The following is a 57,671-nucleotide window of genomic DNA, read 5'->3' as shown; positions in this document are numbered from 1 at the left end:
AGAGCCAGTAATAGCAATAACGGTTAAATTTTGATGCTGTTGACGACGATACGCAGCCAATTGTCCTAGCGCCAAACGGGTGTCGCTCACCACTAACTGCGGAATGCTATTTGCATCAGCCGTAGCAATAGGGCGAGCGACGATAGCCGCAACCGCACCTTGCGCGATGGCAGTATCGATATAATCGTGACCATCAAAATTATCACCCGATAACGCTAAAAATATATCACCAGGTTTTATCGTACGGGTATCGGTGGCAATACGAGTGCTCATTACATCATTTACTGAATTGTTTTCTGAGTCGGATTGCCCCTCACTCAGCTGCCAATGCCCATCGAGTGCTGCGGTTGCTGCGAGCAGATTGTCTGCTTGCCAAACATACAGCCCTTGCGACTGAATGCTGTTATCGTTGTCGGCTGTCATAATGATTACCTTATATATGATGACTACTTATTTATTTTTTATAGTTAACGACTAGGGCGTGTCCTCAATTCAATCGATTATTATCTAAATGGACTAGAAATGGCTAAATTTTGCCAAACATCGTCAACTAGCTTATTAATATCTCGATATTATTTGCGCTACTTTCCTTGTTTGACGGCAATTTATCTCATTTTTATTACCATTTTTAAAATGAGGACACGCCCTAATACTTTTTAGATAGCATGAAAAACTGACTGTAAGCGCTATTATTTATCTATAAGTGCTATACACGCCCTGCTTGTTTTAAGGCGTTTTGCAAAATAACACTATCGTCAAAATCATAACGAACATGGTTAATTTCTTGATAAGTCTCATGACCCTTGCCCGCGATAACGACGATATCATCAGGCGCTGCTTGATTGACCGCATACTCAATCGCTGCTTGGCGCGCAGGTTCGATATGGGTACGCTGATATTGCTCACTCGTCATGCCCGCTTGCATATCTTGCAAAATGACATTGGGATCTTCGGTGCGTGGATTGTCTGCCGTTAATACGACTTTATCCGCGCCTGCCAATCCTGCTTGCGCCATCAAAGGACGTTTGCCCGCATCACGGTCGCCACCACAACCAAACACTGCCCATAGTTGACCTTTACAATGGGTCTTTAGGCTGGCAAGCACTTGGCTTAAAGCATCTGGCGTATGTGCATAATCAACGATAAAGCAACCATCATTAGACGGCACACGCTGCATACGTCCAACCGCACCTTGTAGCTGCGGCACCACTGCAGTAAAACGCTCAAGGCTAATGCCTAAAGCGACGGCAGATGCCATTGCGGCAAGCAAATTGGCAACATTAAAGCGCCCGAGTAATGGGCTGACGATACCTAAATGATTAACTTCGCCATCGCCTAAATCAGTACGTAGCGTAATCTCGACACCTTTTAAGCTTGGTTTGATTTCAGCCGCAACAAAGGTCGCAGATTTTGATGATTCTAAACTGTACGTCCAGACCGTTAAATCACTGGCATGTGCGGTGTCGAGCATAATCTGGGCATGTTCATCATCAATATTGATAATGGCATGGGTTAAATCTGGAAAATGCGCTTTATCAAACAGTCTAGCTTTTGCTGCTGCATACTCTGCCATATCGGCATGATAATCTAAGTGGTCACGGCTAAGATTGGTATAAATCGCCACCGACACTGGCATACCTTGTAAACGTTGCTGATCCAAACCATGTGAGCTGGCTTCCAATGCCAATAATTCAGCATTCTCTGAACCCATTTGATACAAAAATTGCTGAACCGCTAAGGCATCACCCGTGGTATGGCTGGCTTGCACCAAAGCACCAAGCCTACCATTACCTGCTGTGCCCATGACTGCGCTGCTCATGCCAGTCAGCTGCGTCAACTGCGCCACCAATTGACTGATAGTCGTTTTGCCATTAGTGCCCGTCACCGCAACCACAGTTGGCAAGGTCACGGGCTGCTGATACTGCAAACGCGCTTGAATGAGCGTTCCTAAAAAATCACGAATATTGGGCACGGATAAAACAGGGCAAGGCAGTGCTGCTAATTGCCGCTGCGCCTTAGAAGCACTATCATTTGGTAAAGTGATATCGGCGTGATTTGATACACTAGTCGTGCTAAGCAAAGCCGTGGGATCTATTTCTGATAGGATAAAAGCCGCATTTTCAGCGGCTTGATAGAGGTAGTCGCGACTTTTTTGACAGTTTGGTATGTGGCTTTTTAATAACACAAACACATCGTTCGGCTCTAGCTGACGACTGTCTAAACGAAACTGCAGGAATGGAATATCAAGAGACGAATTGATTGGTTTTGAATCCGCTCCAATCAATGTCGTCTGAGTCGATAGCTTTTGCAATGCCTGCTCTATACCTACACCATGCCTGCTATTGCTACTACTAGATTCAGTCAGCTGCTGCAAGGTGACTGGGGTAATGCTTGGCGACGAGGGTGACAGGGTCATTGGCAAATCCTATACGGTTAAAACACATCAAATAGTTAAAAACTAAGTATTAAAAAAAAGACCTCTACGACTACTGAGCGATCGTTTTTAACGGTTTATCTAAGGGTACATTGTATAAACGCAGCGCCTCTTTCATGACATTATGAAAGACTGGCGCGACTGTTAAACCAGCATAAATCTGAACACGTGGGTCTTCGATGAGCATCACACCTACTAATCTTGGGTTAGATGCGGGCGCAATACCAGCAAAAACGTTACGGTATTGATCCGTATAGTAGCCACCTTTTGGATTAACACGGCGCGATGTCCCTGTTTTACCAGCGACGCGATAACCATCAATCGCAGCACCTTTAGCCGTACCACCCGGTTCGGTGACACTTTCCATCATTTGTACGATAGACATCGCTTGCTCGTGTGCCATGATACGCTTGCTTGGCTGTAGCTTGTCATCTTTAGTGAGGGTCAATGGGTGCATCACACCGCCTGCCGCCAGCGCTGAATAAGCCTGCGCAACCTGCGCTAGAGTTGCTTCCAAACCATAACCATAACTGAGCGTAGCACGACGTGACGTTTCTTTTTCTTTTGGTGTGACAACCAGCCCACTACCTTCCCCTGGGAACTGTAGTGGTGTCTTTGAACCAAAACCAAATTGCCGTTGCATATTGGTAATGGCATCAGGCGGTAGCGACAAAGCAATCTTAGTCGAGGCGACGTTACTAGACTTCTGCAGTAGCGTGCCCATATTAATCATACCTAGATTGTTATGATCACGAATGGTATAACCACGGACACGAATAGAGCCAGGATTGGTATCAATTAAGGTAGTGGCGGTATATTTTCCTGAATCAAGTGCCGCTGCAACGGTGAATGGTTTCATAACTGAACCGGGTTCAAAGACATCGAGCAGCGCACGGTTACGCTGATTCTCACCCGTCATCTCATTCAAGTTATTAGAATTAAAAGATGGCCATGTTGACAAGGCAAGCACTTCACCCGTTTGCACATCAACAATCATGCCTGTTGACCAGCGCGCTTTTTGCAAACGCCCTGCTTTTTCTAGTTCTTTATAAAGCAAATACTGCAGGCGCGAATCAATGGTCAACGCCACATCTTTACCTGGTATTTCTGGTTCAATCTGTTTAATTTCTTTTAAACTGTTTTGTTTGGCATCTTTTAGCACCAACACTTTACCATCATCACCTGCCAGCTCAGTTTCATATTGGCGTTCGATACCAGCACGACCTTCGTAACCACCTTCAGGGTCGCTGACATTTTGTCCCATAAAGCCCAATAGTTGCGAGTTTGGTTGTGGCTGCGGGTAATAACGTTGGAAAAAGTTTTTTTCATAGACGCCAGGAAAATCAAGGGTGCTGACACTTTGGGCAATTTCAGGCGTTACTTTATTCAGTAGCGGCAAATAGTGCGAGCCTGCACCCGATGGCAGCGCTGCTTTAACTGCTGCTTCATCGGTTACATCAATACTGTCATCGATAGCAGTAACTTTTTTTAGCTCAGTGACCGAAATATTCGCAGCAGCCGCAAGCGTGGTCAGATCCATGTTATCCAAACGCTTTTGCATACGCGCAACCAGCTGTGGACTCTCAGGATTGGTGATAATAATACGCTTAAGCTCGTAATATTCGCGCGCGTAATCATGCGGACTAAAGGAGACCGTCGCCAGTGGTGCACTGACTGCAAGTGGCAAATTATTGCGATCGGTAATCATACCGCGATAGGATTTTTGCGTGCGTACGCTAGTGATGAGCTCATCACCTTTGTCTTGATAAAACTGGGCATTGGCAACTTGTAAATAATAAGCACGGGCTATCAGCAAACCCAAGACAACCAATGCAATGACCCAAATAGTACGGAAACGGTTTTTGTCTTGCTCAAAACCGCCGCGAGAGGAAGCGCCAGACGCTTTACCCAAAAATCCTCTTTTATTTTTCAGGTTTTTGACACTGGTATAAGCGCCTTGCTCTTCACTCTTTTTTAATCGATCAAACAATTTAGCCTTACGGTTGCCAGAGGATTTTTTTTCAGCCGTACTGCCTGTTTGTCCCGATTTGGCCGCACTGGCAGGACGTAAGGGCTTAGTGACCTTACCGCTAGTTGGCTTTTTACTCGCATTTTTCGCGGTCGTTTTACCGTTATTGGCATTGGGTTTTTTATCACTCATTGTCCTGCCTCCGCTACCGTGGTATCGGTGATAGGAGCATCAGGCGATATATCCGTAGAAGCTCGTGGTTCGATAACGTCAGAACTATCCTCATCTGAGTCAGTATCGACGACTGGCACCTGTGCTGTGGCAACACCCGGCTGGATAATGAGCTTATCTTTTAGCGTCGGTGAAAACATGCCCAATTCAGCCACCGCACGGCTAGCGATTTGCGGCGTCGCACTAAAAGTCTGCTGTTCAATGAGCAAACGCTGATGTTCGACTTGCAGATTACGCTCTTGTTTTTTCATGTCTTGCAAGGTTTTATAATCCTGATGATATTGCTGAACGCCTTCGGCTGTTTTGATACCGCTCCACACAATCGCCACTGCCAATAGCAATAGCACCACTACATAGATACTAACCACATTAAATCGGCGTACAAATAGCTCGCCGATATCGGTGTTATGCGGCATTGCAGCGCGACGGTTTGCGGGTTTGTCAGATATTGCCATGACGCTCTCAAAAAGTGGACTTCAAGTATGAAAATTGGCAACTGTTTTAGAGCGGTAAGACGCTTTGTACAGCACCATCAATAAAGTAAAACCAAACGAAAAAGGAACAGCCGAGCCTAGCAGATAATGTTTACAGATTTTTAACAGCCGCGTAAGTATTCAGACTTTCTATCCTAACTAATTGCCGGCAACCAATCACCAGCAACGCAGCCAAACACCCTCTCTATAACATCACGCTACCTGTGTTATTGCTCGACACTGGGTAGATAGTCGGTATCAGTACGAGTCGCCATGCGCAACCACGCACTACGCGCGCGTGGGTTTTGACTGGTTTCAGCTTTGCTTGGACCCACGCGTTTAGGCTTGCTAAAGTAGCGTGGACGATTGGGCGGCATCGGCAAATTCTCATCCTCTGGATATTGCCCTTTACTATGACGCTGCAAAAACTGCTTGATACGGCGATCCTCTAACGAGTGAAAACTAATCACTGCTAGCTGCCCGCCTGCTTTTAAAATCGGAATGCTTTGTTCTAAAAAGTCGTCAACATCGCCAAGCTCATTGTTAATAAAAATGCGCATCGCCTGAAAACTTTGAGTCGCTGGGTGCTTACCGCGCTGCCAATTAGGATGCGCCACTTTAATCACTTCAGCCAATGCCAAAGTAGAGTCATAACTGTCCATCTGCTTAATAGCACGGGCGATACGGCGACTATGACGCTCTTCGCCAAAATCATAAAGCACATTGGCCAAGGTTTCATCGTCGACTTTTTCTAGCCATTCAGCGACCGACTGCCCACGGCTGGTATCCATACGCATATCGACCGCACCGTCACGCATAAAACTAAAACCACGACTGCCATCATCAATTTGCGGCGATGAGATACCCAAATCTGCCATTAAGCCATCAACTTGCATGATACCCATTGCCGCTAGACTATCCGTCAACGTCGCAAAACTATCGTGCACCACTTTTACGCGACTATCGGTCTTTGCCAATTCGCGAGCGACGCTAATAGCGGTTGGATCTTTATCAAAAACAATCAAGGTTGCGTCATCGGCCAACTGGCTTAATAATAATCGACTATGACCACCACGCCCGAAGGTTGCATCGACGTAAATACCACTCATCTTTAAGCTATTTTGGTTGTCACTGCTTTGTTCTGCATCGTCTGTTTGCTTAGGTAGCGCTTTGACACCCAGCACTGCCGCGACGGTTTCTTGCAATAGCACCGCATCATGAACAAAGCTCAATTCATCAGAGTTGGCTTTATCAGTGACAGACTCTTGCGTCGGCTGATTAGTAGAGTCACTCTCTACCACAAAATCGTTTTCCACAGCAGACAGCTCAGCCTCTGATGCAGCATTAACAGTGGCTAAAGAAGGATTCATTTTAGAATCTTGCTTAGTATTCGGCGTATTTTTTGGCTTATTATTCAATATGGACACAAACGACTCAGTAGATGACGACCATTTTGGTCAGTAAGAGTGAAAAATCAGATGAAAATAAACAAGTTATGACTTGTCTAACATTATTATCGCAAGGATACACGGGTAGTCAAGCGCTAGACGGGCTTTTCGTTAAAAATATTCCATCTCTCTGTTATACTAGCGCTATATTTTACGCTATTTTTCTACATTGACGGCTATTGTTTGTGCCGTATTTTTTATTCAAACTTGTCATTCATATTTATCATTAGCATTTTTCACTGCTATTTTTTTTCATTTTTCACTGCCATATTCATTAACTAGCCTATTCTGAGAATTTTATGATGCAATCATCGACTTCAACTAACAGCACACGCCCTGTCCGTACCCGTATTGCGCCATCGCCTACTGGCTTTCCGCATGTCGGCACCGCTTATATTGCCCTATTTAATTTAGCTTTTGCTAAAGCCCACGGCGGCGAATTTATTTTGCGTATCGAAGATACGGATCAAACGCGCTCAACCGAACAATCTGAAAAAATGATTTTGGATGCGCTGCGTTGGGTCGGTCTCGACTGGGCGGAAGGTCCAGATATTGGTGGCCCGCATGCGCCTTATCGTCAGAGCGAGCGTAGCGATATTTATAAAAAGCATGCCGAACAGCTCATAGAAAACGATCATGCGTTTCGCTGCTTTTGTACCAGCGAGCAGTTAGATGCCATGCGCGCTGAGCAAATGGCCAATGGTGAAACGCCACGTTATGACGGTCGCTGTGCACATTTAAGCCCTGAGAAGGCTCTTGGACTTGTTGCAGCAGGCATGCCTCACGTGATTCGTATGCGTGTGCCTACCGAAGGCGTCTGTCAAGTACATGACATGCTACGCGGTACGGTTGAGATTCCTTGGACACAAGTCGACATGCAAGTGCTGCTAAAAACCGACGGTATGCCGACTTATCATTTAGCCAACGTTGTCGATGACCATTTGATGGACATCAGCCATGTGCTACGCGGTGAAGAGTGGCTGAACTCTGCACCGAAACATCAGCTGCTTTATGAATATTTTGGTTGGGAGATGCCCGTACTTTGCCATATGCCACTACTGCGTAACCCAGACAAATCAAAACTGTCTAAGCGTAAAAACCCAACCTCGATTACCTATTATCGTGATGCAGGCGTCCTGCCTGAAGCATTGCTCAACTACCTCGGTCGTATGGGCTACTCAATGCCTGACGAAGCTGAACAGTTTACTCTAGAAGAAATGATTGCCAGCTTTGATATTCAGCGTGTGTCCCTTGGCGGCCCTATCTTCGATATCGAAAAACTTAATTGGCTCAACGCAGAATGGCTACGCGCGCTTACTCCTGAAGAATTAAAGAATAAAATCCTCGATTGGGCAAATAACAGTGACAAGCTTACGGCTATCGCAGCGGCTATTCAGCCTCGTATTGAGCTGTTATCTGATGCAGTTAATTGGGGTGGTTTCTATTTCCAGAACTTACCGAATATCAATGCTGAGAGCTTTACCCATAAATCACTCACGCCTGAACAAATCATGGATATGCTACAACTGGCGCTTTGGCAGTTAGAGACCTTACCGACGTGGTCAGAAGAAAATATCTACGCCACGCTAAAAGGTCTTGCTGCCCATCTTGATATTAAAATGCGTGACTTTATGGCACCGTTCTTTATCGCTATCGCTGGTAGCACCTCATCGACGCCAGTCATGAATTCTATGGCGATTATTGGCGCTGATATGACCCTGACGCGCTTACGTCATGCGGTTGATGTATTAGGTGGCCTCGGTAAGAAGAAACTGAAGAAACTTGAGAAACAAGCGGCAGAATTGCCAGACTTTTTAGCGGCTGAATAGTTTGGCAGCTGAATAACTCATCTACTAAACAATCGATTAGCTAAAATTTATGAATTTAGAAGGGTCAGCCCAGTTCTGACCCTTTTTTAGTTATTAGTCGGTATAACTACCCTCATACTTTTAAACATCTTAATTGGAAATAAACATGACCGCCAAAACCGTCACGATAGAAAGCAAAGATTATGTCTTTAACACCCTAAAAGAAGCACAGAAATACTATGATGCCATCGTAAAAGAGCTGTTTGAGGCAAAACTTACCCTGACAAAAGGTCAAGATTTTGAAGATTTAAAGTGGATATACACCACTTACTGTGGTTATACCAATCAAAATTCAGACAAATTAAGCGATTTTGACATCGTTGGCTTTAAAGGGATCAGCACAGTACAACAAAAAGGGGGACAATATATCCCCACAGAATGTTGTTCCATTATTTTTTCAGATGGCAGTTCTAAGTGTACAGAAGAAGAGTTCTTTACCGATAAAGCCATTAAAGAGATTGCCATCAAGCAAAATCCACGCTAATTTGGGCTTATTAAGTAGCTAAAATAGCTTTAAACGCTTTTTTTCAAATATTTATGCATTATTTTTAAAATAGTAGTTGACAAGACTGCCGCTCTTACATAAAATACGCACACTCTTAGCGAGGGGCTATAGCTCAGTTGGTAGAGCACTTGCATGGCATGCAAGGGGTCAACGGTTCGACTCCGTTTAGCTCCACCATACTATTTATTGCAACGCTCAGTACTACTGAAACGTAACCATAAATACTCGCTAGTAGGACGATATCAGCACCTAGGCAATGCTTATTTATTAAGCTATCTGATATTGTGAAGTACCGTTGTAACCATTGGTTATAACACTCTATGCGTCCCCATCGTCTAGAGGCCTAGGACACCGCCCTTTCACGGCGGTAACGGGGGTTCGAATCCCCCTGGGGACGCCACTATTCGGCGTCACTTATTAGCACTTTTGCTTAACACCTTTAAGCATCAGGTTAGACTAATAAGCGAACAATAAAAAATCCCAGTCATCATACGGTGACTGGGATTTTTTATGTCTGTTGGTCTTTATTTAAGAGTATCAATCAACACTGTACTAGCACTCTAATAGCAACCAGCTTGTTGTCTAGGAAACTTAGGTATAGAATGTCATCACTCGTCTTTTCATAGATGGAATACATCGTATCGTAAGCTGTTTTTATATCAGTGGACTTTATACTAACGGTTTTGTCTGAAGCAGTCGCTTTATATTTATCAACTTCAAATTGTTGAAGGTTTAAGCTTTTAGGATTGAAGTTGTTATCGACCAATAATTCATGGTATCTAATATGAAGCCCGTCGGGAATGCCCACTATTTTCATGATAGCACCCTGATCACCTGTGATATCAACTTCCATGTTGCCATACTGATAAATCGCTTCGTCGTAACTCTCGCCTACTTCTTCTTCGGTAAAAAACCTGCCACACTCAACGTTATAAAGTTTCTTAAACTCACCGCCGAACGTGGTCATGCTTTTAATTTTCTTTAGACTAAAAGATTTACCAATCTCGATTTCTCTTATATTTGCGTCAGAGTGTTTCTCGATTTTTATACTACTGTCAGAAGCTTCTGCGTTTGCTGTATTCATACCCGTGCTACACGAGCAAATCAAAAAAGACATAGCAAATAAGAACACATACTTATAAATCACATGACTATCCTCTAAAATCGGTAAATTGTCATATCAACGATCATAACAAGAGACAAACTCTCTAATCGCCCAGCCCCAACGCCTGTATTCGCCCTTGTAATAGCCTTCTAAATATACCCACGGACGGTTTTTATTATCATAAGTAGTATCTGTGACATACACCTCGCGATCATTACGCAGCTTATTAATAATCTTGCCATTAGGCTCGTCGCGAATGTTTAGTGGAGTACCCGTCGGATCTGTTACTTTGCAAACTCTCTCGGCATGCGCGGCATTTATCCCAACAGTCATGGCCAAAACAGATACAGCAATGGTATAAGCCAAACGTTTCATCTCAAATCCTTATTATCAACAAATGTCTTATTAATCTCTGATATCTTATCAGAGTTCACATTGCGGTATCTGCGATTTTATAAGATATTTACGTTTTATTGATTTTGAGAAAGACTGAAGCCATAACCTACTTTATGGTTTCTAATATCAGTATTTATTGAATGATTTATTGTATTGCCAACTCTTACGATCCTCGCTACCATCAATCCTATAAGAATTTTATAGAATGTATAAATACTTTATAACATACAAATTTTTAGGCTTAACACAAGGAAGTTTTAACCATGTTCGGGATTGAGAACTATCTAGGGTTTATCATGGCAGCTATCTTGTTAAACCTGACCCCAGGCACGGATAGCATGTACATCATTACCCGTAGTATTTCGCAGGGGCAAACGGCAGGGTTTTATTCTGTGTTGGGTATTACTTCAGGCATTCTGGTGCATACGCTACTGGCTTCGCTAGGATTGTCCGTGTTGCTGGCTAACTCCCCCACGGCATTTATGCTCGTAAAATATATTGGTGCCAGCTATTTGTGCTATCTAGGCGTCAAAATGCTCATAAGTAAACAACAGCCTTTGATAGCCGCGAGTTTGCAGGATGACGGGAAGCCAAAGCCCGTTCAGCCTTTAGATCACTGGCAAATATATAAGCAAGGTGTGCTCACCAATACCTTTAATCCAAAAGTTGCATTATTCTTTTTGGCGTTCTTCCCTCAGTTTATCGATGCCAGTTATGCTTATAGTATGGTGTCGTTCGTCATTTTAGGACTGACCTTTGCTGTCACTGGCTTTATATGGTGCTTGTGCTTAGCATTATTGGCGTCAAAATTCAGTGAAAACCTGAGAAAAAAGCCCTCTATCGAAGCCATTTTAAACAAGATAAGCGGTGTGGTATTTATTGGCTTAGGAATTAGGCTGTTGACTGAGAAAGGTTGAAACCATTGGAATCAATAGCAGAGGAAATAATAATGAACGATGATACTAAGCAAAAAATCACTTTATTACTTGAAGAGTTAATTAATACTCCATGCTCAGAGTCAAGGCAAGTAGCAATAAAGCGTGAACTAGACAAACTGTCTCCTGACCCATTTTGGAGTGACTATATATTCTGGAGCGATGAATATGTAAACGAAGACTTAAGTATCAATTATGAGAAATTTTTTGATAAAATTTCTGAGTATCCAAATTCTCATGAGTATAAAACAAAAAGTCGTATTGTAGAGTTGGCACAAAAACTTATTATTAGAGATTTTTCTGAAATTAGTGAAGTTGATATCGTAAATGAAATCAATAAACTATCTCCTGATATCAGTTGGACGAATTATCTTTTTGTCGATAAGACCTGCTTAAAAAATGACGGCAGCATCGATAAAGAAGCATTCTTAAATAAAATATTTAAGGAGAGCTGGAATGAAAACTTTAGATAGTTCATTGGAATAGATTTGCAGATACGTGTTTCCCTTTTCCCAGATAATAAAAAAGCCCAATCCCCTACTTTGACTGGGATTGGGCTTTTTATCATTCTAAGCTCAATTGACTATTACGCTGCGTTTTTGCTCTCAGCAGCTAACTGACGTAGCACATAGTGCAATACGCCGCCGTGACGCACGTACTCGCGCTCTTTTGGCGTCTGGAGCATCACATTGACATCAAAGCTCTCAGACGAACCATCGGCACGTGTGGCCGTGACTTTGGCGGTCTTACTTTCGCCATTATCTAGACCTGTAATACTAAGCACTTCTGAGCCGTCCAGTTTATAGGTATCAGCATTTTCACCGTCTTTAAAGGTCAATGGCAACACACCCATACCGACGAGGTTTGAGCGGTGAATACGTTCGAACGAGCTAGTCAATACTGCTTTTACGCCAAGCAAAATCGTACCCTTCGCTGCCCAGTCACGGCTAGAGCCAGAACCATATTCTGCGCCGCCAAGTACCACGAGCGGACGCTTGTCTTCTTTATACTTCATTGCCGCATCATAGATGGCCATTTCTTCGCCGTCTTGAAGCGTGGCACTATCACCGTTAAAGTAATAAGTATAACCGCCCTCTTTGCCAGCCATCATGGTATTTTTGATACGGATATTGGCGAAAGTACCACGTGTCATGACTGCGTCATTACCACGGCGTGAGCCATAGCTATTGAAGTCGGCTTGCATCACACCGCGCTCTTGCAAGTACTTACCTGCTGGCGAGTCTGGATCGATATTACCCGCTGGCGAGATATGGTCAGTGGTGATTGAGTCACCGAACAACCCTAAGATGCGTGCGCCTTCGATATCAGGAATACCTTCTGGCTCCATGGTCATACCATCAAAGAACGGCGGGTTTTTAATATAAGTAGACGCTTCGCTCCACGGATATAGCTGGCTATCGGCTGAGCTAATAGCGTTCCATGCGGCACTACCGTCAAACACTTCACCGTAGTTTTTGCGGAACATATCCGCATCGATATTATTGGCAATCAGCTCATTAATCTCATCTGATGTTGGCCAAATATCTTTTAAGAAGACATCTTTGCCATCTTGATCTTGTCCTAACGGCTGCGTCGTTAAGTCAATATCAACCGTACCTGCCAGCGCATAAGCAACTACGAGTGGTGGTGACGCTAAGTAGCTCGCTTTTACATGTGAGTGAATACGACCTTCAAAGTTACGGTTACCTGACAACACGGCAGCAGCGACTAAGTCTTTTTCTTCGATACCTTTTTCAATCGACTCTAAGAGTGGTCCTGAGTTACCGATACAAGTGGTACAACCATAACCCACTAAATAGAAGCCTGTTTTTTCAAGCTCGTCCATTAACTTAGATTTTTCAAGATAATCGGTGACGACTTTCGAACCGGGAGCCAATGAAGTTTTGACCCAAGGCTTGGCTTTTAGACCTTTTGCAGCGGCTTTTTTCGCCACCAAACCCGCACCAATCATCACCGCAGGGTTTGAGGTATTGGTACATGAGGTAATCGCTGCGATAACAACAGAACCATCACGCAATTTATGGCTCTTATCATCGATATTGACGTCAGAGAAAACATTAGGCTTAGCATAGAGTCTATCCGCTTGCTCTTGCTCGCCGCCTTCTTCATCAAAGCGTACCTTGCCTTCGACTTCTGATTTGCGGTCTTTGGTCATTTTTTCTAAAGTTTCGCCAAATTTTTCGTGCATATCAGATAAATTGATACGCTGCTGTGGCAAATTCGGACCGGCAAGTGCAGGCTGTACCGATGATAAATCAAGCTCTAGTTTACTTGAATAAGTTGCCGCTGGGGTATCGGCATCGTGCCATAAACCTTGCGCCTTGGCATACTTTTCAACCAGCTCAATCTGACTTTCTTCACGACCTGATAGACGCAAATAATCAATCGCCATTTGGTCAATCGGGAAAATACCACATGTTGCGCCATATTCTGGTGACATATTGGCAATCGTCGCACGATCCGCCAGTGGCATACTGTGTAAGCCTTCGCCATAAAACTCAACGAATTTACCAACCACACCATGCGCACGCAGCATTTCAACCACGCGCAACACCAAATCCGTCGCAGTAACGCCTTCGGTCAATTTACCTTTTAGCTCAAAGCCGACCACTTGTGGAATCAGCATTGATGACGGTTGACCAAGCATTGCCGCTTCCGCTTCAATACCGCCGACACCCCAACCAAGCACGCCAATGCCATTAATCATCGTCGTGTGACTGTCAGTACCAAATACTGTATCAGGATAAGCCGTCAGCTCACTTTTACCATCAACATTGACATCAGCAGCCATTACAACACGAGCTAAGTATTCAAGGTTAACCTGATGCACAATACCCGTCGCTGGTGGTACGACCACAAAGTTTTTAAACGCATTACGACCCCAATGCAGGAATTCATAACGTTCATTGTTACGTTTAAATTCAATTTTTTCGTTCAAGTCTAGTGCATCTTCTCGGCCATAAGCATCGACTTGTACAGAGTGATCGACAACCAATTCACTTGGGATAAATGGGTTAATTTGCTCAGCACGACCGCCAAGCTCAACCACGGCATCACGCATCGCTGCCAAATCGACAACTGACGGCACACCAGTGAAATCTTGCAAGACCACACGGGCTGGCATAAAGGCGATCTCTTTTGACGCTTCTGCGCCTGCATCCCAGTTAGCAACGGCTTCGATATGGTTTTTGCCGACAGATTGACCATCATCTTCATTACGTAAGAGGTTTTCTAAGACGATTTTCATACAAAATGGCAATTTGCTGATGTGCTCAAAAGTTTCGGTCAGCTTTGGCAAACTGTAATAGGCATGTTCCTTGCCATCGACCGAAATGGTGTCTTTTACATTAAAAATATCACTCATGGTAGCTTCCTTATCGTTGTTATAGATCCTAAGCCCAAACGGTTATAGGTTTATGCTGAGGATTGGTGGCTAGATAGATGATTGTACGAGTTGTATTCAAAATCATTATTATTTGACACAATACAATATAAAGTTGAGTTAACAAAATAGCTAAGCGACTCTTTAGGACTTAACAATAACGCTCTTTTACCATAACAAAACGGCGACGCTTTGTTAACGTCTAGACGTTGTCAAATCGTGGCATAATCGTAAACGTAACAAGGGGTTAACGTTCTATTATTAAGTATCAATATATTTTCCAAAGAAATATTAGAATCAAAGGTAGTGGGTAAACCAGTCGCGGCATACGAGCCTTATCTGTTAGACGTTTGGCTGCGCTATGCTATTATGGTGCGCTTTTTTACCGCTAGGCAAACGCCTCGAAACAATCGTTTCGCGCGCTACTTATTGATGAGTTTTTATGGCAAATTTTAACACCCACCTGAATGTTGCATTTATGGTCAGTGGTACACTCAGTTTGACGGTTTATAAAGCGGGATTGATTGATGATTCGGGATTTTTAGTTTGCGTGGCGCTCGGCACCATCGGTGGGCTGCTGCCTGATTTGGATTCTGACAACTCAACACCGATTAAACTTGGTTTCAATATCACCTCATTTATTTTTGCCTTTGGTTTGGTCATGCATTGGCGCAGTGAGCTCAGTTTGCTTGCCCTGATTGCATTATGGCTAGCAGGCTACGGCTTTATGCGTTATGTGGTTTTCTCTATTTTTACCAACATGACCGTGCATCGCGGTGTGATTCACTCCGTGCCTTATATGGCAATTTTGGGTTTGGGGCTGACTTATTTAAGCTACTACGTCTTGCACCTCCCATTAACGGCAAGCTGGTTTTACGGTTTATTTTTATTCGGTGGCGCGCTAGTGCATTTGACATTGGACGAGCTATATAGTGTTAACTTATCGAATATGAAAATGAAGCGCTCATCAGGTACAGCGATGAAGTTTTATCAGCCTAAAGATAAGTGGTGGTATTTATTACTCTATACACTGCTCGCCATGTTGGTCTATTTTGCACCACCGTTTGATGCATTTTGGCAGCAGCTGCGTGACCCAGCACCATGGGCACAGCTAAAAGTTGGCATATTGCCAGAACTGATAAAAAGCATGCTGCGATAAAGATACGGTAAAGCAGTAAAACCCAAGCGAAAATGAGAATAAAACATGCAACCTAATCTACACGTTTGCCCTTGCCAAATTCATCCATCATCAAGCGCTATCAGCTCACCACTACTGTATAAAGATTGCTGTCAGCCTTATCATGAGGCTGTTTATAATGATACTCTTTATAATGGTGAGGTTGGCAAAGCAGAGGGTATAAAAGCGGAGACAGCCGAACGTCTCATGCGCACGCGCTATAGTGCCTTTGTGTTGATTAAGCCAGAATATATCGTCAAGACTACGCTACCTGCACAGCAAAACTTGTTGGATATCAAGGCGATTGAATCGTGGGCAAAAGAGACAAATTGGGCAGGATTAGAAATCGTAGCGCACATGCCAAAGCTAGGCAAACGCCATGCGCAAGTTGAGTTTAAGGCTTATTTCAAGTCAACTAATAATGCAAATAATTTAGAAGAGAAAGTGCAGGCGCATCATGAATTGTCTGCCTTTGTGAAGGTGACAGACAAAATCAATAATGATGCACACTGGTACTTTTTAGATCCGACCGTCACTATGAACGTCACGCAGAAACAGCCGTGTATTTGCGGGTCGGGTGAGAAGTTTAAGCGGTGTTGTGGCGCTTATATCTAACTAATATTTAGTCAATATTAAATATTTTATAACTTCTAAACACTCGCCCCAACCGACCGCGCTACCGCAATCCCTTCCTCAATCGTCAAAAACTTGCGCTGGCTTGGGCTGTCTTTATAAATGACGTCCCCATCTTGAAATATCAGGCATTCATTAACTGCCAGCTGTTGCCATTTCTCATTTTCAGTGAGAGGCACTGTCACTAGTATCGTCACTTTGTCGGTATCTGTCGTCACATCACCAAAGTTAATGGCTAAATCATCATCTGCCAATTTCGCTTCACCAAATGGTGCTTGACGCGTGAGATAAAACAATAAACTCCCCGCATAAGCCAATTGCCAACTGCCATTCGATATCAAGCAATTAAACAACCCATTGGCGGATAAATAACGACATTGGGTAGTCAAAAAATTAAACAGCGTTTGGTCATCAGGACGCGATTTAAAGCTACTTTTTAGGCGATTAACAAGGTAGCAAAACGCCATCTCAGAATCGGTATTACCGACTGGCTGGCAATGTGAGGCGTTGCCGTTGTCTTGCAAGCGCTGACAGCGTTTGATAAATTCGCTATTCATCTGACCGTTATGCGCAAACACCCACTGCTCACCCCAGACTTCACGGACAAAGGGATGGGTGTTCGCCAAGCAATTTTGCCCTTGGGTCGCTTTACGAATATGAGCGATGACATTCATGGCTTTGATTGGATAGTTATTAACCAAATCAGCCACGGGCGATAAATGGCTTGGGCGATTGTCATGGAATAAGCGTAGACCAGTGGAAGCATTCTCTGGTTTGTCACTATTAGTGCACTCACTACGCTCAAAAAATGCAATACCAAAGCCATCTTCATGACTATCAGTCATGCCACCGCGACGACGAAACCCTGCAAAGCTAAAACCAATATCGGTTGGGGTATTACAGTTCATTCCTAGGAGTTGACACATTTATACTTTACCGCCGTTATTGTCATCTTGTGCAGGATTTAAAGCAGGGTTAATTTTGGCTGCTGACGTTTCATCAAACACCTCATAAGGCGTTGCCCCGTCGGTATCAATATTCGCCAAAATGCGCTGTGCATGCGCCAAATCAGTATCCTGTACCCACAACACAATCCCAGAATTCATACCCGGCATTGCGCTCAGCGGTTGCAGAGACACCGTAATACCATTGTTACGAAGCAGATTGGCATGCAGTTCACCTTGCATATTGGTGTCGTAGCGTGCCAGTTTGTGCCAGTTATCAACTTGATCGGTCATGATAAATTCCTTCTAGATATTTACAAATATAACTCGTTGCGATCATTCTATTAGCAACCGAAACCTTGTGACCAATTAATTTGATTTAACGGATAAGCATCAATATGGAAACCGTTTGGATACTCTTTAAAGCCAGATTGTGATTTTAATTGCTCAATAGCAGCTTGTGCTTGTTGCTCAGTCGCAAACACACCAATTATCTTGAAATCTTCGACATCGTTATTTTTATCATCATCTTTATAACGCGCATGCTCTAGTACAAACACTGTACTTTGCACTTTTTCAACATGTGACCAATGATAAGCGGCAAGGCGCTTCATCAGGTCAGGATTTTTGACCATGATATTATCGCCCGTACGTCCTTCGGTACGGTTATAGTGAATAACGTTGAGACGTAATAGCCAAAAAATCACCGCCGCTTTGGCGAGCATCACTGGTAAAGCGCGTTTTTCATCTTCACCGAGCATGCGTTTCGACTCATAACCTTGTAAGAAAGCCGCCATTTTGCTGCGGTCAAAATTCACCGACTCGCCTTGTTCAGCCATACCCCAAGTGGTACAAAAGTCATTAATCGTAATAGCAATATCCATCACATAGTGCTCGACGCTAACTTCGGTAAAGTCCAATAAACCTGTTAAACGTTCTTCACCTGCTTGTAGATTCCACAAGGTATTATCAGCAAACATATCTAAATGACATAAGCCTTTTGGCAAAGTGGCAAGCGGCAAATCCGTATAAGACTGCCAAATATCACTCATCAATTTGGCTTCGTCAGCTGGCATAAACTGCCTTTCACGATCGCGCACATCACTCCATGGATATAAAGGCACGCCATATTCTTCCGCAGGTTGCAGCTGTTGTAGCGTTTCATGCAATACTGCCAAAGACGCACCAATTTCATGACACATCGCTTGCGTCGTCTGCTGTGGATGCGAACCTGCTAGGCATGGCACTAAGGTAATCGCTTTATTGTCATAGCGTATGACATAGCATTTTTCTGCGCTATCAGCGCCTAAATCAAGCAATGCTAACGGCGCAGCGACCGGTAACTTACCGTCCAATTGATTTAAGATGACCGCCATCTTTTCGATGTCTTCTGGTGGACGCTCTTCAAATAAGGTAAATACATAAGAGTGTGCTCCATCTACATCGTCAGTCGTCTGAATAAACCAGTTAGAGTTTTTGATACCTTGGGTGATCGGAATGGCGCGCGCGAACGAGACGCCAAAGCGTTGGCAAAAGGCGGCAAACTGAGAATTGGTTAACTGGGTATAGACGGACATGACATCTCACTTTTGGCAATTAAATAAAAAGTTAAATAGGCTGAATTTAAACAGCAATGGCGACAATTGTAACGCGCATGAGCAAAAGACAGCGAAAAGCATAATAATCTTGCGAAAATCTGCCTGATATGGCAGTGATTTTGCTAGACTAGCGCATTGAGAGAATTGATTATAAGGTGAAAACCCCTATGTTAGCAAAGCGTATCATTCCTTGTTTGGACGTTGATAATGGCCGCGTGGTCAAAGGCGTACAATTTGTTGATATTAAAGACGCCGGCGACCCTGTCGAAGTAGCAAAACGCTATAATGAGCAAGGTGCCGATGAGATTACTTTTTTGGACATTACGGCCACCAACGACGAGCGCGATACTACCTATCATACGGTCGAACGCATGGCGGAAACGGTATTTGTACCATTAACCGTTGGCGGCGGCGTACGTAAAATCGCTGATATTCGTAATTTGCTCAATGCGGGCGCGGATAAAGTGGCGATTAATTCAGCAGCCGTCTTTACGCCAGAATTCGTTGGCGAAGCCTCGCAAAAATTCGGCAATCAATGTATCGTCGTTGCAATCGACGCCAAACGCGTCGCGGATATTGACGTTGATGGCATTCTCGTACCACGTTGGGAGATTTTTACCCACGGTGGTCGCAAGCCAACGGGCATTGACGCAGTTGCTTGGGCAATTAAAATGGCTGAGCTCGGTGCTGGTGAATTGTTAGTCACCTCAATGGACGGTGATGGCACTAAAAAAGGCTATGATTTAGCATTAATGAATCAAATCACTAGCCGTGTAAATGTGCCTGTCATTGCCTCAGGCGGCGTCGGTAACCTGCAGCATTTAGCAGAAGGCGTATTAGAAGGCGGCGTCGACGCCGTACTTGCTGCCAGTATTTTTCACTTCGGTGAGTATACCGTGCAAGAAGCCAAAGCATATATGGCAGCACAAGGTATACAGATGCGCTTATAGTCGCTTTCTATAATAGTTGCTTTCTAGGTAAACCAGCATATAAATCAGTTACGTTGTGAGTTTCACTTAGCCTATTATTTGTCGTACTTTCACGCGCCTTTCTTGTATCTAAATGATATTGAACCGACTATACAACCTATTGGTAAAGTGCAAATAAATTAGAAAAAAATGTTATCATAGCGCTAACCACTTATTTTCGTTCATTTAACTGTCAATTCGTTTGATTACTGGCTAATCAAACATGCTATTTGAACTTAGCATTATATTTAGCTCATCACTTATTCCTACATTTTAATTAAAAGCCCATTCGGCAAAGGATTTTTTATGTCAAATCTACAACAGCAGCGCAATGACGTGACTCATATCGATGGTAATTTACATCAAAACAAAGACGTTCGTATTGGTATCGTCGTCGGTCGTTTTAATGGTTTTGTGGTTGAATCATTGGTAGATGGCGCAATTGATGCGCTACTACGTCACGGTGTATTGGGTAGCAACATCACCGTAATCCGTGTACCTGGTGCTTTTGAATTGCCATTGGTTGCCCAACGTGCCGCTGAGTCTGATCGCTTTGACGCCATCGTTGCTTTAGGTGCGATTATCCGTGGTAGCACGCCGCATTTTGATTTCGTTGCAAGCGAATCTGCAAAAGGCTTAAGCGCGGTAGCTATGGACTACAATATCCCAGTTGCCAATGGCGTACTGACGACTGACAGCATTGAGCAAGCGATTGAGCGTGCTGGCACGAAAGCGGGTAACAAAGGCTCAGAAGCGGCAATGGTTGTACTAGAAATGCTTGCGGTACTATCACAGTTAGATATTGAAGATGACAGTGAAGACGCTTAATCAAGCCATCATTTGATAGGCTGTTTGTTATTTAATGAGCGCTGTGGTTCTTATGAGCTTTCGTTTTTATCGAGACCACAGCGTCAGTGTTACAAAAACTGTTACCAAGTACGCTACAAAACTTGACTGGCAAAGCCTGCCAGCTAACTACTATTTAACATTTTATTTTAAACCTTTTATCTTAAAAACTTTTTATCTTAGCAACTAGGTATAGACCCCCTATGACTGACCAACTCAAGCGCGCTATCAGCGCTGCGAAAACCGCCCAAACCAATGATAAACAAGCTGAAGCCACGCGCATCGCGAGCAGCAGTGCGGGTGATCAAATCTTCGATATGAGTGAGTCTTCTTACAAGACCAGTCACACCGCTATCCGTAAAGCGCGACGCTTTGCGATGCAAGGTCTATACGAATGGCTCGTCACTGACCGCCGCTTCGATATCGATGGTAAGCTTGGCTGGAAAGACAATGCCCCACACGATATCGCTGCTCGTACCCGCGCGACCAATGCCATGCATACCGTACATATTGGCTATTATCATGAAATGATGCGTGACATCCCAGAGCAGATCGAGGCGCTAGATATCCTTATCTCTCAGCATCTTGACCGTGAAATCGATAAATTGGACACCGTTGAACACGCCATTTTATTGATTGGTGCTTACGAGCTACAAAACCGCTTAGAAATTCCTTATAAAGTGGTACTTGACGAAGCGATGAAGCTGAATAATCACTTTGGCGCTACTGACGCGCATAAATTGATTAATGCCGTCCTTGATAAAATGGCGGTAGAGCTACGTGCTATTGAAGTAGAAGCAGATAGCAAAGCCAATTTACGCACCTCACAAAAAGCGGCTGCTAAACCTGTAATAAAAGCGGATACCAATGCAGAAAATAATGCCGATATAGAAGATAGTGCTGATACAGCTGCCATTGAAGAAAAATCAACTACTTCAAACAAGCCTCGTATTAGCGCCAATAATACTACTGTCAAACGCAATAGCGCTAGTAAGGCTACTGCCAATATTAGTGACTTTAAAGCGAGCAAAAAAGCGATTGAAACAGACCGCATTGATGCAGACAGCAAAGACTAATCATGAATGAGTTTGAGCTGATTGAGCGTATATTCTCCCAAATGCAAGCTGCGCAGTCATTGTCTAGCAGTGTTGACAAAGGCATCGGTGATGATGCCGCGGTGATGAGCTTGCCTGCAGGCGCGCGCTTGGTCAGCTGTATTGATACGCTGGTTCAAGGTCGACATTTTAGCGCTGACTGGGAGCAAGTAAATAAGCTGGCATTTACCATCGGTTATAAATCCGTGGCAGTGAACGTCTCAGATATTGCCGCTATGGGTGCAACTCCGCATAGTATTCTACTGGCATTAGCTTTGCCTGAGCGCTTGGCAAATGAGCACTGGTTAAGTGAATTTGCTAAAGGCTTATTTCATGCTTGCCAGCTATTTGGGGTGACGCTGATTGGGGGTGATACCACGCGCAGCGACAATTTAGTTCTTAGTGTCAGCGCGCAAGGGTTACTCACCAAAGAGACGCCAGCCGTCTACCGTTCAGGCGCGCAAGTTGGCGACAAACTCTATGTCTCAGGCACGCTTGGCGATGCCGCTTATGCGCTACAGCATCCTGATACTGCTATCGGTATTGAGCTTGCACATCGTCTACATATGCCAACGCCGCGTATTGCACTGGGTGCAGAACTAGCAAAAATCGGTGCGACGGCAATGATAGATATTTCTGATGGTCTGTATCAAGACATTGGACATATCTGCCAACAAAGCAGCGTTAGTATGCGCATTCATCTCGATCAGCTACCTACTAGCAAAGCACTGGCAAAAGCTGAGTTAACTGAGCGCTTGTTGTGCCAGCTGACTGGCGGTGATGATTATGAATTGGCTTTTACTTTGCCTGCTCATATTGAACCACCTGTTAATGACAGTAGCAACACGCCTGTCACCTGTATCGGCGAAGTAATAGCCGTAAACGACACAGATGCGGCTGCGAATTTACGCGTAGCGCTCTTTTATCAAGGACAGCCTGTCACATCCACTCATCCCGCCCCCTTTACTACTTGGCCCAATCTGACGGGTTACCAACATTTTGCAGGTTAACCCATGATTGATCACAACCTATCTAAGCCTGATATCCGTAAAGCCAATGATTGCCCGCCTCTTCCCATCGATGCCAATATGCTTGACCGCGTAGTTTATTGGCTTGGGTTAGGTTTGGGTAGTGGTCTGCCTCGCCGTGCACCCGGTACTTGGGGCACGGTTGGTGGCTTAATCGTCGCGATACCATTGCTAAGCTTAGGATTCGTGCCATTTTTGATTATTACCATTCTCTCTTGTGTGATTGGTAGTTGGATATGCGGTCGTACCTCAGAGCTAATGGGTGGTCATGATAACCCGCATATCGTCTGGGATGAATGGGCAGGCATGTGGCTTACTCTACTGCCGCTGTCTTATATGGGTATCGCTGACGGTAATTTTTGGCAAAATATCGCCCAAACCTCTTCTATTGTTGCCATTATTATCACCTTTATATTATTCCGCTTTTTTGACATTATTAAGCCACCACCGATTGGCTGGGCAGATAAAAAAGTCGCAGGCGGCCTAGGTATCATGCTTGATGACATCATCGCAGGTATCATGGCAGCAGCCGTTTGGATCATTATTTATACCACCATCCTTTAATTGTTAAATTAGCCTCGCTTTTATATAAGCGACGGTCTTTCATAACCGATTGTCGTTTATAGTCCATCGTTTTTTTGACTCGTCCACTTTTTTAGTAATGCGTTTGTGACGATAGCCAATTTATCAGCAAGCTACCATTAAATGGTAAGCCCATGACAAGCAACGTAAGTTACAAAGATGTCACGACATAGCGTTTTAGTTAAATGACGGTTTGCGTTATAATTTGAAATTATATTTTGTTACATTTGTAGGCTATTATGACAACTCCCCTCTCGGTAATCATCCTCGCTGCTGGCAAAGGCACGCGTATGCAGTCGGCTAAGCCAAAAGTGCTACAGACATTGGCTGGTAAGTCGTTATTGGGTCATGTCCTTGATACATGTCATCAATTAACGGTTGATGACACCATTATTGTTCATGGTTTTGGTGGCGAGCAAGTCCAAGCAGATATCAATGCTCAATATGCGCATCTGCCTATTACTTGGGTTGCTCAGACTGAGCAATTAGGTACTGGACATGCGGTTAAAGTGACCCTGTCGGAATTACCCAAAGAAGGGCAAAGCCTGATTCTCTATGGTGATGTGCCATTAGTCAGCTGCCAGACATTAGCAACACTACAAGCGGCTAACACCGAGGGCATGTCAATGTTGACATTGACCGTAGATAATCCTTTTGGTCTCGGTCGTATCAAACGTGACAAAGACGGCAACATCGAAGCCATCGTCGAGCAAAAAGATGCCAACGCCGATGAGCAGAAAATCCAAGAGATTAATAGCGGTATTTACTGCGTCGATAATGCGTTATTACATAAATACCTGCCAAAGCTGTCTAATGACAATGCGCAGCAAGAATACTATCTGACGGATATTGTCAAAATGGCGGTCGCTGAAGGCATTAATATTGTCGCGATTGAGCCTGAGCATACCTTTGAGATTGAAGGCGTCAACAACCGCCAACAGCTCGCTAGCTTAGAGCGCACTTGGCAAGGCAAACTGGTCGCCGACTTACAAGAAGCGGGCGTGCAGTTTGCTGATCCAAGTCGCGTTGATATTCGCGGTACCTTGACTGCAGGTCAAGACGTGTTTGTCGATGTGGGTGTGGTATTCGAGGGTGATTGTGTCTTAGGTGACAATGTTTATATCGAAGCGGGCTGTGTCATCAAAAACGCCCACATTGGTAATGCCTGCCACATAAAACCTTATTGCGTGATTGATCGCGCTGAGATTGGGGCAGGTGTTGATGTCGGTCCTTTCGCCCATTTGCGTCCTGAAACCGTACTGTCTGATAACAGTAAAGTTGGTAATTTCGTCGAGATTAAAAAATCAACGGTCGGTCATGGTAGCAAGGTTAATCACTTGAGTTATATCGGTGATGCGACCATTGGTACAGATGTCAATGTCGGTGCAGGCGTCATTACTTGTAATTATGATGGTGTCAATAAATCACAAACTATCATTGAAGACAATGCCTTCATTGGCTCGAACTCAAGTTTAGTGGCACCTGTGACTATTGGTGATACCGCTACGGTTGCCGCAGGTTCAGTGATTACTAAAGACGTCGACAGTAAAGCATTAGCCTTTGGACGGGCACGACAAACTCAGAAAAACGACTTTCAGCGTCCGACCAAAAAGTCAAAATAGCAATGGTCAATCACCAGCATTTTGAACAGTATCTATTGAAGTAATACTAAGCAGCATGACAATTTTTGTGATGCTGCTTCCTTATATTTATAACATCAAAATTGTTAGTATAAAAGCTCTGCCAGTATGGACTTCTATTATTTATTGACTGAACATTATCGCCTCTCAAAGCATTTGAGCGGTTAAGCATTGAAACATTGAAGCCTTTAAAAATCAAAACATGAAACATCGAATTTAAGGAATAGTTATGTGTGGAATCGTTGGAGCAGTCGCTGAGCGTAATATCGCCAATATCTTACTTGAGGGTCTTAAGCGTCTAGAATACCGTGGTTATGATTCTGCCGGTCTGACCGTCATTCGTGATGGCGAACTTCATCGCGAGCGCCAAGTGGGTAAAGTGCAAGCATTGGTCGATGCTGTGGCAGTTAATCCTGAATTTTTTGATGGTCATATTGGTATTGCACATACACGCTGGGCCACCCATGGCGAGCCGGCACAGCGTAATGCCCATCCGCACGTATCAGGCAAAATCGCGGTAGTACATAATGGTATCGTTGAAAACTATGCCGAGTTAAAAGAAGAATTGATTGCTAAAGGTTACGTATTTACGTCGCAGACCGATACCGAAGTCGTCGCTCATTTAATCAATGATATCTACAAAACAACGCCTGATTTACTAGAAGCGGTTCGTGCCGTTATTCCTTTATTACATGGCGCCTTTGCCCTTGGTATTTTGCATATCGATTGCCCAGATGAGCTGATTACCGTCCGCTTAGGTTCTCCTTTGGTCATCGGTGTGGGTATCGGTGAGAATTTTATTGCTTCTGATCAATTAGCCCTACTGCCGGTCACCAATCGCTTTATGTACCTAGAAGAAGGTGATATCGCCAAATTGACGCGCAGTAGCATTCAGGTTTATGCCGATGGTGTCGAAGTAAAACGTCAGATACATGAAATTGATGCGGCACAGCACAATGCGGATAAAGGCGAGTTTAAGCATTATATGCTCAAAGAAATCTATGAGCAGCCAGACGCGGTTGCCCGTACTGTTGAGATGGCTGTAGATAGCGATGAGCCGTCTAAACTGCGCGATGATTTTTTACAGCGTCATGAAGCGCTATTAAAAGGCATTAAGCATGTCCAAGTCATCGCTTGTGGTACCAGTTACCACTCAGGCTTGGTCGCAAAATATTGGTTTGAGAGCCTTATTCGTGTGCCCTGTTCCGTTGAAGTCGCTAGTGAATTCCGCTATCGCAATCCTGTCGTCATCGACAATACACTTGTCATTTGTATTTCTCAATCTGGCGAAACGGCAGACACGTTATCGGCGCTACGTGATATTCAAAAGCACACGCCAGCAGATCTAGTTAGCTTAGCATTATGCAACGTACCGACATCGTCTTTGGTACGTGAGACGGATATCTTTTTACCAACGCTTGCTGGTCCCGAGATTGGTGTTGCTTCTACCAAAGCATTCACCACTCAGCTTGCCGCTTTAATGCTATTGGTCTTAAAAGTAGGTATGGTTCAAGAGCGCATGACTGGCGAAAACCTGAGTACCTTGCTTGGTCAATTACAAGAGCTACGTGGTCAACTACATGCCAGCTTAAACCTCGATGCGCCTATCAAAGCCATGAGTGAGCATTTTGAGTATAAAAAGAGCTGCCTGTTTTTAGGTCGTGGTTTGCAGTTTCCAATAGCGCTAGAAGGCGCTTTAAAGCTGAAAGAAATCTCGTATATTCACGCCGAAGGCTACGCAGCAGGCGAGCTGAAACACGGTCCATTGGCATTGGTCGATAAAGACATGCCCATCGTCGTACTAGCGCCAAAAGACAGTATGTTTGATAAGCTAAAAGCCAACATGCAAGAGGTACACGCGCGCCACGGTGAGCTGTTTGTATTTGCCAGTGAAGAAAGCAAGATGGTTGCAGAAGATAGAATGCACGTGGTTTATGTGCCTGATGTGTGCGAGACGCTTGCCCCTATCGTCTATAGCGTACCCGTACAGCTGTTGTCATACCATGTCGCAGTAATGCGCGGTACAGACGTCGATCAGCCACGTAACCTTGCTAAATCAGTGACTGTTGAGTAATATAAGTATTTGATTTTATTATCAATAAATTGCTTTTTACACCGAGTCCTTCGCTATCTGGTACGAATAAGATAGCGAAGGATTTTTTGTGAATAACGAAATAGAAAAATATCAGTAATTTATATAATTCAATCACTTATATAATTACTGTATCTACAGTATGGACAATGAAAACATGGATATCGAAAGCGGCACCGCCAATCAAATCGCTAGTCAAATAGAAATAATCTATGAAGATGAATTTCTGGTGGCAATTAATAAAGAGGCTGGTCTATTGGTGCATCGCAGTTGGCTAGATAAAGGCGAGACGCGCTTTGCCATGCAACTCACCCGTGATGCGGTAGGTTGCCACGTGTTTCCAGTGCACCGGTTAGACAAGCCCACATCGGGCGTATTATTGTTTGCCAAGAGCTCAGCCGTGGCGCGCAGCCTTGGCGAGGCTTTTACTGAACACAAAGTTACCAAGCAGTATTTAGCCGTGGTGCGCGGCTATATGTCAGAACAAGGCACCGTTGATTATGCGCTGAGCTTTCAACCCGATGCCATCGCCGATAAGTTTGCCGATTTGGACAGACCCGCTCAAGAGGCGGTGACCCATTGGCAAAGTTTGGCACAAATCGAGCTACCATTTGCCGTATCAAAAAAGCATGACACGAGCCGCTATAGTCTTGTGCGCTTGACACCCGAGACTGGGCGCAAGCATCAGCTGCGTCGGCACATGCGACATGTATTCCATCATATCGTGGGTGATACTAGCCACGGTGATATACGTCACACACGATTTTTTCGTACTCACTATGATTGTACGCGCATGTTGCTGCATGCTCAGACTTTAGCGCTCAGCCACCCCGTCACTGGTGAGCCATTATTGCTAAAAGCTAAATTAGACGACCAATGGATGCGTATCTTAGAAGAGTTTTCTTGGGTGGACAGCGCTAAAGATTAAACAGCGTAGGTTTTATCTTAGATAGTCATATCAAAGAAGTCGACATACTGATGCTAGATATGAAGGTTCGATACCTTAGTGAGGACTTCAATCTTCGGCTATGAGCTTTTGGATTTTTATTTACCGTAAGCGCTGTTATAGGAATAAGAGCAGCTAACATCATATTGGCTGGCGCTTTCTTCCCAGTTTCATTTTTATATTCGCTAGCACCAACCCCGACAATATCAATATCATTGCCAGCATCTTCCACCATGTCACGACCTCTCCTGTAAGCAGCACTGAGGTTGTCATACCGAATACTGGCACCAATAGAGCAAACGGCATAACCTTAGAAGCCGTATTTTGACTAAGCAGATGCGCCCACAGTCCGAAGCCTATCAACGTTGAGACATACACGATAAACCCAAGTGATAGCCAAGACTTAAGCGATGCCTCGTTAAACGTCGCCAGCTGCCATGCCTCGGTCTCAAATATGAGAGAAGATAGAGTTAAAATCACGCAAGCGATCAGACCACCCCAAACCACGAGAGCGAGAGCAGACAACGCGGATGCCTTATTCCTTTCAGTATTAGACGGAATAATAGCCCCGTCTGATCCTTGCTGCGTCGCTTGTGTTGACGCCTGTTTTGAAGCAATGTTACCAAAACTCCAGCCTATGGCCGCAATCAAGATACAGACAAACCCAGCCAGAGGCATATCACCACCAAGGTTCAACGCGATGACGCTAAGCCCTAGCACACCGACCAGCATACCGATGATTTGCATGCGACTCACTGCCTCACCCAGTATAAAATACGCCAACAATACGGTAATAAAAATTTGAATTTGTAGCAATAGTGCCGTCAATCCTGCTGATGCCCCTAAGTGCATGGCAGTGAATACAAAAGCATACTGCATGACAAACGTACCGATAGCATAGATAAGTAATGTACGGTTAAATTTGGGCGGCTTCAGAAAGAAAACCAGTGGCACAGCGGTAAAGAAAAAACGCAGGGCGGTGAGCATTAGCGGTGGAAAGCTTTCAAGCCCCCATGCAATAAAAGTAAAGTTCACACCCCAAATAAAAGTAACCAGTACAGCCAATGCAGTGTATATAGGAGTCATGTAGTTGGCCTAGGAAGTTATGGCTGATTATTATATTTAAAAAAATTTTATGACAATCTCGTATTAACCATAGGATGCTTTTAGAGAGTGAGTACTACACTTATAAACAATAGAACGGCAATGAGCATTAATGCTGCACCGCCTATTTTTGTAATTAACTATAGGTTATCTTGAGCTTTCCATAGATACCGACTGGCTAAAGCAAATGCTTCTGCGTAGCAAAAATGGATTAGTAAGACCAAGAGGCAAAAAGCTGAAGCTAAAATTAGAAATTGAGAAAGATAGGTTTGCTCAGTATCGATAAATTGCGGAAATACAGCCATAAAAAATAAGATAGGTTTTGGGTTAGAAAGGGAGGTTAGCAAACCTTCTTTGAACAACCTACCAGCACTTGTGCTACTCACATCTAACGTGTTGTCAGACTCTAGGACAAATGATTTTCTTTTTCCAAAGGCCATTTTGAAAAACAAAAGAGTATACTCCAACAGAACCAGTTACTTCACCATTTAGACCCATTAATAGACCACTTAAAGCAGACTGATATAAGAGAACCACTCAAAATAAACTTTTGAACGATCTAAATGTTGCAGTTTAAACGCGCCAATATAAAGACTTAAACCAATCCCTTATACAGAAAGTAACACCCTACAACCGTTAATAACAACGCAAAGCATTTTTTCAATAATTGCGGTGATAGTATATGAGCAACTTTCGCGCCTAGCTTGGCGGTGAAAAAGCTCATGATGCTGATCCCTAAAAAGGCATAAATGTGTACAAAGCCAATGGTATTAGGCACATCAATTCGTTGCTGCATCCCAAAGAACATAAAACCTAATGCTCCAGCAATAGCAATCGGCAGACCACAAGCTGCTGAGGTGCCAACGGCTTTTTGCATCACAACACCATACCGCGTGAGATAAGGCACGGTTAAGCTACCGCCGCCAATACCGAAAATGGCAGAAGCGATACCGATAACCCCACCTGCTGCTAATTGCTTAGGTTTTGAAGGCAGTTGTGTATTAGCATCATCGGCACTACTAGAATTGCTAGCAGGATTAGCAACCTGTTTTTTGCCACCGAAAAACATCTTGTAGGCGACCCACAGCAAAAACACCCCAACAATGAGTTGAAGATACAGCCCAGATATCTGCCCTGCAATCCCTGCCCCTAAAAAGCAACCAATCGCTAAGCCTGGTGCCAGATTTTTGAAGACAGGCCACATGACTGCGCCTTTTTTATTATGTGCCATGAGCGAGCTGATCGAGGTGACAATGATGGTCGCCAATGACGTACCTAATGCCAAATGCATGATATTGTCAGGGCTGTAACCCATTTGCGTAAAGACGATGAATAATAATGGCACGATAATTGTGCCACCGCCTACACCAAATAGCCCCGCAGCAAATCCTGCTAGCGCACCTATGATTAAAAAAATGATTAATTCCACGGGATATTTACTTCTTATGTAGAGTTAGTACGATGGTTATTTTAGTTCAGTGACAATCAATCAGTTAAAAAGCCAAATTAAGCGATTTCTGCTTGATCCACTTGACCAACCCGAGAATAGGCACGATTAAAATACACCAAACTCTCCTCTTGCTCACTTTGTCTAATGGCGACCACCCGGCACATGAAAACACTGTGCGTGCCCACTTGCTGAATGTCCTCAATCTCACAATCAAAACTGACCAACGCATCTTCTAAAACGGGAGCGCCTGTTTTAAGCGGTGACCAAGAGCCGTATTCAAATCGCTCTTGTGAACTCAATTTGGAGGCAAAAGCGTTAGATATTGATTCATGCTGTGCACCTAAAACATTGACACTTAACGTTTTATTTTCAATAAAATGGGCATGTGAGCGAGATGTCTGATTCATGCAAACCAGCAAGGTTGGCGGTGTATCGGTGACGCTACACACCGCAGATGCGGTAAATCCATGAGTACCAGCGCTGCCTTCTGTGGTAATGACATTGACCGCTGTGGTTAATAAAGACATACCATCTCTAAAATCGGTGGCTTCAATCATGACTTAACTCCTAAATTTTAAATCTTTAAGTTCATTGATAACTGAGGTCACTCATGAGTTTAAACAAGCTGGTATAGACGGGGTTAAAAACCCAACCTATAAAAGCTAAATTTTGTATCAGTTTATTCAATGAACCCTAAGCGGTCAGTTCTTGACGCACGATTGCTGCGCCAGCACTTAACGCTTGCAGCTTACCTCTTGCCACTTGTCGAGACAACGGTGCCATGCCACAGTTGGTTGAAGGATACAGTTTATCCGCATCAACGAATTGCAAGGCTTTACGTAGCGTATTTGCCACTTCTTCAGGGGTCTCAATGGTATTGGTTGCCACATCAATGGCACCAATCATCACTTTTTTACCGCGGATCAATTCAATCAAATCCATGGGAACATGTGAGTTTTGACATTCTAAAGAGACAATATCAATATTCGACTGTTGCAATTTAGGGAATGCTTGCTCGTATTGACGCCACTCTGAACCCAATGTCTTTTTCCAATCGGTATTGGCTTTGATGCCGTAGCCGTAGCAGATATGCACCGCCGTTTCACACTTTAGACCTTCAATGGCACGCTCTAACGTGGCAATACCCCAGTCGTTGACGTCATCAAAGAACACATTAAATGCAGGCTCATCGAATTGGATAATATCCACCCCAGCCGCCTCTAACTCTCTCGCTTCTTGATTTAAGATTTTAGCAAATTCCCACGCCAATTTTTCACGGCTTTTATAATGACCATCATACAAGGTATCAATCATGGTCATCGGACCAGGCAGTGCCCATTTGATCGGCTGATCGGTTTGTGCACGTAAAAACTTAGCATCATCAACAAATACAGGCTTTTGACGGCTTACCGCGCCAACGACTGAAGGCACACTGGCATCATAACGATTACGAATGCGCACGGTCTCGCGCTTCTCAAAATCGACGCCATCCAGATGTTCAATAAAGGTGGTCACAAAATGCTGACGAGTTTGCTCGCCATCACTGACAATATCAATGCCTGCATGCACTTGTTCTTGCAATGTCAAACGTAGCGCATCTTGTTTGGCTTCAAGCAGTTGCTCACCTTCCAATGCCCAAGGTGACCAGATTTTTTCAGGTTCTGCAAGCCAAGAAGGTTTCGGTAAACTGCCAGCCGTTGACGTCGGTAATAACTTTTTTGTCGGTAATAATATTGTCATACGATTCATCTTCTTATTAATTTGTATTTGACTTTTCGGCTACATTTATATTGGCTATGCTGCGGCTTTTTTAACGGCTTCTTTTTGAACAATGCTGCTTGTCACATCATAGCTTGCTGCCCACTCATTAAGAATGGTTTGGTATGGCTTGATGAACTGCTCTTCGGTGAACTTACCTTGTGTCACTGCCATCTGACTACGCTCTGCGCGATCATACACAATTTGAGTTAGCGAATAATCTTGGTACTTCAAGCTCGGTTGATAAACTTGAGCGGCTGTAGAATTGGCATTATAAATTTCAGGACGATAGATTTTTTGGAAAGTCTCCATGGTAGCAATCGCACTGATCAGCTCAAGGTCGGTGTAATCGCTCAGCAAGTCACCCGCAAAATAAAACGCTAATGGCGCAGCACTACCCGTAGGCATAAAGTAGCGAACGGTTAAGCCCATTTTAGAAAAATATTCATCAGTCAACGATCCTTTGTTCAAAGAACAGCCATCTTGTTTGTATTCAACGCCCAATACAGGGTGCTGATTGGTCGTACGTTGATAGGTTTTACTGGTGGAAACACTCAAGCAAATCACAGGCTTCTTGGTGAAATTAGCTTGGTAAGCTTCTGAATTCAATAAATACTGAAACAGTTTGCCATGTAAGTCACCGAAATCTACTGGCGGCGCAGATGATGGATGTTTATCGAAATGGTCTAATAAGACCACGCTAAAGTCATAATCGCGCACATAAGATGAGAAACTATTACCAATCATACCGTCAATACGGGTGTTTTCTTTATGATCCACAATCGTTGTTTGCAGCATCTCGATGATAGGGAAAGTATCGCCATTTCCTGCCACATCCATGTCGACAGAAATAATATCAACCTCAACAGAATAACGATCTGCGGTGGGATTATCCCAATGTGCCAATGCATTAAAACGATTATTTATCATTCTTAATGTTTTGCTTAAGTTCTCCTGACGATGCTCGCCACGCGCCAAATTCGCAAAGTTCGTCGTCAGACGCGTGCTATTTGCAGGATGATAGTTTTCATCAAAACGAATGCGCTTAATTGCACAACTAAATTCTTTACTCATGATAATCCGCTACCCTAATCTACTCTCATTATTTGAGATAAAACCAAATTTGTGTATGAGGTGAATCATACCTAAACTATTACATGAATAAAAACGATACTATTTAAATATAAGATGAATATAATTCATGTTAATGGAGTTATGGTATGACATGAGATTGGATAGCGGAGACTTTATGACTTACTCAATAGGATCATTCAGCAAAAAATAAGCCTGTAGAAAAATGAGCTACGCTAAGGAAAGCATAAAGAAAATTTCGATAAACTAACGAATCTAAAAGTTCTTTCATTAAAAAAGCCGAAACTTATTTTCTAAGTCTCAGCCCTTTTGTTTGATAATATCAATAGAGAATTGCTTTCTATTGACTTTATCAACGATAAACATTCTTAAGACTTCTTCAGCTTCAACGCGGTCAAACTACTGTCTTGCCGCTTCAATCTGAATGTTTAGCTGAACTTTTTTAGTAATACCCAATAACGTATATTTGCTGATGCCCCATTTCGTTCGATCAATAGTCGTTGTAAAATCCCCACCGCAAACTGACTTTTTTAATATTGGGTTTAAGTAGCAATTGAACTTGCTGGCCGTCAGCGTAATGGGATTAGTCTTGCCATGTAGTGTCAACATACCATCGACTTTGCTGACATTTGAGCCACTACCATCAGTCGTAAAATACCATTTGGTAGACTCAAATTGCGCCAGTGGAAACTGCTCAATATCAAAAAAATCTGCGCTTTTTAACGTAATATCAAATGCTGTATTGCCTGTATTTAGGCTATTCAGAGGAATTAATAGCGAGATATTACCGGTCTTAGCCGCTGGATCATAATCTAGCTGCCCAGTGATATTATAAAAGCCACCTGTGTTGGTAGAGGTATTAAAATGATCAATAGCAAAGCGTACATTGGTATGGGTGGGATCAATATCGTAAGTCCTCGCCTGACTGCTGGCGATACCTAACATGCTTAGGCATAAGGCTAGTAGCGGCTTTCGAGAGGACAGTATGACTGTCGAGAGGGATATTTGATTCATAGTAACATTCCTTTGCTGTATAAATGATAGAGCCATCACATCCTTTGTGACTGTGCTTTTATAATTGTGCTCTTATATAATGACAACAAGCCCAGACTTAATCAATCAGTATGGGCTTGTCTGTTTTAGACATAGCATTATCACTGCTAACGCTATGGTCATAGGTATGATCAAATAAATCCGTTAAATCATACTTTACCATTTGTCGTTGTCTGCTCTTTGCCACTAGGTACGAGCCATTTAGCAAACCATCCTGACAAATCATCCATCAAAGTATAAACCACTGGAATCACCACAAGGCTTAATAACGTCGAAGTCACCAGACCACCCAATACCGCAGCAGCCATCGGACGACGGAATGTTGGATCGGCATCACCCCAACCGAAGACTAAGGGCAACATCCCCGCGCCCATCGCAATGGTGGTCATAATAATAGGACGCGCCCGCTTGCGGCAAGCATCGATAATAGCCTCAAAACGCGCCAAACCTCGACGCTGTGCAATCAGTGCGTAATCGACCAATAAGATAGAGTTTTTGGTGGCAATACCCATTAGCATAATAAAGCCGATCATCGATGGCATAGAAAGACTGCTATTGGTAATAACCAAGCCTACAAAAGCACCGCCTATCGATAAAGGCAATGCCATCAAAATGGTAAAAGGCTGCAATATACGCCCAAACAATAGAATAAGTACGCCTAAAATACAAACCACACCGACCGACATCGCAATCACAAAACCGCTGAATAGCTCAGCTATGTTTTCTGCTTGACCTTGGTCAATAATGGTAATGGAAGGTGGTAGTTGTTGCATGGCAGGTACTGATTTAACCGCTTGTACCAAATCTCCAAGCTCGCCACTCGCAGGTTGCACCGTGATACTGATGGCACGTTCCCGATCGAGCCTGCTAATCTGCGCAGGCCCAGTGCCAAAGTCTAATGACGCGACTTCACCCACACGTATACCCTGTCCTGCTGGTAACGAGCTCGGTACATATAGACCTTCTAATTGACTGACATTTTGCTTGGCAACATCTGGTAGACGAATGACGATAGGAATCTGCCGCGTATCCAAATTGAGCTTGGATAAACGCTGCTCATAGTCACCCACCGTCGCCACTCGTAACGTCGTAGCGATGTCTTGCGTGGTCACACCTTTATCCGCCATCGCCAGTCTGTCTGGCGTCACCGTTAACTCTTGACGCGGCAAACTGCGGTCACTGGTCACGGAGCCAGCACTGGGTAGCCCTCGAATCTCTGACATGATTTGCTGAGCGGTTTGTTCAAGCAATTGCGGATTGGTACTGGTCATAGAGAAGTTATAACCACTCTCTCCACCACTCGACAAACCGACGGTAAAGCGCGCGCCTGGCACTTCTGCCAACAAACTACTTATTTGACGTTCAATCTCTTGCTTAGAGCCGCGCTCTGCACGTGGTGCTAGCACGATGTCTAGACCTGCTATATTTTCGGCTTTGCCACCACTAGAGTTTGAGTCCATGCTAGCCTGAGCCTCACCGACTGAGGTAAAAATATTGGTGACTTCAGGCATTGCTAAAATACGCTCACTTGCCAGCGCAGCAACGCGCTCTGTGTCTTCCAGTGCAACGTCAGGTGTCAACTCAATCTCCACACGAGTTTGGTCAATGTCATTATCAGGAATAAACGATGTTGGTAGTAATTTGACAAGCATCAGTGACGCCACGAATAACACTAAAGTTGCACCCATCGTCAGCCAGCGATGATGCAGTGTCCATGCCACTATTTTGAGATACCAACCCATCAGCGCGCTTTGTTTCTCAACGTGTTTTTTCTCTGGTCGCAATATATACGCTGCCATCATCGGTGTGATAAGACGCGCGACCATCAAAGACGCAAAAATCGATAATGCAGCCGTCCAGCCAAACTGACGGAAAAACTGTCCAACGATACCGCCCATAAAGGCGGTGGGTAAAAACACGGCAATCAAAGTAAAGGTGGTCGCGACTACCGCCAAGCCAATCTCGTCAGCCGCTTCCATCGCCGCTTCATACGGTGTCTTGCCCATACGTAAATGCCGTATGATATTTTCGACCTCGACGATCGCATCGTCGACCAATACACCGATCACTAACGACAACGCCAACAAAGATATAATATTGAGGCTAAAGCCAAATAAGTACATACCTAAAAAGGTGGGAATCACTGATAATGGCAAGGCGACAGCAGCAACTATAGTCGCCCTAATATTGCGCAAAAATAAGAATACGACGACAACTGCTAACAGACCACCTTCGATCAGCATCCGTAAAGAAGCTTGATAATCTTCAGCGATGGGCGTTGCCCGATCATAGACCTTTTCAATAGTGATATTGCCTACATCGGCTGACAGCTTGGCAAGCTCTGCATCAACCAGCTCCATGACCTCGACTTCACTGGCACCACGCGAGCGGGTGATGTTAAATGCCACCACCGTTTGCCCGTCAAGCTTAGCAATAGAGCTCGGGTCAGCCGCGCCATCTGTGATTTGTGCCATACGTCCAAGTGCTTGCGTGCCGCCTGTTGGGATTGCCACTTGTAAATCATTGAGCTCACTTGCCCGCTCCACCGCACCAAGGACACGAATCGTCTGGGTGGTTTTGCCCACTTCTGCTTCACCACCAGAGCTGTCCTGCTGAATACCCGTGATTTGATTGGATAGTTGTGTGATAGAAAGCTTAAGACCACTCAAGGTAATCGGGTCAGCTGCGACGGTAATCTCACGCTGCAAACCACCAATACGGCTAACCGTGCTGACACCCGGTATATCAGAAAGACGCTTGGTGACCGTATCATCGACGAACCAAGACAAGTCTTCCACATTCATGTTTTCAGAAGCCACAGAATAAGTGACAACGGGGAATCCTGCGGTTGAAACTTTAGTAATAATAGGGTCATTGGCAGCGGCAGGCAAATCGCCGCGTACCTCGCCTACGGCCGAGCGCACATCATCGACCGCTTCTTGAATATCCTTTTCTAACACAAACTCTGTGACCATGGTGGCAGCACCCGTTTGTAACGTGGTGCGGATATGCTTGATACCCTCAATACTGGTGAGCTTGTTTTCTATCTTTTTTGCGATGTCGTTTTCGAGCTGTGATGGCGCGGCACCCGGTAAAGTCACCGTGACCACAACTGCAGGTAAATCAATATCAGGAAACTGCTGCACCTTCATCTTCATAAAGCCATAAATACCGCCTAACGTCAGTAGTATGAATAGCAAGATGGCAACTAAAGGATTTTTTATCGAGTAAGCAGAAACATTTAAACTCATGGTTGTGCCTGCGCTGCTGTACTCGTTTGGCTAACACCATCAACGATACGCACCAAATCTCCATCATTTAAAAAGCTGCCACCTTGTTTGACAATTTGACTGTCACTAGGCAATGGCTCTAGCACTGCCACATTTTCGCCAAGTCGCTCACCCAATGTCACTCGTTGTTGCTTGATACGACCCATGGTCTGACCATTTTGAGTCGTCACATTGGTTACTAGCATCACATAATCATAGCCATCGTTGCTGACGATAGCGCTATTGGGCACCGTTTGCGTACTGGCACTGCCTAATAGGAACTCACCCGTTTGATACATACCTGCCCGTAATTTTGCATTGGCTGCCAAGCTCGCATAGATAGTAATCTGCCGGTTGTTGTCCGCCGTTGGTGCTATGCGGCTCACTTTCCCCATTACCGTTTCACCATCTGGTAAGCTCACCCGTACTGGCGTCCCGACACTGACTTCACCAACAAGCTTGGGATCAATATCTGCACGCCATTCCAAAATCCCACCTTTAATGATAGTAAATAATGGCTCGCCACCAGCAACCATACCGACCTCCGCCATTTTCTCGCTGATGACACCGCTGACGGGTGCGACCACTGTTGCATTATCTACACTCAAGCGCTGAGTGCTCAGACGCGCTTTGGAGGCTTGTAGCGCAGCCTGTGCTTGAAGTTTTGCAGTGCGATAGCGATCGGCTTCTTGTTTGCTAATGGCATCAATATCAAGCAGTGGCAATACACGGGCAGCATCAGCGCTGGCATTGGCAAGCGTCGCTTCTGCTTCGGCAACATCTGCCTCTGCTTGCAAGACTTGCTGCTCCATAGCATCGGTATCAAATATCGCCAAGACTTGACCCGCTTTGACGCGATCACCTTCTTCGACCAATATACGCTCGATAGCCACGCCATTGACTTTAGCACTGACATTCGCCGTATCTTTGGCATCAATGGTGCCATCAGCACTGAGTGTGTTACCAATATCATCTTGGCTTGGGCTGACCGTTTCTACTGATAATACCGCCTGCTCAGTACTTGTAGCGCTTGCAGTGGCACCATCACTTGAAGTACGACTAGAAACTGGCGATTCATCGGTCACAGCTTTATCACTCCCGCCCCAATACTTTCCAAGTAGCACACCAATGATAAGCACGGCTGCCAATACGGGTAACAACCATAATGGTAATTTTGAAGCGGTTTTTTTAGACAAAGTATCAGACTGGCGATACGGTGGTAGCTCAGATGGTTGAGGTGGCTCAATGTTGGTTTCTTGCTCGCTAGTCGGTGCTTGCTTATTATTAGGGTGTTCAAAATCACTCATAGTCGGTCTCTATAAATAAGCACGGTACTAACGCCGTAAAAAGTATAAGGGAAACAAAATGATGCGGGCAGAGCTTATCAAAATAGTCTTTTATCATTGTAGACTATCTCGTCATTGGGTCAATTGTGTTAAGTATCTACATAGTCAATTGTTGATAGTAATCAAGACATAACAATAAAGACATATTAAGACATTGAACTTAATAAAGATTATTAGTAGCAAAGATTATAAAGTGAACGATAAACAAAGGCAAAAGACAGCGTATTCCTAGCTCAGTCCCAGTTCATTGCATAAGTCTTCTTCACACAAAATCCCTTGCTTAAAACTTATTCAGCCAATGAAAAAATGACCAAATATGTTGTCATATTGAATGAATTAAGATACGACCATTATAGTTGGAACAATCACTCGTAAAAATTAATGATACATACGCCCTACAGTTTAGACTTGTATTTATGGGGTAATTTGTCATTATTAAGACAACTCTACTAATAAAGGAATCCATCATGGCTAATAAATCAGACGTAAAGAAGCTTAAGCAAGAAATTAAAGATACCAAAGCAAAAATTAAGCAGAAAAAGAAAGATCTCAAAGATCTTAAGAAGTCATTGAAGAAGTCGAAAAAAGCCAAATAGCTTTGTTTCGAAATGATGACTCTACATCAAAAAACAGAAGAGGATAGCGTTGGCTGTCCTCTTTTTTGCTATTAATTTAGCCATTTTAGCCCATTTAGAGGATAATCGATTGAATTGAGGACACGCCTTAGGCATTGGTATAACGACTTGCCTCAGGCATCCAGCGGTGAATCAGTTGGCTGACATCTGCCTTGCGCGTAGGATCTGCAATTAAATGTTTTGCTAAACGCTGAGCAATGGCAAACAGCTGTTCGTCACGTATCAGATCAGCCAAATAATAACCGACGTTACCCGTTTGACGTTTGCCTAATAACTCACCGGGACCACGCAATTCCAAATCTTTTTGCGCAATGACAAAACCATCAGTGCTATCACGCAGGACATTTAAGCGCTCTGTACCTGTCTCTGATAATGGCTTTTGGTATAACAGTACGCAATAGCTTTTGGTTGAGCCACGCCCGACTCGCCCGCGCAGCTGATGTAATTGCGATAGACCTAATCGTTCGGCATTTTCGATGACCATTAACGACGCATTAGGTACGTCGACCCCAACTTCAATGACGGTCGTTGCAATCAGTAAGTCGAGCTGACCTGCTTTGAATGCCTGCATAATGGCTTGTTTGTCAACGGATTTCATCTTGCCATGGACAAGACCAATGCGAATATTCAAGCGCTCATTTAAATCCTCATAAGTGGCTTCAGCGGCTTGCGCATCCAGCACACTAGACGCTTCGACCAACGAGCAAACCCAGTACGCTTGCCTACCCGCTTCACAATTAACCGCAATCCGTTCGATCACCTCATCGCGTCGATTACGGTCAATGGTCACCGTAGTAATTGGCGTACGCCCCGGTGGCAATTCATCGATAATCGAGGTATCCATATCGCCATAAACGCTCATCGCCAGCGTGCGCGGAATCGGGGTAGCGGTCATAATCAGCTGATGCGGCGTGCTATTCGCCACCCCTTTATTGGTCAGTGCCATACGCTGCTCAACACCAAAGCGATGTTGTTCATCGATAATAACTAAGCCCAATTTGGCAAACTGTACCTGCTCTTGAAATAATGCATGAGTACCGACGACCACTTGCACCATGTTTTCTGCGACTGCTTCCAATGCTTCGCGGCGCTGCTTCGCCGTTTGTTTACCAGCGAGCCAACCGACACCAATACCTAACGGTTCAAACCATTGCTTAAAATTGACCAAATGCTGCTCTGCTAAAATTTCTGTGGGTGCCATAACAGCCACTTGCCAACCACTATCAAGCGCATAACCCGCTGCACCCGCTGCGACCAGAGTCTTGCCCGCGCCAACATCGCCCTGCACCAACCGCAACATCGGGATGGACGTTGCCATATCAGCCGTAATATCTTTCATGACTCGTTGCTGGGCGCTAGTTAGGTCAAATGGCAGTGCGGCAAATAGCTTATCGGTAATCGGACTTTGTGTAGCACATTTGGGCGCTTTATGCTGATGCAGTTGCTGACGACGATATAACAAGCTGAGCTGATGGGCGGTTAATTCTTCAATAATTAAACGCTGGCATGCTGCATGAGTACGGGCACTTAACTGGGTGAGTAGCTGATATTGTCGTCCTGCGTCAGTATAAGTCGGCGGTGTATGCAGCAATACTAAGGCTTCAAATATCGTCAGATTATAGATGTTGTTATTAACTGTTCTATTAGCGACTGTATGGATATCACTGTTTGTATTATTATTGGCATCATAGACATTGGCTTTATTGACACTACTAACGCTATGACCAGTCGTATTATCTGGCACGCTACGCGCCAGTGTCGAGAATATATCTTCTGGATACTCTGCCTCTGTTACTATTGTCTTCGTCGGTTCAAAGGGCGCTAATGGCAAGTCAGCTACGACTGCAAAGTCTGTAGGAGTAAACAGCGTCATCGGCAAGCCTTCACTGCGAACCGTCTGTAATGCCAGCTTAATTAAGGTACGCAGCTTATTTTGATGCAAACCTTTAACACTTGGATAAATGGGCTGCAAACCGGTATTTACTACCGTCTCATTACTACTGAGAATTTGATATTCAGGATGGTGGATTTGCTTACCATAACGACTCACCTTTACTTCGCCAAATAATTGCAGCTGTGTCCCTAAGCTCATGGTTTGTGCAAGACCACGATAAACCTTAAAAAACCGTAGCGATATGGTGCCCGTATCATCATCTACCACGACTGTCATACCGCTGCGCTTGGTATCGACGTGCACCACACGCCCAGTAATTAACGCAGACTGTCCGTGCCCCACCTCTGCTATGGACAGCAGTCGGCTACGATCTTCATAATCACGTGGCAGATGCAGCAATAAATCAAATATTCGTTTAATATTCAATTGTGCCAACTGTTCTGCGACTTTTAATCCCACACCCGCCAGTGCCGTCACTGGCATATCTAGCGCTGAGAGTCGCAGCTCAGACCTAAAGTGGTCTGTTGGGCTAGTTAAAGAAGCGTTCACTGATACTGACATCAAGGATCCTAACGATATTATTTTTAATTTTCATATACTCATTCAAGTATTTTAAAGATACCGTAGATGATGACAGTTTTTATAAAACAGCTGTCATAAACAGGACATATCAAAACACCGACTCATTTCATTATAGCTGACAATACAATTGCTTATGTTCAGCTATTTAGTAATACTGCGTCAAAAAGCCTGAAAGTCAAACGGCTCATTTGTATCATATCAATAACTGATGTCTTATTTTCCGTATTATGGTCATTTTATAAGGTGTTTTTATGTTCCCTCCTGCCCAGTATCGACAACCTCTTCATAGTCTAAGAGTGCGACATAGTATGAGAATGCTATGCACCAGCTTAATTGCCGTACTCGGATTATCTATCAGCGCTTGTAGCTCTCTAACGCCAGTGCAGCCGTTACCTGAAACACCAAAAATAGCGCCACTTAATGTTGCGTTAGTATTGGGCGGCGGCGGTGCCAAAGGCTTCGCCCATGTTGGGGTGATTAAAGCACTAGAAGCAAATGGTATTAAGCCCACACTTATCGTTGGCACCAGCGTCGGTAGCTTGGTTGGTAGCCTATATGCCAGCGGTTACACACCAGTACAGCTTGAGCAACTGGCACTGACCACTACAGATAGCGAATTGACAGATTTTGTCTTATCCAATCAAGGTGTCATCGAGGGTATCAAACTCAAGAACTTTATCAACGATAAAGTCGATGGACGAGTAATAGAGGATTTTCCCATCCGCTTTGCAGCAGTCGCGGCGGAGAAGCATACTTTGAAAAAAGCCATTTTTACCACTGGTGATGCGGGGCTTGCCGTTCAAGCATCCTGTAGCGTACCGAATATTTTTATTGCGCCGCGCATTCCCGAAAAGGTCGGTAAAAAATATATCGATGGTGGCGTGGTCAGCCTAGTACCTGTCGATAGCGCCCGTGATTTGGGCGCTGATATTGTTATTGCCGTTGATGTGACAGATACTGGTATTAACAATATTAGCGGTGTCTCTACACTTGATAAAAAATTAAACCTCAACGGATTAAGCAGTTTTTGGGGATTTTTGGAGAGTAATGTTGTAGCTCCGCCAAGCGCCAATCGTGCCTCATCGATGCAGCGTGAACGAGATCGTGCTGATGTGCTGATTACGCCTGCGGTCAGTCATATCAGCTCACTAGATACCAGCCAGCGCCGTGCTCTCATAGCTGCAGGCTCGCAAGCTACTACCGAACAAATGGCTGCCATCAAGCAATTAATCAAAGAAAAATCTAACCAGAAATACGCGACGCTTTAAGCGCCTTGCAACGGCGTACCAAAATTTCTTGTTAACAACCCATAAAAAAGCACCACAGCAACGAGCCGTGATGCTTTTTGTGATTAAACGAATATTAGGCCAGTATTAAATAAATCACACTGATAAAATATTTAATATTAAATGACTGGCTTATTTCACACGTGCACGGTATTTAACCACTACGGTGTCATTAAGACCAACACCCTCTAAATCCCAGCGTACCGCTTTATAATACTTTAATGGAATTTCTTGTAGTTGGTTATCCACTTTTCCACGTAATGGCATACGGGCAAAAGTATTGCCGTCCGCACTGCCGTATGGAAACTCAGGTGATACTGTACGCAATAACTCTACCTGCTCAGGGATACTCATCGTCACAGTCATTTTACGGACGCGATCTGCATTGGTATTGGTAAAATAACCTTGGTACTCCAAGACATTACCTGATTGCAGGCGCGTACTAGCATTCACCGGAGCCAAAACCTCTTGACCGTTTGCATCAACGCTAATCAATGACGCGGTAATTTTACTATTGACGGCTTGTGCACTCGAGTTGCTGCTTTTAGTAGCATTGGTCTGTACAGCTGCCGAACTATCGACGGCTTGTTCTGGCGTCGGTAGCATTGCCGAGGCTTGCGTCACTACCATCGCACCGATGAGCGTACCAGCCACAACGTGGAATAAGCGATGTCCGCTCCAAGCACTAAATGGGCTAGCAAATTGGTTACTTTTTTTCATGGTTTTCATTATCCCTGGTTAATATGTCGGTAAAACGCAGCTGGTAAAAATTGAATGACTTTTGGTGTATATTGAATCTTTTACAGGCAGCACAATTTAGACGGAACATACCCACTTATAAGAAACATGCTATAAGAAACATAACTCACTATAAATGGTCGACTGTTATAGTACTGGCAGACCTAGTATCGCTGCTGATTGTAGTGACAGCTAATGGCAAGCGCTGCATACGTCTATGCTGCTGGTGTCTATCTTGTCATAGCTGGTAATCTTAGCGTATAAAGTTTTTATTTTTATTGATTATCTTCGTTCATCGCCTGTAAAGCAATAGCGTTTAGCATAGCAAAAAGTGTTTGTACGTACACTAACCCCGTGTTGAGGTTGTGTATATCATCGATCAGTGATAAAAATTGATTGATACTACTGAAATAAAAGATAGCTCATAACGGCGTTTTTTGCTATGGTAATTCTTTAGCGATAGGCATTTTTTGCTACGCCCCTTTTCTTATTCTCACTACTATTGCCCTTATTATGACTACTAGCGCCATGCCCCAAATCAACCCTGAATACGTCTATTGGTTCCGTAACTCTGCCCCCTATATCAATACCCATCGCGGCAAAACGTTCGTGATTATGTTTGGTGGTGAGGCGGTCAATCATCCAAATTTCAGCACCCTTATTCATGATTTTGCTTTATTACATAGCTTAGGTATCAAGCTGGTATTGGTACATGGAGCGCGACCGCAAATCGAAAAGAACTTAAAAGATGCTGACATTACCTCCCCACTGCATCAAGACATTCGAATTACACCGCGCGTGGCGATGCCTGCTATTTTACAAGCGGTAGGCGCTATTCGCCTACAACTCGAAGCGCAGCTGTCGATGGGACTGGCCAATTCACCTATGTATGGTTCACGCATCGATGCCATTTCAGGCAATTTTGTGACCGCACGTCCTTATGGTATTCGTGATGGTATCGATTACCAAATGACTGGCGAAGTGCGCTCTATCGATGTTGAAGCCATCAAAAACAACCTGCTACACGACCATATTGTGATTTTAGGCTCAATGGGTTATTCAGCGACTGGTGAAGTCTTTAATTTGTTGGCTGAAGACGTGGCGCTTAGTGCAGCCGTGGCACTGGGTGCTGATAAGCTTATCTTCTTGGGTGAAGAAGCAGGCATCAATGACGATGATCGCTTACTAAGAGAGATGATTCCTAACGAAGTCGATCGCTTCTTACGTGATCGTGATTTAAATTGCGAGATCAATTATTTCTTAAATTGCGCCAGTTTGGCTTGCCGCCAAGGCGTCCATCGCACCCATATTATCTCGTATGCCAAAGACGGTGCCTTATTAGAAGAGCTATTCACTCGTGATGGCTCTGGTACTCTTATCAGCCATGACCCTTACGAAGAGATTCGTCGTGCCAATATTGACGATGTGGTCGGACTGATTGAGCTATTATCACCGCTAGAAGAGCAAGGCATATTAGTCAGCCGCTCACGCGAACGCTTAGAGCAAGAGATTGATAATTATAGTGTCATCGAGCGTGATGGTATGATTTTGGGCTGCGCAGCGCTATATCCATTGGATGCAGAATCAGCAGAAGTTGCCTGTGTCGCCGTACATCCCGATTATCGTAGCGGTAGTCGCGGTGCTGATTTACTGGCATTCTTAGAGCAACAAGCGCGCAGTCATGGTCTGCACAAGTTGTTTGTATTAACGACACGGACGGCACATTGGTTCGTCGAGCAAGGCTTTGCCGAAGTCGAGGCCAGCGCGTTACCTGCATCGCGTCAAGAAAAATACCATAATGGTCGTAATTCTAAAGTCTTTCAAAAAACTCTTTAGATGCTCAATCTCTAGTCATAAAAAAGCCCTCATAATATTATGAGGGCTTTTTTATGATTTTATTTTTTAACACTGTTCACTAGGGTGTGTACTAAGTATTATTTTATTTTTAACAGCTCAACCGTAAAGATAAGCGTGCTGTTAGGCTCGATACCTGCGTTACCCGCTTCACCATAAGCAATATCTGATGGGATATAAAACTCGTATTTGCCGCCTTCTTTCATCAGCTGTAGACCTTCTGTCCAGCCAGCGATGACTTGGTTCAACGGAAACTCAATTGGCTCACCGCGCTCATAAGAGCTATCAAATACTGTGCCATCGATTAACTTACCTTCGTAGTTCACTTCAACCACGTCAGTCGCTTTTGGTGATTTACCCGTACCTGCGGTGATAACTTTGTACTGTAAGCCAGAAGCCGTTTCTTTGACGCCTTCTTTTTTAGCATTTTCTGCTAAGAATGCAGCGCCTTTGGTTTTGTTTTCTCCAGCTTTTGTTTCCATATCTTTAACGAACTTTTCTTCTTGCTCTTTTTGATAAGTCGTCAACACTTCCTGCATTTGTTCTTGGGTCAATGCTGATTTATTGCCTTCATAACCATCACGGAAGCCTTTTTCAAAGGTATCAAGATTCAGGTCACCGACCGCTTCTTTGTTACCTTCAGCCATCATGAAGCCTAAGCTATAACCTACTTTTTCATTTGCTGAGCTTTGCTCGGTGATTGAAACGCTTTTAGCAGCTGTCTCTTGGTTACCGTTATTTGTGCTACAGCCTGTTACCAACAACATAGCACTAGCAAGTGCGCCAACGCTTAAAGTAGTGATTTTTTTCATAAAGTACTCTCAAATTGTAAGGATAGTGGCGAGATGTCACATGTTCCTATAATAACAAATCTTAGTTTTAGGAACCATGTTTGCCGTCAAATTATCGGGCGAATGTACAGTCTATGTTAATATTTCTCATCATAATAACAAGTTATCACACAAATACAGTAACACGTTAAGCTTTCTATCTTTAAATCTACTAATACATCAGCTAAGCTAAATTAGTTAAGGTGATAAGTAACCGAGTGTACGTCTTTATCATGGATGATTAACATTGGCAGTAAAGCAATTAACACGAGGGAAACCAAGGTTTTTTGATAAGGTTACCTACTCAAAAATTATAATATCACCGCATAACTTACTTTAAAAACACTATTAATTATAACCATCTATGTATTGGTTTCGCTCAACAATAGCTGTACTGATGATATTGTTGAGTGGCTTTCGTATGATGATTAAAGGAGGATAAGATGAATCCAATGTACACATCTTTTAACGGTTATCTTGGTGGGCCTATCGGCTCTATTATTGGTGCTATTTTAATATTTATTATTGGTTGGCTAGTGGCACTGGGTATCGCGGCACTGGTTCGTAATGTATTATCTAGAGTCAATCTGAACCAACGCATGAACTCTTCAACGGGTAAGACCTACGATTTAGAAGGTATTATCTCAAAGATTGTATTTTGGTTCATCTTTATCATCGCGATTTCTGGGGCGCTGAATCAATTGAATTTGAACTCAATCTCGACACCGTTTGCAAATATGGTCAATCAAGTCCTAGCCTTTATCCCTAATCTTATCGGCGCTATCGCTGTGGGTATTATTGGTTGGGTCTTGGCTACTGTTGCACGCACAGCTATCAACGCGGCATTGGCGAAAACGTCAATGGATGAGCGTTTAAGTGCTCAGGCAGGTGTAAAACCGATGAGTAGCACGATTGCCGATATGGTTTATTGGTTCATCTTGTTGGTTGTTTTGACGATGGTATTGGGTAAATTAGAGCTTGATGGTTTATTTGCTCCATTGACTAATATGGTTGATAAAATCTTTAGCTTTATCCCTAACATCCTCATTGCAGGTGTCGTCTTTGTCGTCGGTTATATCATTGCCAAAGTGGTACGCGGCATTGTGACCAACCTTGTTTCTACTTTTAATGTTCAAGAATTGGCTACAAAAGCAGGCTTAAGCGAAAAAAACAGTTTGCCTAATATCGCTGGTTCATTGGCATTTTTAGTAGTGATCATTCCAACTATTATTGCTGCATTAAACGCATTGAAAATTGAAGTGATTGCTCGTCCTGCGACAAACATGCTGAACAAAATCATGGAAGCATTGCCAAACATCTTTATGGCCGTTGCAATTTTAGTCGTGACCTTCTATGTGGTACGTATGGTTGCCAATATCATCAAAGGTTTGATCGAAAACACTGAGATTAATCAATTGCCTGCGAAAGTTGGTTTACAAGAAACGATGGGCGATAAGAGAGTTTCTGACCTTGTTGGTTATGCGATTATCTTCTTTGCGATGTTATTTGCCTCAATTGCCGCCGCTGACTTACTAGGTTTTGAGCCTATCTCAGCCATTATCGCCATGTTTATTGCGTTTGGTGCTAACATTATCTTGGGCGCAATTATCCTATTTATTGGCTTTTGGCTTGCCAATATCATTGCAGGTGTCGTTGAGCGTTCTGAGCAAGGCTCACAATTCTTAGCAAACATCGTCCGTGTATTAATCATGGGTTTAGTACTTGCCATGGGTTTAAAAGCGATGGGTATTGCTGACTCTATCGTTAACCTAGCATTTGGTCTAACGCTAGGTGCCGTAGCGGTAGCCTTCGCCCTTTCATTTGGTCTTGGTGGTCAAGAAGCTGCTGCACGTTTCCTACGTAAAATGCAGGATAAAATGGACAAAGAACGTGAAGAAGCTAAAGCGAAATCTGCTCTTCATGCTAGCTCAAGTACACAAGAAAAAGTTGCTGACTCAGTTCGAGAGAACACTCCTGCTGCTTCAGGTACAATGACTAGTGACTTCCCTACTAGCACTGTCGATACCAACAACCTTAGTACGGGTCATGTAGATATCACTCATGTTGAAACAAGTGATGACGATATCGACACTGGTTCAAATCTAGCGCCAAGTAATAAAGGCTTTACTGATATTGATAATAACGACTTAAAATAAGTCATCATTAACGATATATTTTGAACAAAAAAGACAGCCTAGGCTGTCTTTTTTTATGGCGTAAATTTATTTTCTACAAAACATCGCTACAAAATCATATTCAGGACTTGGTCTTCCGTGCAGGTATATTCAAATTTAATTGCATTCGCATTGGCTCATTTTTACTTGCTGATAAATTACTTGCTGATAAGTTATTTACTGTTTGCTGTTTATGCTGTTGGTTTAAGCGCTGTAGTTGCTTGGTCAGCTGCCGCTCACGCTGGGTCATCGGATCAACGGGTTGAATCCATAAATCGATATCAATAAAGGTGTCATTAGACTCGTCAATAAAATCAATGCCCAACACAATTACATGATGCAGCTCGGCTATTGGCAGGCGGCTCGCAACATCCTGTGCAATCTTTGCTAAGTTTGGCTGAATAGCCTGTTTACTGTGCTGGCTCTCAACATCTTGCCCATAGAAGATCAATACATAATGCCGTCCCAAGCTTTCATAAGAGTGCTGATGGACGACATAACCTTCTTTTTGCAGACCATGTGCTTGTTTAGGATGCCTATATAGAGTTCGGACCAGCTCATGGCGCGAAAATAAAGACTCGTCCAATAGCTGCTGTTGCCAATAACAGCGTTTTGTTCCTAGTGTCTCTTTATCAGCATTGTCTAGTACTTCTTCATCGAGCATCTCTATCATTTGGGTGCTTAGCTGCGACCACAGAGCTGCCGCTTGCGCCATATGCTGATGATACATCTGCGCAGTCGTGCTTTTGTTTTTGTAGGCAAGTGTCATAGCGACTAATGCAGGATTGGGCTCATCTTGCACCTCGTACTTGATGAGTGCATTCTCTACTGCGATAGCGTCCGTAAACAAAGTTGGGCTATGTAAAAACTGAGTGACTAGATCTGCTTCTGATTCAAAGCTAGCGACATGATTACTGGCTGAATACTGCAATTGCCCTAAACGATAATGCAAAAATCGCCATAACTCGCATGGTGCTTGTAGGCTTGCTAATATCGCCTGCCAGTCATGCCAGCTAAAAACTTGTAGCTGCTGCATACTGTCACTCATATCCACCACCAAATCTTCCATAAAATAGCGGACACCAAAACCATGAGTGAGCCGTTTTAGGGATTGTCGTTGCTGGTCATTTATCTTAATTTTATTGATTTCTTCAGCTTTATCGGTGCGCTGAATATCAAAAACTAAAACATTATGGCTCATGTTGGCGTTATTTTTATGCTGAGCAAGATATGTCTTGTGCCATATGAGCGCGGCCTTTACTACCGTCATACGCGCAGCTTTAATATCGACCAGACTACTTTTAGCAGGCAAATACAATATGAGCTCAAGTAATGATAGGTTACCCAGTGGCAATTGATAGTGATATTGCTGAGCACGGTAATATGCGTCATATTTATGCTCAAGATGCTGCATATTGGCCAAAACAATATCTACAGCCTCTTTCTGCAAATAGCAGGTCAACTCATTAACAAGACAATCATTATCAGATAGGGTAATAGATGAGTTAGACACAGTGTTAACCTTTTATTATCGAATGGACGCGTTGTATGGTAAGTTGCTATTGATGAGCATAACACTAGAGCATGTTGAATATTCGCAAATGTTTTTGCTATAACGACAGGCTACCGACGAAAAACTTAACAAAATAAGCCTTATTAAATGCAGTCGCTTTCAGGGCAATGAGTTGTTATGATAATAGCAAAGTAGCATGATTTGCAGTCAAACTTATCGCTTATGGGCTGCCTTTGATTACATTTTTTAGAGACATTTATTAAAATTATTTAATGACCATCATATAATAAAAAGGATTGAACGTTATGAAGCGCTTTAAAGAAAAAACTGTCATTATAACAGGTGCAGATTCTGATATTGGTCGTGCAACGGCGCTTAGATTTGCACAGGAAGGGGCGAATTGTATAATCGTTGGTATTAATAACGATATTTTAGAATACATCTACGAGGATCTGCCACAGGATCATACATGGATCAATACAGGTAACCACCTTACCGTGACCAGTGATATTAATGATTTGACCCAAACGGCAAGATTGATAGAGCATGTACGCGATAAATATAAACATATTGATGTGATGGTCAACATAGATACTGCGGTCGGCATTCATCAGTCAGTTATTCCAGAACTGATAAAAACACAAGGCAATATCGTTAATGTGTCAACGCTAACGGAGATATCAGCAGACTGGAATATAGAGACCTATAAAGCTAGACAAAAGAATTTGACTGATGTTACAAAGAAGCTGGCATTAGAGAATATACCAAATAATGTACGTATTAATGCCGTATCTGCTGGATTGGTGGCAACAGACATCAGTCCAAATCCATTTATTAGCCACTCCCCACTAGGGAAGACAGCGACACCGTTTGATGTAACCGCCGCTGTGATGTTTTTAGCCAGTGATGATGCTGCCATCATTACTGGTATGAATTTACCTGTCGATGGCGGGGTGAGTACGTTTAATAGCTAACTCAATGCTTAGTTTTTTAGCCATTCTTAAAACTCATCACCGCAAACAAAAGACCCCCTGACATTAATCTGTCAGGGGGTCTTAATATAATACAGATACTCATAACTCATTTAAAAACGTTATTCAGCTGAATGATTGATATCTTGTAATGGTTGAGATAAGCGCTCAGGATGTCTTGGTATCACCCCTTTATACTGAGCATAAATTTTTGGTAAATCCGCTTCGATATCACCACTAGGATAAACCAACGACATAAAGCGTATCTCTTTAGTTTTGTAATCCATCGCTACCGGCAAAATAGGTACACCAGCGCCCACTGCTAAATAATAGAAGCCTGATTTCCAAGTTTCAGTATATTGACGAGTACCTTCTGGTGCTAAACCCAAAAATAGTGGCTTACCTGTTTTGAACTTATCAATACTGGCCTGTAATACTGAGCCTTTATCACTACGATCAATGGGAATCACCCCTATCCAACTTAATAGCTGAGCAAATACGGGCACTTTAAATAACGTATGCTTACCCATAATACTGATTTTTAAATCTAGGGCGAATAAACTGGGTATCGCATAAACCCCGTCGATATTCGAAGTATGCGGCAGCGCTAAAACTACGGCTTGTGAAATATTTGGAATCTCTCCAACTGTACGCCAACCCGCAGCTTTTAGCATAGCTGAGGCAATCACTGGCGCAATTTTATTACCGCGTTTCGGGACTAAACTACCCAGCTGCTTTCTACTAAGCTTGGGCAATATTTTAGAGTTTACAGACTGAGAAACAGCAGCTTTTGAGCGATTAAATAACTTTGATGTCATGACGGCACCACATAATAAAAGATACCTACATAATAACATTAAGCTTATACAACTAAATTGAATTTTATAGGCTTTTATTGCTTGCCAGCTTACCGGTTTATAAACTTATATAAATATATAGCTATTGATGGACATATCCATCAAGCCTACTAGGATATGTCAGCCAAATTGCCTTTATTCTCAAGCCAAACCTTGCGATCAGCAGCACGTTTTTTAGCCAACAGCATATCCATCACGCTATTAGTCAACACCATGTCATCCATATCTAGCTGAACTAAACGCCGAGTATCACGGTTCATGGTCGTCTCACGTAACTGCTCTGCACTCATTTCACCCAAGCCTTTAAAACGGGTAATCTGCGCTTTTTTATTGCCCGGCACATTGGACAAAATATGCTGAAGCTCAGGCTCATCTAACGCATAATGCACCTCTTTGCCCACATCCACGCGATACAATGGCGGCATAGCGACAAATAAATGACCCGCATCCACTAGCGCAGGGAAATGCTTCACAAATAAGGCGCAAATCAGTGTAGCGATATGCAGACCATCAGAATCCGCATCCGCTAAGATACATACCTTGTCATAACGCAGCTCAGACAAATCATCAGAGGCAGGATCGACACCGATAGCAATGGCGATATCATGAATCTCTTGGCTCGATAACACCGTATCTGATGACACCTCCCACGTGTTTAAAATCTTGCCACGCAGCGGTAATATCGCCTGATAATGACGGTCACGTGCTTGCTTAGCACTACCACCCGCAGAATCCCCTTCTACTAAAAACAGCTCAGCACCATCACGCAAATCACCACGACAGTCTGCCAACTTACCCGGCAACGCAGGACCTTGAGTGATCTTTTTACGGGCGACTTTTTTCGCAGATTTAAGACGACGTCCAGCTTTATTAATCGCCAGCTCTGCGATTTGAGTACCCATATCGGCATGTTGATTTAACCACAGACTAAAGGCATCTTTTGCCAGCGTTTGTACTGCGCCTGCTGCCTCACGACTTGATAAACGTTCCTTAGTTTGACCCGAAAACTGCGGTTCAGAAAATTTAAGCGACAGAATATAGTTCACCCCATCCCAGACATCTTCTGCCGTTAACTTGACACTACGTGGTAATAAGTTATGAATATCGCAAAACTCACGCAATGCCTCTAAGATACCAGTACGCAGACCATTGACGTGCGTACCGCCCTGAGCCGTCGGGATAAGGTTCACATAACTTTCTTGAATCGGCGTGCCACCATCAGGCAACCAAGACAAGGCAAAGGTAATAGCAGCACGTTCGCCCGCTTTCGCATCGTAATTATAATAAAACGGTGCTTCAGGTAAGGTTTCTAAACCACCCAACTGTTCGCTTAGATATTCGACCACTCCGTCAGTAAACTGCCAAACCACCTTTTCATTATTAATATCATCGACAAATTCAATCGTCAGCCCAGCTGCTAGAACCGCTTTGGCTTTTAGATTGTGCTTGAGCTGTTTGACATTAAATTTAGGCGTATCAAAAAAGCTACCATCTGCCCAAAAATGCACTCTGGTACCACGTTTGCGTTTGTTTGAGCTGATTGCTTCAGTCAACGGCGTAACTGGTGCGCCATTTTCAAACGCCATATCAAACTGTGTACTATCACGCCATACCGTCACCTCAACACGTGTTGATAACGCATTGACGACAGAGATACCCACACCATGCAGACCGCCTGACACTTCATAATTAGAAGTCGAAAACTTCCCACCGGCATGCAAACGGGTCAAAATCAGCTCAATCCCTGACTGATTAAACTCAGGATGAATATCAGTCGGCATACCGCGCCCATCATCCTCAACTGACAATGAGCCATCACTATGCAGTTGCACCTTTATGGTTTTAGCATAACCCGCCAACGCTTCATCAACTGAATTATCGATAACCTCTTGCGCCAGATGGTTTGGGCGGGTGGTGTCGGTATACATACCTGGACGACGACGTACTGGCTCAAGCCCTTCTAAAACTTCTAGCGATTGCGCATTATATTGACTCACAAATGCATCCTTAACGATTCATGTCTGATTAATTCTATTCAACCATTATAACCAAAAATAGCGACGTTAAGGTTAATAGTCCATCGCTCACGTCATATAATGTCGCCTATTTAGACTCGTACTAAATCTTGTAGCATATTTATCACCATCGGCAACTGCTCACCAAAGTCACTAAACCGATGATCGCCACCCGCTTGTAAAATAACCGTACTCCCTTGCTGTTGATAAAAGGCTTTAGACAATTCAGGATTTAGTAACTCATCGCCTTCTTTGATAAATACCGCAATTTTTTTAGGATAATTAACTTCTGATAACTGATGATCTGCAAACCATTGCAAATCCGCAGAAGTAATATCCCAACCGCCAGCAGTCGTATAGAGAATTTGATTCTTTGGCAATTCATCTTCGCCTTGACCTTCATTACTATCGTTATTTAACAGTAAGTCATGAGCAAAGCGCTGTAATGTCACGTGTGGCTGAGTACTAGGATTTAATAGTAAAGCCGCACAGCCTGTATGATTGCTTACCAAGGTGGAGAAATAGCCCCCTAATGAGCTACCAACGAATACAACTTTTGAGTCGCTGCCCCATTCTTCAACTAAACTTATCAATTGATCGAACACGTCTTGTGGCGATTTATTCAAATCGGGACACAGTACATTGATATCAGGATGATGACGCTGGCAGTATTTTTCTAATAGCATTCCCTTGGTAGAGTTCGCATCACTGTCCAGTCCATGGATATAAATCAAGTTCACGTATCATCTCACTTATTAATTTTGTTATGATTATCTTATATAGGCTAGTGACGCTAAGCATAGCACCCACTAAACAAAAATAATAACAATAAAACGGCACACCATTAATCAGTATTTGCGACATAATAATATTGTCATAATAGTTTTATGCAAGTCAAAGGAATGACGATAATAGCAATGGAGTCGCCATGAACCAACAGTTTGAGCTGTTTGAGATTGCCAATCCATGTATTGGTCTTTGCCAAAGCAATAAAAAAGGCTATTGCTTCGGTTGCCTGCGTAGTCGTCCTGAGCGTCAAATGTGGCATGACATGACTACCGAACAGCGCCGTGAAGTGCTACGGCTAGTCTCTGGACGTAGGCAACGTATCGAACAGATGAAACAGCGCAAAGGTGAGCAATTAGGATTTGACTTTGATGAAGGGGTTGAGATTGGAGAGTTGTTTTAAACTTATTTATTCAGGTACTCTTGCATATCTTGAGACCAATGCGTTTCATTTGCTTTTTCTGTCCCATCCCTGTCCATAAGAAGATTGTTGTTTAGTAGTTCATTAGGGTTCTTAGTTATGCCAAAGTATCTGGTAGTTTCTGCAAAATCCCATTCGTTATTTGCAAAAAGACGGGACTGAAATGAGTGGCAAAATATTGAAGCTATATCTTTGTCACCAAATTTAAAACTTGAAAGCAGTTCAACTATTTTTGCATCTCTAATATACTCAACATGAGGTCCATGCAAAGTTTCATAATCAATATGTACAATAGTAGAGCCATTTTTTGGTGCTTGCTTAACTGCTTTAACTAACAGGTTTTTAACATCTTTAGCTTTTTTATTGATTGATTCAACGGCTGTGCACTCCCATTTAGCACAATAAGCTTTATCGATTTCATCAGCGAATATGTTTATTACACTTTCGCTATTAGGATTAATCTTGACTAGCTTTGCAATGCAAGCGTTGGTATAGCTGCCTTGAGGATCGTAATTATCATCAAATAAAGCATGCAGCTGAGGTGATGGATATTTGACCATCCACTTATCGAAATGATCGTGTATCCTTTTCATATCCATGTGTTTTACACAGACTCTAACGTGTTCATTTTCAAAGCAAGATCCGTGTTTAACTGCTCCAGTTAATACCATATCTTGGAAAACTTTGGCAACTAAGTTGACTTCTGTTTTTTCCACTTCAACCTTGAACTCAATATCTAAAAACACTGAATGCGGATACTGAATTAAAAGTGGAAGTACTTCTCTCCACCTCTTAATCCAATGTGCTCTCTCTTTTTCAGAGTATTCAGTCACCTTGGCTAATCTTTTACATTCAACAAAATAATTTTGATTTCCGCGTAAAACGGATAAATCTGGAGTTTTACTTTTTCCTGTCTCAGGGATAAACTCCACTGTCCATCCATTCCTCAGATAACAAATTGCCACGACAAGCTCAAATAGTATAGAGTCAGGTTGATTTATTCTTTTTTTAAGCAAATCGTGTAACTTAGCATCCATTCCTTTTACCTTTTTAAGTTCTTCGCTGTACTTTCCAATTGTTGCAAAGAAAGGCCAAATTCTCGATGATTGGCTTGGCTCATCGACGGCTGGACGGTCCGCAAGTGACTCCGCAAGATATAAATACCATGCAACCCAATCTTCGTAAAAAGCCATTCTAGTCTTCTTATTACTATCAACATCGTATGCATCTTGCTCTTCGTTGAGGTTCTTTGCTATTTTACTAAAGTACTCAATAACATTCTGTCTGCGCTCAAACCAATCATCGTAACCCATATATTCAAGAAACCAGTGAAGAGCTTTTTTATATCAATGGTTAATGGGTCATCATGTCGATTATCAAACAGTTCGTAGAATTCCTTATATTCAGATTGTATTGTACTATCTTCAATACTGTTTAGTCGGTCAGATGAATTTTCCATAGCTCTTTTAGCTATTCCTACATTTCTTTCAATATGTTTCATTATTAAACTCCATGTATTCTATAGCGACTTATTATCTTGAAACAGCAATAATAATATCACCAACCGAAAGTATAAATATAACCATAGGAGCCTACTAGCGTATTACTTAACATTGAGGAATAGGACAATAAATAAAGCTGTATCAAGTATCACACTGGTATTTTTTAAGCATAAAGAAAACCCCCTTCTGCATAAGCAGAAGGAGGTTTTACTTTTAGAATAGAGAG

The 57,671-nt window shown here is 43.4% G+C and carries 48 protein-coding genes and 2 tRNA genes (1 of these 50 running past the window's edge); 22 read left to right on the top strand and 28 right to left on the bottom strand.

Annotated features, from left to right (window positions below; all coding sequences use genetic code 11):
• From murF to rsmH, 5 genes are all read right to left on the bottom strand, one after another.
• Positions 1–423: the beginning of a UDP-N-acetylmuramoyl-tripeptide--D-alanyl-D-alanine ligase gene (gene murF / locus I3252_RS10185; protein ID WP_238035110.1), read on the bottom strand. It extends 1,038 nt beyond the left edge of the window; 423 of the gene's 1,461 nt are visible here — the first part of the coding sequence; it begins with the start codon at positions 421–423; its stop codon lies off the left edge, out of view.
• Positions 424–706: 283 nt separating this feature from the next.
• Positions 707–2,416, bottom strand: coding sequence for a UDP-N-acetylmuramoyl-L-alanyl-D-glutamate--2,6-diaminopimelate ligase (locus tag I3252_RS10180; RefSeq protein WP_238035109.1), 1,710 nt, complete (start codon positions 2,414–2,416; stop codon positions 707–709).
• 70 nt (positions 2,417–2,486) lie between these two features.
• A complete protein-coding gene (locus tag I3252_RS10175; protein WP_238035108.1) occupies positions 2,487–4,595 on the bottom strand; it encodes a penicillin-binding protein 2 in 2,109 nt (702 codons plus the stop codon).
• Positions 4,592–5,089: a cell division protein FtsL gene (locus I3252_RS10170; RefSeq protein WP_238035107.1), complete on the bottom strand. Its 498-nt coding sequence runs from the start codon at positions 5,087–5,089 to the stop codon at positions 4,592–4,594. Before I3252_RS10170 ends, I3252_RS10175 begins: the two co-directional genes overlap by 4 nt.
• 245 nt (positions 5,090–5,334) lie before the next feature.
• Entirely contained in the window at positions 5,335–6,534 is a 1,200-nt protein-coding gene (rsmH, locus tag I3252_RS10165; protein ID WP_238035106.1) for a 16S rRNA (cytosine(1402)-N(4))-methyltransferase RsmH, read from the bottom strand.
• 320 nt (positions 6,535–6,854) lie between these two features.
• On the opposite strand from rsmH, the gene gltX reads away from it, so the two are divergent.
• From gltX to I3252_RS10145, 4 genes are all read left to right on the top strand, one after another.
• Positions 6,855–8,384, top strand: a complete 1,530-nt coding sequence (gene gltX / locus I3252_RS10160; protein WP_238035105.1) for a glutamate--tRNA ligase — start codon at positions 6,855–6,857, stop codon at positions 8,382–8,384.
• A gap of 145 nt (positions 8,385–8,529) precedes the next feature.
• Entirely contained in the window at positions 8,530–8,907 is a 378-nt protein-coding gene (locus I3252_RS10155) for a hypothetical protein (RefSeq protein ID WP_238035104.1), read from the top strand.
• A 122-nt stretch (positions 8,908–9,029) separates the two neighbouring features.
• Positions 9,030–9,105 (top strand) — tRNA-Ala (locus I3252_RS10150).
• A 147-nt stretch (positions 9,106–9,252) separates the two neighbouring features.
• Positions 9,253–9,328, top strand: a tRNA-Glu gene (locus I3252_RS10145).
• Positions 9,329–9,469: 141 nt separating this feature from the next.
• Here I3252_RS10145 and I3252_RS10140 read toward each other — a convergent pair.
• Together I3252_RS10140 and I3252_RS10135 are read right to left on the bottom strand one after the other, a co-directional pair.
• On the bottom strand, positions 9,470–10,012 hold the full coding sequence (locus I3252_RS10140) for a hypothetical protein (protein ID WP_238035103.1): 543 nt from the start codon (positions 10,010–10,012) through the stop codon (positions 9,470–9,472).
• A 96-nt stretch (positions 10,013–10,108) separates the two neighbouring features.
• On the bottom strand, positions 10,109–10,408 hold the full coding sequence (locus I3252_RS10135) for a hypothetical protein (protein ID WP_238035102.1): 300 nt from the start codon (positions 10,406–10,408) through the stop codon (positions 10,109–10,111).
• 284 nt (positions 10,409–10,692) lie between these two features.
• Here I3252_RS10135 and I3252_RS10130 point away from each other — a divergent pair, with 284 nt between their 5' ends.
• Both I3252_RS10130 and I3252_RS10125 read left to right on the top strand, forming a co-directional pair.
• On the top strand, positions 10,693–11,346 hold the full coding sequence (locus tag I3252_RS10130; protein ID WP_238035101.1) for a LysE family translocator: 654 nt from the start codon (positions 10,693–10,695) through the stop codon (positions 11,344–11,346).
• A gap of 32 nt (positions 11,347–11,378) precedes the next feature.
• On the top strand, positions 11,379–11,837 hold the full coding sequence (locus tag I3252_RS10125; protein ID WP_238035100.1) for a hypothetical protein: 459 nt from the start codon (positions 11,379–11,381) through the stop codon (positions 11,835–11,837).
• A 113-nt stretch (positions 11,838–11,950) separates the two neighbouring features.
• Here I3252_RS10125 and acnA read toward each other — a convergent pair whose 3' ends face one another.
• Positions 11,951–14,749 (bottom strand): aconitate hydratase AcnA, encoded by a 2,799-nt coding sequence (gene acnA / locus I3252_RS10120; RefSeq protein ID WP_201540541.1) that lies wholly within the window; start codon positions 14,747–14,749, stop codon positions 11,951–11,953.
• Positions 14,750–15,209: 460 nt separating this feature from the next.
• Here acnA and I3252_RS10115 point away from each other — a divergent pair, with 460 nt between their 5' ends.
• Positions 15,210–15,926 carry a metal-dependent hydrolase gene (locus I3252_RS10115; protein WP_193007540.1) on the top strand — a complete coding sequence of 239 codons (717 nt, stop codon included), beginning with the start codon at positions 15,210–15,212 and terminating at the stop codon, positions 15,924–15,926.
• A 45-nt stretch (positions 15,927–15,971) separates the two neighbouring features.
• Positions 15,972–16,559 carry a YchJ family protein gene (locus I3252_RS10110; protein ID WP_238035099.1) on the top strand — a complete coding sequence of 196 codons (588 nt, stop codon included), beginning with the start codon at positions 15,972–15,974 and terminating at the stop codon, positions 16,557–16,559.
• Positions 16,560–16,594: 35 nt separating this feature from the next.
• Here the strand turns inward: I3252_RS10110 and I3252_RS10105 are convergent, their stop codons facing one another.
• Genes I3252_RS10105 through I3252_RS10095 form a run of 3 tightly spaced genes read right to left on the bottom strand, consistent with a single transcriptional unit; the run spans position 16,595 to position 19,098 of the window.
• On the bottom strand, positions 16,595–17,503 hold the full coding sequence (locus I3252_RS10105) for a class II glutamine amidotransferase (RefSeq protein ID WP_238035098.1): 909 nt from the start codon (positions 17,501–17,503) through the stop codon (positions 16,595–16,597).
• Entirely contained in the window at positions 17,504–17,815 is a 312-nt protein-coding gene (locus tag I3252_RS10100) for a DUF2007 domain-containing protein (RefSeq protein WP_238035097.1), read from the bottom strand.
• 50 nt (positions 17,816–17,865) lie between these two features.
• Positions 17,866–19,098: a homoserine kinase gene (locus I3252_RS10095; protein ID WP_238035096.1), complete on the bottom strand. Its 1,233-nt coding sequence runs from the start codon at positions 19,096–19,098 to the stop codon at positions 17,866–17,868.
• 188 nt (positions 19,099–19,286) lie between these two features.
• On the opposite strand from I3252_RS10095, the gene hisF reads away from it, so the two are divergent.
• The 8 genes from hisF (at position 19,287) to truC (ending at position 28,297) form a co-directional block, all read left to right on the top strand.
• On the top strand, positions 19,287–20,069 hold the full coding sequence (gene hisF / locus I3252_RS10090; protein WP_238035095.1) for an imidazole glycerol phosphate synthase subunit HisF: 783 nt from the start codon (positions 19,287–19,289) through the stop codon (positions 20,067–20,069).
• Positions 20,070–20,393: 324 nt separating this feature from the next.
• The gene (gene ribE / locus I3252_RS10085) at positions 20,394–20,915 is read left to right on the top strand and encodes a 6,7-dimethyl-8-ribityllumazine synthase (protein ID WP_045445783.1); all 522 of its coding nucleotides are present in this window, start codon (positions 20,394–20,396) and stop codon (positions 20,913–20,915) included.
• Between the two features lie 221 nt (positions 20,916–21,136).
• Entirely contained in the window at positions 21,137–22,009 is an 873-nt protein-coding gene (nusB, locus tag I3252_RS10080; protein ID WP_238035094.1) for a transcription antitermination factor NusB, read from the top strand.
• Between the two features lie 2 nt (positions 22,010–22,011).
• Positions 22,012–23,037, top strand: coding sequence for a thiamine-phosphate kinase (gene thiL, locus I3252_RS10075; RefSeq protein ID WP_087813674.1), 1,026 nt, complete (start codon positions 22,012–22,014; stop codon positions 23,035–23,037).
• Between the two features lie 3 nt (positions 23,038–23,040).
• A complete protein-coding gene (locus I3252_RS10070; protein ID WP_238035093.1) occupies positions 23,041–23,619 on the top strand; it encodes a phosphatidylglycerophosphatase A in 579 nt (192 codons plus the stop codon).
• Positions 23,620–23,876: 257 nt separating this feature from the next.
• Complete coding sequence (gene glmU, locus I3252_RS10065) at positions 23,877–25,259, top strand: bifunctional UDP-N-acetylglucosamine diphosphorylase/glucosamine-1-phosphate N-acetyltransferase GlmU (protein WP_238035092.1); 1,383 nt, start codon at positions 23,877–23,879, stop codon at positions 25,257–25,259.
• A gap of 247 nt (positions 25,260–25,506) precedes the next feature.
• The gene (gene glmS / locus I3252_RS10060) at positions 25,507–27,351 is read left to right on the top strand and encodes a glutamine--fructose-6-phosphate transaminase (isomerizing) (protein WP_238035091.1); all 1,845 of its coding nucleotides are present in this window, start codon (positions 25,507–25,509) and stop codon (positions 27,349–27,351) included.
• A 175-nt stretch (positions 27,352–27,526) separates the two neighbouring features.
• Entirely contained in the window at positions 27,527–28,297 is a 771-nt protein-coding gene (gene truC / locus I3252_RS10055; protein WP_238035090.1) for a tRNA pseudouridine(65) synthase TruC, read from the top strand.
• Positions 28,298–28,456: 159 nt separating this feature from the next.
• Here the strand turns inward: truC and I3252_RS10050 are convergent, their stop codons facing one another.
• The 8 genes from I3252_RS10050 to I3252_RS10015 form a co-directional block, all read right to left on the bottom strand.
• A complete protein-coding gene (locus I3252_RS10050) occupies positions 28,457–29,401 on the bottom strand; it encodes an EamA family transporter (RefSeq protein ID WP_109592026.1) in 945 nt (314 codons plus the stop codon).
• A 613-nt stretch (positions 29,402–30,014) separates the two neighbouring features.
• Positions 30,015–30,848 carry a sulfite exporter TauE/SafE family protein gene (locus I3252_RS10045; protein WP_238035089.1) on the bottom strand — a complete coding sequence of 278 codons (834 nt, stop codon included), beginning with the start codon at positions 30,846–30,848 and terminating at the stop codon, positions 30,015–30,017.
• Between the two features lie 77 nt (positions 30,849–30,925).
• The gene (locus I3252_RS10040) at positions 30,926–31,426 is read right to left on the bottom strand and encodes a flavin reductase (protein WP_060492047.1); all 501 of its coding nucleotides are present in this window, start codon (positions 31,424–31,426) and stop codon (positions 30,926–30,928) included.
• A gap of 136 nt (positions 31,427–31,562) precedes the next feature.
• Positions 31,563–32,609: a methionine synthase gene (locus tag I3252_RS10035; RefSeq protein WP_238035088.1), complete on the bottom strand. Its 1,047-nt coding sequence runs from the start codon at positions 32,607–32,609 to the stop codon at positions 31,563–31,565.
• Positions 32,610–32,663: 54 nt separating this feature from the next.
• Positions 32,664–33,701: a DUF1852 domain-containing protein gene (locus I3252_RS10030; protein ID WP_238035087.1), complete on the bottom strand. Its 1,038-nt coding sequence runs from the start codon at positions 33,699–33,701 to the stop codon at positions 32,664–32,666.
• Positions 33,702–34,118: 417 nt separating this feature from the next.
• Positions 34,119–34,733 carry a YceI family protein gene (locus I3252_RS10025; RefSeq protein WP_238035086.1) on the bottom strand — a complete coding sequence of 205 codons (615 nt, stop codon included), beginning with the start codon at positions 34,731–34,733 and terminating at the stop codon, positions 34,119–34,121.
• A 188-nt stretch (positions 34,734–34,921) separates the two neighbouring features.
• On the bottom strand, positions 34,922–38,023 hold the full coding sequence (locus I3252_RS10020) for an efflux RND transporter permease subunit (RefSeq protein ID WP_238035085.1): 3,102 nt from the start codon (positions 38,021–38,023) through the stop codon (positions 34,922–34,924).
• On the bottom strand, positions 38,020–39,348 hold the full coding sequence (locus I3252_RS10015) for an efflux RND transporter periplasmic adaptor subunit (RefSeq protein ID WP_238035084.1): 1,329 nt from the start codon (positions 39,346–39,348) through the stop codon (positions 38,020–38,022). The genes I3252_RS10020 and I3252_RS10015 overlap by 4 nt, the downstream gene beginning before the upstream one ends.
• 506 nt (positions 39,349–39,854) lie before the next feature.
• On the opposite strand from I3252_RS10015, the gene I3252_RS14215 reads away from it, so the two are divergent.
• Positions 39,855–39,983: a hypothetical protein gene (locus tag I3252_RS14215; protein WP_265088293.1), complete on the top strand. Its 129-nt coding sequence runs from the start codon at positions 39,855–39,857 to the stop codon at positions 39,981–39,983.
• 127 nt (positions 39,984–40,110) lie between these two features.
• Here I3252_RS14215 and recG read toward each other — a convergent pair whose 3' ends face one another.
• Complete coding sequence (gene recG, locus I3252_RS10010; RefSeq protein WP_238035123.1) at positions 40,111–42,399, bottom strand: ATP-dependent DNA helicase RecG; 2,289 nt, start codon at positions 42,397–42,399, stop codon at positions 40,111–40,113.
• A gap of 407 nt (positions 42,400–42,806) precedes the next feature.
• On the opposite strand from recG, the gene I3252_RS10005 reads away from it, so the two are divergent.
• Complete coding sequence (locus I3252_RS10005) at positions 42,807–43,766, top strand: patatin-like phospholipase family protein (RefSeq protein WP_238035083.1); 960 nt, start codon at positions 42,807–42,809, stop codon at positions 43,764–43,766.
• A gap of 150 nt (positions 43,767–43,916) precedes the next feature.
• Here the strand turns inward: I3252_RS10005 and I3252_RS10000 are convergent, their stop codons facing one another.
• Positions 43,917–44,504, bottom strand: a complete 588-nt coding sequence (locus I3252_RS10000; RefSeq protein ID WP_055125406.1) for a hypothetical protein — start codon at positions 44,502–44,504, stop codon at positions 43,917–43,919.
• Positions 44,505–45,035: 531 nt separating this feature from the next.
• Between I3252_RS10000 and argA the strand changes: the two genes are divergently transcribed.
• On the top strand, positions 45,036–46,358 hold the full coding sequence (argA, locus tag I3252_RS09995) for an amino-acid N-acetyltransferase (protein ID WP_201599805.1): 1,323 nt from the start codon (positions 45,036–45,038) through the stop codon (positions 46,356–46,358).
• 98 nt (positions 46,359–46,456) lie between these two features.
• Here argA and I3252_RS09990 read toward each other — a convergent pair whose 3' ends face one another.
• Positions 46,457–47,188, bottom strand: a complete 732-nt coding sequence (locus I3252_RS09990) for an FKBP-type peptidyl-prolyl cis-trans isomerase (protein WP_238035082.1) — start codon at positions 47,186–47,188, stop codon at positions 46,457–46,459.
• A 461-nt stretch (positions 47,189–47,649) separates the two neighbouring features.
• Here I3252_RS09990 and I3252_RS09985 point away from each other — a divergent pair, with 461 nt between their 5' ends.
• Positions 47,650–49,362 carry a mechanosensitive ion channel gene (locus I3252_RS09985; protein WP_045452331.1) on the top strand — a complete coding sequence of 571 codons (1,713 nt, stop codon included), beginning with the start codon at positions 47,650–47,652 and terminating at the stop codon, positions 49,360–49,362.
• Between the two features lie 100 nt (positions 49,363–49,462).
• Here the strand turns inward: I3252_RS09985 and I3252_RS09980 are convergent, their stop codons facing one another.
• The gene (locus I3252_RS09980; protein WP_238035081.1) at positions 49,463–50,893 is read right to left on the bottom strand and encodes a hypothetical protein; all 1,431 of its coding nucleotides are present in this window, start codon (positions 50,891–50,893) and stop codon (positions 49,463–49,465) included.
• Between the two features lie 305 nt (positions 50,894–51,198).
• On the opposite strand from I3252_RS09980, the gene I3252_RS09975 reads away from it, so the two are divergent.
• The gene (locus I3252_RS09975; RefSeq protein ID WP_045452325.1) at positions 51,199–51,867 is read left to right on the top strand and encodes an SDR family oxidoreductase; all 669 of its coding nucleotides are present in this window, start codon (positions 51,199–51,201) and stop codon (positions 51,865–51,867) included.
• A gap of 119 nt (positions 51,868–51,986) precedes the next feature.
• Here the strand turns inward: I3252_RS09975 and I3252_RS09970 are convergent, their stop codons facing one another.
• The 3 genes from I3252_RS09970 to I3252_RS09960 form a co-directional block, all read right to left on the bottom strand.
• The gene (locus I3252_RS09970) at positions 51,987–52,682 is read right to left on the bottom strand and encodes a lysophospholipid acyltransferase family protein (RefSeq protein WP_238035080.1); all 696 of its coding nucleotides are present in this window, start codon (positions 52,680–52,682) and stop codon (positions 51,987–51,989) included.
• Between the two features lie 149 nt (positions 52,683–52,831).
• On the bottom strand, positions 52,832–54,718 hold the full coding sequence (parE, locus tag I3252_RS09965; protein WP_238035079.1) for a DNA topoisomerase IV subunit B: 1,887 nt from the start codon (positions 54,716–54,718) through the stop codon (positions 52,832–52,834).
• 110 nt (positions 54,719–54,828) lie between these two features.
• Positions 54,829–55,476 carry a YqiA/YcfP family alpha/beta fold hydrolase gene (locus I3252_RS09960; protein WP_238035078.1) on the bottom strand — a complete coding sequence of 216 codons (648 nt, stop codon included), beginning with the start codon at positions 55,474–55,476 and terminating at the stop codon, positions 54,829–54,831.
• A 188-nt stretch (positions 55,477–55,664) separates the two neighbouring features.
• Here I3252_RS09960 and I3252_RS09955 point away from each other — a divergent pair, with 188 nt between their 5' ends.
• Positions 55,665–55,925, top strand: a complete 261-nt coding sequence (locus I3252_RS09955) for a DUF1289 domain-containing protein (protein WP_238035077.1) — start codon at positions 55,665–55,667, stop codon at positions 55,923–55,925.
• A 2-nt stretch (positions 55,926–55,927) separates the two neighbouring features.
• Here the strand turns inward: I3252_RS09955 and I3252_RS09950 are convergent, their stop codons facing one another.
• Together I3252_RS09950 and I3252_RS09945 are read right to left on the bottom strand one after the other, a co-directional pair.
• The gene (locus I3252_RS09950; protein WP_238035076.1) at positions 55,928–57,256 is read right to left on the bottom strand and encodes a hypothetical protein; all 1,329 of its coding nucleotides are present in this window, start codon (positions 57,254–57,256) and stop codon (positions 55,928–55,930) included.
• Positions 57,196–57,444 carry a hypothetical protein gene (locus I3252_RS09945; RefSeq protein ID WP_238035075.1) on the bottom strand — a complete coding sequence of 83 codons (249 nt, stop codon included), beginning with the start codon at positions 57,442–57,444 and terminating at the stop codon, positions 57,196–57,198. Before I3252_RS09945 ends, I3252_RS09950 begins: the two co-directional genes overlap by 61 nt.
• Between the last annotated feature and the right edge of the window lie 227 nt (positions 57,445–57,671).

Source organism: Psychrobacter sp. Ps4, from assembly GCF_022129285.1.
Taxonomy (GTDB): domain Bacteria; phylum Pseudomonadota; class Gammaproteobacteria; order Pseudomonadales; family Moraxellaceae; genus Psychrobacter; species Psychrobacter immobilis_A.
Note: the sequence above shows the minus strand (reverse complement) of the source record. Positions and strands in the feature narration are given on the sequence as shown.

What these genes read in the sequence shown, in the direction of transcription:
- glmS (WP_238035091.1), top strand. Translation starts at nt 25,507, where the DNA reads ATGTGTGGAATCGTTGGAGCAGTCGCTGAGCGTAATATCGCCAATATC.
- I3252_RS10175 (WP_238035108.1), bottom strand. Translation starts at nt 4,595, where the DNA reads ATGAGTGATAAAAAACCCAATGCCAATAACGGTAAAACGACCGCGAAA.
- truC (WP_238035090.1), top strand. Translation starts at nt 27,527, where the DNA reads ATGGATATCGAAAGCGGCACCGCCAATCAAATCGCTAGTCAAATAGAA.
- I3252_RS10005 (WP_238035083.1), top strand. Translation starts at nt 42,807, where the DNA reads ATGAGAATGCTATGCACCAGCTTAATTGCCGTACTCGGATTATCTATC.
- I3252_RS10100 (WP_238035097.1), bottom strand. Translation starts at nt 17,815, where the DNA reads ATGACCGATCAAGTTGATAACTGGCACAAACTGGCACGCTACGACACC.
- I3252_RS09945 (WP_238035075.1), bottom strand. Translation starts at nt 57,444, where the DNA reads ATGAAACATATTGAAAGAAATGTAGGAATAGCTAAAAGAGCTATGGAA.
- I3252_RS09990 (WP_238035082.1), bottom strand. Translation starts at nt 47,188, where the DNA reads ATGAAAAAAATCACTACTTTAAGCGTTGGCGCACTTGCTAGTGCTATG.
- nusB (WP_238035094.1), top strand. Translation starts at nt 21,137, where the DNA reads ATGACTGACCAACTCAAGCGCGCTATCAGCGCTGCGAAAACCGCCCAA.
- I3252_RS09950 (WP_238035076.1), bottom strand. Translation starts at nt 57,256, where the DNA reads ATGGGTTACGATGATTGGTTTGAGCGCAGACAGAATGTTATTGAGTAC.
- I3252_RS10105 (WP_238035098.1), bottom strand. Translation starts at nt 17,503, where the DNA reads ATGTGTCAACTCCTAGGAATGAACTGTAATACCCCAACCGATATTGGT.
- I3252_RS10095 (WP_238035096.1), bottom strand. Translation starts at nt 19,098, where the DNA reads ATGTCCGTCTATACCCAGTTAACCAATTCTCAGTTTGCCGCCTTTTGC.
- I3252_RS10020 (WP_238035085.1), bottom strand. Translation starts at nt 38,023, where the DNA reads ATGAGTTTAAATGTTTCTGCTTACTCGATAAAAAATCCTTTAGTTGCC.
- I3252_RS10115 (WP_193007540.1), top strand. Translation starts at nt 15,210, where the DNA reads ATGGCAAATTTTAACACCCACCTGAATGTTGCATTTATGGTCAGTGGT.
- I3252_RS09970 (WP_238035080.1), bottom strand. Translation starts at nt 52,682, where the DNA reads ATGACATCAAAGTTATTTAATCGCTCAAAAGCTGCTGTTTCTCAGTCT.
- gltX (WP_238035105.1), top strand. Translation starts at nt 6,855, where the DNA reads ATGATGCAATCATCGACTTCAACTAACAGCACACGCCCTGTCCGTACC.
- recG (WP_238035123.1), bottom strand. Translation starts at nt 42,399, where the DNA reads ATGCCAGTGACGGCACTGGCGGGTGTGGGATTAAAAGTCGCAGAACAG.
- I3252_RS10135 (WP_238035102.1), bottom strand. Translation starts at nt 10,408, where the DNA reads ATGAAACGTTTGGCTTATACCATTGCTGTATCTGTTTTGGCCATGACT.
- I3252_RS10140 (WP_238035103.1), bottom strand. Translation starts at nt 10,012, where the DNA reads ATGAATACAGCAAACGCAGAAGCTTCTGACAGTAGTATAAAAATCGAG.
- ribE (WP_045445783.1), top strand. Translation starts at nt 20,394, where the DNA reads ATGTCAAATCTACAACAGCAGCGCAATGACGTGACTCATATCGATGGT.
- argA (WP_201599805.1), top strand. Translation starts at nt 45,036, where the DNA reads ATGACTACTAGCGCCATGCCCCAAATCAACCCTGAATACGTCTATTGG.
- I3252_RS10030 (WP_238035087.1), bottom strand. Translation starts at nt 33,701, where the DNA reads ATGAGTAAAGAATTTAGTTGTGCAATTAAGCGCATTCGTTTTGATGAA.
- hisF (WP_238035095.1), top strand. Translation starts at nt 19,287, where the DNA reads ATGTTAGCAAAGCGTATCATTCCTTGTTTGGACGTTGATAATGGCCGC.
- I3252_RS10125 (WP_238035100.1), top strand. Translation starts at nt 11,379, where the DNA reads ATGAACGATGATACTAAGCAAAAAATCACTTTATTACTTGAAGAGTTA.
- glmU (WP_238035092.1), top strand. Translation starts at nt 23,877, where the DNA reads ATGACAACTCCCCTCTCGGTAATCATCCTCGCTGCTGGCAAAGGCACG.
- I3252_RS10070 (WP_238035093.1), top strand. Translation starts at nt 23,041, where the DNA reads ATGATTGATCACAACCTATCTAAGCCTGATATCCGTAAAGCCAATGAT.
- I3252_RS10015 (WP_238035084.1), bottom strand. Translation starts at nt 39,348, where the DNA reads ATGAGTGATTTTGAACACCCTAATAATAAGCAAGCACCGACTAGCGAG.
- I3252_RS09975 (WP_045452325.1), top strand. Translation starts at nt 51,199, where the DNA reads ATGAAGCGCTTTAAAGAAAAAACTGTCATTATAACAGGTGCAGATTCT.
- I3252_RS10040 (WP_060492047.1), bottom strand. Translation starts at nt 31,426, where the DNA reads ATGATTGAAGCCACCGATTTTAGAGATGGTATGTCTTTATTAACCACA.
- I3252_RS10155 (WP_238035104.1), top strand. Translation starts at nt 8,530, where the DNA reads ATGACCGCCAAAACCGTCACGATAGAAAGCAAAGATTATGTCTTTAAC.
- I3252_RS10000 (WP_055125406.1), bottom strand. Translation starts at nt 44,504, where the DNA reads ATGAAAAAAAGTAACCAATTTGCTAGCCCATTTAGTGCTTGGAGCGGA.
- I3252_RS10050 (WP_109592026.1), bottom strand. Translation starts at nt 29,401, where the DNA reads ATGACTCCTATATACACTGCATTGGCTGTACTGGTTACTTTTATTTGG.
- I3252_RS10035 (WP_238035088.1), bottom strand. Translation starts at nt 32,609, where the DNA reads ATGACAATATTATTACCGACAAAAAAGTTATTACCGACGTCAACGGCT.
- I3252_RS10170 (WP_238035107.1), bottom strand. Translation starts at nt 5,089, where the DNA reads ATGGCAATATCTGACAAACCCGCAAACCGTCGCGCTGCAATGCCGCAT.
- I3252_RS09985 (WP_045452331.1), top strand. Translation starts at nt 47,650, where the DNA reads ATGAATCCAATGTACACATCTTTTAACGGTTATCTTGGTGGGCCTATC.
- acnA (WP_201540541.1), bottom strand. Translation starts at nt 14,749, where the DNA reads ATGAGTGATATTTTTAATGTAAAAGACACCATTTCGGTCGATGGCAAG.
- thiL (WP_087813674.1), top strand. Translation starts at nt 22,012, where the DNA reads ATGAATGAGTTTGAGCTGATTGAGCGTATATTCTCCCAAATGCAAGCT.
- I3252_RS09955 (WP_238035077.1), top strand. Translation starts at nt 55,665, where the DNA reads ATGAACCAACAGTTTGAGCTGTTTGAGATTGCCAATCCATGTATTGGT.
- I3252_RS10130 (WP_238035101.1), top strand. Translation starts at nt 10,693, where the DNA reads ATGTTCGGGATTGAGAACTATCTAGGGTTTATCATGGCAGCTATCTTG.
- I3252_RS14215 (WP_265088293.1), top strand. Translation starts at nt 39,855, where the DNA reads ATGGCTAATAAATCAGACGTAAAGAAGCTTAAGCAAGAAATTAAAGAT.
- I3252_RS10180 (WP_238035109.1), bottom strand. Translation starts at nt 2,416, where the DNA reads ATGACCCTGTCACCCTCGTCGCCAAGCATTACCCCAGTCACCTTGCAG.
- I3252_RS10025 (WP_238035086.1), bottom strand. Translation starts at nt 34,733, where the DNA reads ATGAATCAAATATCCCTCTCGACAGTCATACTGTCCTCTCGAAAGCCG.
- I3252_RS10110 (WP_238035099.1), top strand. Translation starts at nt 15,972, where the DNA reads ATGCAACCTAATCTACACGTTTGCCCTTGCCAAATTCATCCATCATCA.